The sequence below is a fragment of the Agromyces sp. NPDC056965 genome, assembly GCF_042673425.1.
Taxonomy (GTDB): Bacteria; Actinomycetota; Actinomycetes; order Actinomycetales; family Microbacteriaceae; genus Agromyces.
In genome coordinates this window covers 1-47,343 of the sequence record NZ_JBHURI010000006.1, presented here as the reverse complement: position 1 = coordinate 47,343, position 47,343 = coordinate 1, and the positions used below count along the sequence as shown (strand labels likewise).

Sequence of the window (47,343 nt, the reverse complement as noted above, 5' to 3'; positions counted from 1 at the left end):
CGGGTCTACACATTGTCCAACACGGTGTTCTCAACCCCCACTAACCCCGAGCCCCGGGGGGTCCGGGGGGCGTGGGCCCCCCCCCGCGCCGCGTCGGCCACGCTCGCCACGCTCGTCGTGGGCGCGTGGAGCGACCGGGTCGGCCGTCGCCGCATCTTCGTCGCCGGCGGGTACGTGCTGTGGGGCCTCTCGACCGCGGCGTTCGGACTCGTCACGGTCGAGGGGCTCGCCGGCGCGGCATCCGTCGCCGGTGCGATCTCCCTCGCCGTGCTCACCGTCATCGTGCTCGACTGCCTCATGAGCGTGCTCGGGTCGGGCGCCAACGATGCCGCGTTCAACGCCTGGGTGACCGATGTGACCGACACCACGAACCGCGGGCGCGTCGAGGCCGTGCTCGCCGCGCTGCCGCTGCTCTCGATGCTGCTCGTGTTCGGCGTGCTCGACGGACTGACCCGTGCCGGCGAATGGCGCACGTTCTTCTTCACGATCGGCATCGCGATCGTGATCGTGGGCGTCGTGGCCTGGTTCCTGATGCGCGACTCGACCGCGCCGCAACGGCAGGCCGACGGCGTCTGGCGCTCGATCGCGTTCGGCCTGCGGCCGTCGACGATCCGCGCGAATCCGGCGCTGTACCTCACGTTCGGGGCATGGGCGGTCTTCGGCATCTCGACGCAGGTGTTCCTGCCGTACCTGATCATCTACCTGCAGCGAACCCTGCGCATCGACGGCTACGCGCTCGTGCTCGGCGTCGTGCTCCTCGGTGCGTCGGTCGTGAGCATCGTCGGCGGGCGGTTCATCGACCGGGTGGGCAAGGTGCGGTCGATCCTCCCCGCCCTCGCGATCTACCTCGTCGGCCTCGTGCTCATGACGTTCGTGCGCGACATCACGTGGGTCATCATCGCGGGGCTCGCGATGATGAGCGGGTTCATGCTCGTCGTCGCCGGGGTCGGAGCCGCATCCCGCGATGCCACCCCGCGCGACCGCGCAGGTTCGGTGCAGGGACTCCGCATGATCTTCGCGATCCTGATCCCGATGGTCATCGGCCCGTTCATCGGCGCGGCGATCATCAGCGGCGCCGGCGAGACGTATGCCGAGCTCGGCGTCGTGAAGCAGGTGCCGACGGCCGGCATCTTCATCGGCGCAGCGGTGGTCGCGGTGCTCGTCGTCGTGCCGACGATCGCGCTCCTGCGCCGTGAGCGGCGCGAGCAGCGGGCGCAACCCGAAGAGCGCGCAGCGGCAGGGCAGGCATGAGCCGCGCCGACCGAGCGTCGCCGTCGACGCTCCTCACGGAGTGGGGCGAACAGCTCGATCGCGAGCATCCGCTTCCCGAATACCCTCGACCGCAGCTCGCTCGCGGGTCGTACCTGAACCTCAACGGCGTCTGGCGGTACGCGATCACGCCCGAGGGCGAGACACCCGACGGTTCCGCCGCTTCCGACGGTTACGACGGTTACGACGGCGAGATCGTCGTGCCCTTCTCCCCCGAATCGGTGCTCTCCGGCGTCGGCAGGCAGCTGCAGCCCGATGAGACGCTGCACTACCGCCGCACCTTCCACCTCGACGAAGGCTTCGCGCCGGCCGGCGGACGCATCCTGCTGCACTTCGGCGCCGTCGACCAGCGCTGCACCGTCGAGGTGAACGGCATCGTCGTCGGCGAACACGTCGGCGGCTACCTTCCGTTCACGATCGACATCACCGATGCCGTCGGCGAACGGGGGCAGGGCGCAGACCATGAGCTGCTCGTGCGGGTCACCGACCCGAGCGACACCACCGAGTACTCCCGGGGCAAGCAGAAGCTCGATCGCGGCGGCATCTGGTACACGGCGCAGTCGGGCATCTGGCAGACCGTCTGGATCGAGGCGGTGCCCGCCGCGTGGATCGCACGGCTCGAATACGAGGCCGACCCCGCACGCGGCGAGCTGACCGTCACCGTGCACGCCGCCGGAGCGGCGATCGAGCAGCTCGCGACCGTACGAGTCGCCGCCGATGGCGTGCCCGTGGCCGAGGGGCGAACGGCAGCGGGGCATCCGCTCGTGCTGACGATCGCCGAGCCGAAGTCGTGGACTCCCGAGCACCCGTTCCTCTACGACATCGAGGTCGAGTACGGCGACGACCGCGTCGTGAGCTACGCGGGGCTCCGCAGCTTCGGAGTCGGCCCCGATTCCGCCGGGCTGCCGCGCCTGCTGCTGAACGGCGAGCCGTACTTCCACGCCGGCGTGCTCGATCAGGGCTACTGGAGCGACGGACTGTACACACCGCCGTCGGATGCGGCGATGGTGCACGACATCCGGTCGATGAAGGAGCTCGGGTTCACGATGCTGCGCAAGCACATCAAGGTCGAGCCGCTGCGCTGGTACCACCACGCCGACCGGCTCGGCATGCTCGTCTGGCAGGACGCGGTGAACGGCGGCGGGCGCTACGACCCGGTCGTCATCACGGCGCCCGTGCTGACACCGCTGCGGCTCGACGACCATCGATACCGGGCGTTCGGCCGAACGGATGCCTCGGCGCGCGCGCACTGGCGCCAGGAGCTGCGCGACATGGTCGAGCACCTGCACGGCGTCGTCAGCATCGCGGTCTGGGTGCCGTTCAACGAGGGCTGGGGGCAGTTCGACGCCGCCGAGGTCACGGCGGAACTGCGCGCACTCGACCCGAGTCGGAGCATCGACCATGCGAGCGGATGGCACGACCAGGGTGTCGGCGACCTGACGAGCCTGCACGTGTACTTCCGACGGTTCCGGGTACCGCGACGTCGACCGGCGACCGCCCATCGAGCGCTCGTCGTGTCGGAGTACGGCGGATACAGTCAGCGCCTGCCCGAGCACAGCGTGACGCCGCGCGAGTTCGGCTACAAGCGGTTCGGCGACCGCGACAGCCTCGCTGCAGCCTTCGTGCGACTGCACGAAGAGGAGATCATCCCGACGCTCCCCCGGGGCCTCGCCGCCATCGTGTACACCCAGCTCAGTGATGTCGAGGACGAGAGCAACGGGCTGCTGAGCTACGACCGCCGCGTCGTGAAGCTGCCCGTCGACGTCGTCCGCTCGGTGACCGAACGGTTGCGGTACCCCACCAGCCCGTAGGAACGATCGGCCGTGCGGCCGACCGGCCGGGACACGGGACCCCGCATGTTTGTCTTCGGCTCGTGCCGCTGCCAAGGTGAGATGACGTTCGATCAAGGGGGAACATGTCAGAGCAGCAGCGTCCAGGACTCACCGCAGTCGAGATGGCAGAGGCCGTGGCTTCGTTGAGCACACCCGACACCGTCGCGTCGCCGTTCGGCGAACTCCGCTTCTTCGACGGGGTGCCATTGCCCGAGACGGTCGACACGGCGTATGCCGCGCTCGACCTGATCCGGGCCGTCGACGTGTTCCTGAACACCGTTCCCGGCGCGTCACTCGTGGCGTTCCGCGCGGGCCTGCGCGTCGCCGGCGTCACGACACCGCGGCAGATCGGCATCACCGAGCCCCGGGCGACCTCGAAGGCGCTGTTCCTCACGCCGAACACCGAGACGACCTATGGCACCACCATGCTCGATCTGAAGGCGTGGGGGCCGACCGTCATCGAGGCACCGCCGCAGTCGCTCTGCGTCGTGGACGACTTCTGGTTCCGCTACGTCGCCGACATGGGCATCGCCGGGCCGGATCGAGGCGCGGGCGGCAAGTACCTCTTCCTCCCGCCGGGCTACGACGGCGAGGTGCCCGACGGCTACTTCGTCTACCGCACACCGACCTTCACGAACTTCGTGGTGCTCCGCGCGCTCGGCGGCGTGCCGGCGATGAAGCAGACGCGCATCTACCCGCTCGCCGAGGCGGCGAACCCTGCCGAGAACGAGTTCATCAATCTCGCCGAGACGCCGTTCAACACCGTGCACGCGAACGACTCCTCGTTCTACGAAGAGGTGGCCACGCTCGTACAGGAGGAGCCGGTCGAATCGCTCGATCCCGAGCGTGCCGGGCAACTCGCCGCGATCGGCATCGTGAGCGGTCAGCCGTTCGCGCCGGACGCCAGGCTGCGCGGCATCCTCGAGCAGGCAGCGCCGATCGCCGCCGGACTCGCTCGAACGGTCGCCTACCAACCCCGCGACCCCGAGGCCGTGTTGTACGGCTCGTGGCGCAACGGCTTCGTCGGCGGCAACTACGAATTCATCAGGAACGGTGCGCGGTTGCTCGATGCGCGTACGCAGTTCCACTACCTCGCGACGGTCATCACCCCGGCGATGGCGCACGCGCAGGTCGGTGCCGGCTCGGCGTACGCCTACACCGTGCACGACGCTCAGGAACGACTCCTCGACGGTGCGCGCAGCTATCGCCTGCGCGTCGACGCCAATCCCCCGGCCAAGAACTTCTGGGCGGTCGACCTGTACGACACGCAGACGCGTTCGCTGCTCGTCATCCCCTCGACTCCGTATCCCGCGCTCGCGAGCAACGACGGCAAGCTCCAGGCCAACGACGACGGCTCGTTCGACCTCTTCTTCGGACCGACGGCGCCGGCCGGCAAGGAGTCGAACTGGGTCGAGACGGTGCCCGGAAAGTCGTGGTTCCCCCTCTTCCGCATCTACGGGCCGCTCGAGCCATGGTTCGATCAGACCTGGCGGCTCAACGAGTTCGAGCCGATCGACTAATCCCACTCAGTGGCGGTTCGCCGCGACATCCGAGCGGCTGAGTTCGTCGATCAGTTGCATGTGTAATAGACTTCTGACATGTGCAAGGTGCAGCCATGAATTCGGAGACGACGTCCGAAGCGCTGAGCGCGAGGCTGGCGGCGATCGCCAGCCCGCAGCGCATGCGCATCATCGCGGTGCTGCACGCGGAGTCGCTCCATGTGAGTGAGCTCGCGCGCCGACTCGGCATGAGCCGTGCACTGCTCTACATGCACCTCACCAAGCTCGAGGAGGCCGGCTTCGTCGCCGGCCACCTCGAGATGTCCGACGGCGGGAAAGCGCTCAAGTTCTTCGAACTCGTGCCGTTCGCCATCACGATCGACGCTGCCGCGCTCGCCGCAGCCGTCGCGAACGACCCTGAGATGGAGACCTGAGATGGACGGCTTGGCATACATTCCCTGGTTCGCGTGGATCGCGATCGTCGGCATCATCGTGTGGGGCATCACGATGATCGCCGGCATGTTCGGTCACAAGAACACGGAGCTGAAGAAGGCCATGGAGCAGAGCACCGCGGTGAACGAGAGGCTGCTCGCCAAGCTCGACTCCATCGACGGGCGCCTGGGTGCGGTCGAGAAGACGCTGAAGGACATCCCCGAGTAGGCCTGCGGAGCGGCAGCGCTCTCGGGACTCCAGCGCTCTCAGCGCGATCGTCGTCGGCGCCCTACCCGGCGACCGCGTCGAACTCCGCCCGCAAGTACTTCGGTGCCTGCACCCGCCACGCCTCGGTCACGAGCTCGGCGAGGTGCTGCTCGTCGATGCCCTGCATGCGGAACGCGACCTTCGGCTCTCCCCAACTCGTCGTCGTGCGCAGGAACACGTCTGGCGCCATCTCGACGAGCGCGAGCGCATCGATGGGGTCGGCGACCTTCACCCCGACGACGAGCTCGGCCGCGATGATCGCGCGCATGTCTACCGGGATGCTCGGCCACGGGTGGCACTCCCACGCGAAGAGCTTGCCGCGGACGAACCACGCGGCGCCGCCCGTCGTCGCTCGTTGCTCACTGCCGGGCAGCCGAGCGGCGATGCGTCGGAGGTCGTCGAGGGTGGACACAGGCCGAGTGTACGACGCACCGCCGACGCGGGATCGCTGGAATCGCGTGCCCCACGACCGCCGGCGGCGTATCGTGTGCCTCGGGAGGGCGACATGACCGACAGGAGTTCGAATACCGGATGCTTCGCCGGCGGTGGTGCGATCTACGGCCTCGGCATCATCGGCGCGTGGGTGTTCTTCTTCCAGCAGGCCGACGCGTTCTGGGAGTTCATCGGGGCGTTCTTCCAGGGCCTCTTCTGGCCGGCGTTCATGGTCTACGAACTGTTCACGGCACTCGTGGAATGAGCCGCGACGGCGCACCCCGATGCCGCCGGTCCGTGGTCAGTCGTGAGGCGGGCGACGCAGTCGCTTGACGTCGGTGCGCCGCTTCTTCGCCTCCAAACGCCGTTCCTTGGACCCCCGACTCGGTCTCGTCTGTCGTCGTGAGGGCGACGGCGGCCGCAAGGCGTCGGCCACGACGGCGGCGAGCCGAGCGAGTGCGGCATTCCTGTTGCGCAACTGCGCGCGATGCTCGGATGCCGTGATCGTCAGTACGCCGTCGACGAGGCGGTTGGCCAGACGGTCGAGGAGCCGTTCCCGCTGGAGCGGAGAGAGGACCGCCGAGCCCGCGACATCCCACACGAGTTCCGCTCGGGAGTCGGCGGTGTTCACGCCTTGACCGCCCGGGCCGGATGACCGCGAGAACCGCCAGGAGAGCTCGGAATCGGGAATCGTGAGCCCGGCATCGACCCGAAGACCGGGACGGTTGACAGCGGGCATGGATCCATCATCCTCTGTCGCTCGAGGTCTGTGTCGCCGGTTCGTGCGACGATCCGGAAGACGGACGAGTGCAGGAGGAACGAGATGCGGGGCGAGGCGACCGTGTTGCACGCGGATCTCGACGCGTTCTACGCCTCAGTCGAGCAGCGTGACGCGCCCGAGCTGCGCGGCCGACCTGTCGCCGTCGGCGGCGGTGTCGTGCTGGCGGCGAGTTACGAGGCGAAGGCGCGTGGGGTGCGCACGGCGATGGGCGGCCGGCAGGCGCGCGAGCTGTGTCCCGACATCGTGGTCGTCCCGCCGCGGATGGACGCGTACTCGGCGGCCAGTCGAGCCGTGTTCGCGATCTTCCGCGACACGACTCCGCTCGTGGAGGGGCTCTCCATCGACGAGGCGTTCCTCGAAGTCGGAGGCCTCCGACGCATCGCGGGCACGCCGGAGCAGATCGCGGTGCGATTGCGTGAGCGGGTTCACTCAGAGGTCGGGCTGGCCATCTCGGTCGGGATCGCGCGGACCAAGTTCCTCGCGAAGGTCGCCAGCGCGGTCAGCAAGCCCGACGGACTCCTCGTCGTCGAACCCGAACGGGAGGAGGCGTTCCTGCTGCCGCTGCCGGTGGAACGATTGTGGGGTGTCGGCGCCGTGACCGCCGAGAAGCTGCACCGACTCGGCATCCGCACGGTCGGGGAACTGGCCGAACTCGAAGCCGCAGCCGCGGAGCGGCTGCTCGGCAAGGCGACCGGCGCCCATCTGCACGCGCTGGCGCGACTCCGCGATCCGCGCCCGGTCGACACCACCCGCCGCCGAGGCTCCATCGGCTCTCAGCGCGCACTCGGCAGCCGCCCGCGCTCGCCCGAAGAACTCGACCTCATCCTCACCCAGATCATCGATCGACTCACCCGCCGCCTCCGCGATCGCGACCGCGTGTGCCGCACGGTCGTGCTGCGCCTTCGCTACGGCGATTTCGCGAAGGCCACCCGATCGCGCACCCTCGGTTCCGCCTCCGACCGCACGGCAGTGCTGCTCGCCGTTGCACGAGAGCTGCTCGCCAGTGCGCGACCCGAGATCGCCGAGCGCGGCATCACCTTGATCGGCGTCTCGCTGTCGCAGCTCGCGCACATCGACAGCCTGCAGCCGGAGCTGCCGATCGACTGGGACGACGGAGTGAAGCTCGACACGGTGCTCGACGCGGTACGCGATCGCTTCGGCGCGGCCTCCGTCGCTCGAGCCGCGCAGCTCGGTCGCGAACCGGGCTGGTCGGCGCCGCTGCTGCCCGAACACGAGTGAACCCGACGAACGGTGCTCCAGCTCACCACGGCGGTGGGGCTCAGGACCCTCGGCTCGCGCGGCGCTCCAGAGCTTCGATGACGGTCTCGGCGATGTCGATGTCGTAGAGCCGCTCGACGCTCTGGAACCCACCGGGACTCTCCGCGTTGATCTCCACCACCTGGCTGCCGATCACGTCGATGCCCACGAGGAACATGCCATCGGCGACGAGCTTGTCGCCGATCGCCTCGACGATGCCGAGCTCTGTCGCACCGACCTCGAGGGGCACCGACCGGCCACCGGTGCTGATGTTGGCGCGCGGATCGTTGCCGGTGGGTACGCGTCGGAAGGCGGCCGGCTTGCCGTCGCGCTCGAGGATGCGGCCGTCCAGCAGGAAGATTCGGGCATCGCCGTCCTTGGCTCCATCGATGAACTCCTGGATGATGGCATAGCCGTCCTGCAGGACCGCCTCCGTCATCTGCGCGAGGTTGGTCTCGCCCGGGCCTTCGATCATGAAGACGTTGCGGCCTTTGGCCCCGTACAGCGGTTTGACGACGCAGTGGCCGACTTCGTCGACGAACCGTTCGATCGCCTCCGGATTCCGTGTCACCAGGGACCGCGGTCGGACGCTCTCGGGGAACTCCTCCAGGTAGAGCTTGCTGGTCGCCCGATGCAGGGTGTTCGGGTCGTTGACCACCGTCACACCTCGGGCCGCGAGCATCTGTCCGAACACCACGCCCATCGGGCTGGCCCACGGGCGCTCCTGCAGGTCGTCGATCGACTCGTTGCGCAGGACGAGCGCATCCAGGTCGTCCATGACGATCCGCTCGGCGTCGCGCGCCTTGATCCGCTCCATGAAGCTCGCGAGGGTGTCGGTGCTCTTCCACCGCGCGGCACGAGCCGTGGCTGCGAAGAGTCCGTCGTTGCTTCCGAGCTCGATGTCGCCGACGCCGACATACCAGGTCTCGTGCCCGCCCCTGGCTGCGGCCCTTGCGAGTCGAGTGGTCGTGTACTCGTCCACCTCGGTGTCGACGTCGTTGACGAGAAATGCGAGCCTCATGCCGCCACGTCTCCCTCATAAAGGTCGGTGACCGTCGCGCCCGCGCGCAGTCTCTCCAGACGCTCTTGTGCACCGGGCACGTCCAGCCAGCGTGGCCGAACCCACGGCGCGTGGAGCACCTCGCGGTCGAGGAGGTCCTGCACCAGCGGGATGTGGTCCAACGCGAGCTTGCCGACGAGCAGGACGTCGAGGCGGCTGCCTTCGGCGAGGGCGTCGAGGATGCGCGCGATCCCGCGCAGGTAGATCGCGTCCTTTACCGAACCGCCCCCGACGACGACCCTGATGGCGATGGACCACGCAGTCCGTGCCGGTATGCGATGGTCGGCCCGCAGCGACTCGAAGATGTCGAGGAAGTCGGCGCCGTCGAGCATCTTGCCGACCGCGATCACTCGCGCCGCGAGCACGCGCAGCCGCCGCGGGTCCAACCCGCCGGTCAGGTACTCGGCGAGCACTGCGAGGCCCTCCTGGGTCTCGTCGTAGCCGGGCAGGCCGATGGTCAGGAGCGTCAGTGGCTGCCGGGCACCGTTCTGGAATGTGACGACATGGGTGCCGACCTCGTGATGCAGCAACGCATCGATGCGGTCGGCGCGGAAGGCGGCGGACTCCGGGATGAGCAGGCGGCCGAACGACACCATCAGCTCGGAGATGTCGTCCCGTACCTCGACGCGGACCGGGAAGTCCGGGTACACGGCGCGGTAGCGCTCGAACTCCGCACGGGCTGCGTCGGCGAACGCTCCGGCCGTGACGGTCTGGGTGCTGGGCGCCTGCGGAGGGATGATCTCGAGCAGCTCCGTCGCCGCCGCTGTCAGCGGAGGGGCGACCGTCCCATAGAGCTGGAGCGACCCGTACAGGAAACGTGACGTGTCGCGGTCCTCCAACGCCGTGATCTGCCGGGCGATCTCGTCCCGCTTCGCCCGGAAGAGCGTGTACAGCGCCGGGTCATCCACGTTCTCGACCTCGAGGTCGTACAGCTCACGCTGCGCCAGGTCCGGGTCGAAGTCCAACGGCCGCAGCCGCAGCGTGGGCGCCGTGCCGAAGTCACTGCGTTCGAAGTCGGCCCAGGCCTCCGCCGCGTTGAGTGGCGTGATGTTGACGAGCAGGTTCACGCGGTGCTCGATCTCGGTGAGCCGAGCGTCGATGTCGAGTGCGGGTGCCAACTGCTCGGGATCCGACATGATGGCTCCATTCGGTTGATAGTCCGACCGTAGGCGTGCCCCTGCGCGGCGTCGAGGCCTTGCCTGGTGGCACGAGGTGCACTATGCGCTGGGAGTGACGAAGCCGATGGCGCGACCGACGCCCGGATCGCCGCTCGAGCGGCAGCGCCGCGTCAGCTGTGCAATTCGTCGGGCGCCAGCACGAGATCGACGAGCGCCCCGTTGCGCAGCACGGTCATCTCCATGCTGCGGCCGATCGCATCCTCGACCATGAGCCGCTGCACCCCGGTCGGGTCGAACACCGGTGTGCGGTCGATCGTGACGACGATGTCGCCCCGGTGCGCCCCTGCCAGTGCGGCTGGGCTACCGGCGATCGTCGACATGACCTGCATGCCGGTCGGCGATCCGACCAGCGCGGCGGCCTCGGGGCTCAACGGCACCTTCGCCCCCACCACGCCGAGCCACGCCCGACGCACTCGACCGTGGGCCGTGAGCTTCTCGATGATGTCGAGGGTCGTGGCGTTGATCGGCACGGCGAGCCCGAGCCCGAAGCCGGCGACCGCGGTGTTCACGCCGACGAGCCGGCCGGTGCTGTCGGTGAGTGCTCCCCCGCTGCTGCCGGGATTGAGCGCGGCATCCGTCTGGATCACCTCATCGATCACCCGGCCCGCGCCGGTCGGAAGCGACCGGCCGAGTGCCGAGACGATACCGGCTGTGACGCTGCCGGCGAGCCCGCGCGGATTGCCGAGCGCAACGACGAGTTGTCCGACACGCAGGCGCGTCGCGTCGCCGAGCGGCACCGGAACGGGCGTCGGCCCAGTCGCCCGCAGCACAGCGAGATCGGAGAGCACGTCGGCGCCGACCACCTCTGCGTCGGTGGAGCTGCCGTCGGCGAACGCGAGTTCGACTGCCGACGCATCGACGACGACATGGGCGCTTGTCAAGAGGCGGCCGTCGGTACTGATCACCGAGGCACTTCCGGCACCCGCCCCAGCGGCGGTACGCACGCTCACCGCCGCGATCGACGGCAGCACCATCTCGGCGACGCGCACGACCGCTGCCGAATAGGCGTCGAGAGCCTCGTTGTCGTCCATGCAGCCAGTCTCGACCCGCAGCGGGGTCTCGTGGCCGAGGTTCGCGCAGAGCAGACGCGACTGGCGTCGACCGCGCTAGGCGCAGCGATCGCACTATCCAAGTCGATCATTAATCCGTACACTGCTGTTCAAGATAATGGATCGACTGAAGGAATCGCAGATGTCAACGCTCATGGTGGACTACATCATCTCCCTCGACGGCTACGGAGCCGCCGACGGATGGCCCGGCTTCTGGGGCATGGAAGGCCCCGAGTACCTCGCCTGGCTGGAAGAGGACAGCCTCGAAGGCGACCCCATCCAGCTCATGGGCGCGACGACGTACCGACTCTTCGCCGAGAGCATCGCCCAGTCGGACGACCCTGGATCACAGGCCCTCACCGCTGCGCGAAAGGTGGTGTTCTCCTCCACACTCAGCGAGCCGCTCTCGTGGGCGAACACTGAACTGGTCGGCTCCGACCCGATCTCAGCCGTTCGAGACCTGAAGGCGCGCGAGTCGCGGGAGCTCCGCACGATCGGCAGCCTCACCCTGGCCAGAACATTGCTCACCGCGGGCTTGGTGGATCGTTTCCGGGTGGTCGTCTTCCCGGTGATCACCGGCGCCACGGGGAGGGAGCGCATCTTCGACGGCTACCCCGACGTCGCTCTCGAACTCGTCGACAGCCGCACCTTCGACGGCAAGCTCCAGCTTCTGGAGTACATCCCGACGGTCCTCGACGGTGCGCCGGCGGCGGAAGGCTGAGTTCGGGACGACCTCCACAACGAATTGCGGGATCGGGGTTCCGGCCACCGCGGATCACATCCAGAGCGGCCTTCAATGCTCACGTTCCGGACTGCGGAACCGATGGCAGTCGACGTCGATCACGCCGCCGGACACCGGGGCTCCATGAACGAAAGGCCCGTCGTCGATCCATCCTTGCCGTTCGTAGAACCGTCGGGCGGGCGCGTTTCCGCTTGCCACCGCCAGCCAGGCGTGCGCGTGGCCAGAGGCGATCACCCGCCTCTCCGCTTCACCGAGCAGTGCGGCACCCACTCCGCCGCCGCGTGCGGATCGGTCGAGGTACAGCTGATCCACCTGATCTTCGACGATCATCACGAAGCCGGCGACCGCGTCTGCACGAGTCGCGACGATCGTGCTGGCGATCGCACCCGCTGCACGCGCAGCGAACGAGTCCGCCGTCCGCGCCTCGACCAGCTCGCGAGGAACGTGGCCGAGATGCGCATCGAGCCACCCTTCCCGCCAGATGCGGGCGATGTCGCCTGCATCGGAAGCCGTGGCGGGGCGGAGTTCGAGAACCGAGCTCTGCACCCGGCCAGGTCCTGCTGAATCGTCCCGACGCGATCGAGCCATCGAACGCACCTCTTCCGTGAACTTGAACTGGGATGTACAGTTTATCTAACTCGAACTTGCTTGTTCAAGAAAGGGTCAGGATGGACGCCATCACCGCTCCGAAGGACGATCGCCGCATCGAATGGACCCGAGTTCACGCAGGCTCGATATGGCGACGCACGTGGCCGGCCGCGCTCGGAGTACTCGTGGCCGCCGGCACCGCCTACGGGCTCACTGACGCCCGCGAGGCCGCTTCCGTCGTCGCGGCATCCGGCTTGGTGTATCTGGCGGCCTCGGCCACCGGTCGACGGTTCACCGCGTGGATCGCGTTCGCTGCCAGCTTCGTCTTGATCACCCTCGACAAGTTCACCGGCCTCGATGCCGTCCCGTGGCTGTTCATGCTCGGCGCCGCGCTCGTTGTCGTCGGACTCGTGAGTCGGCGCACTCGGCCGTGGTGGGCGTTCCCATTGCAGGCCGTCGCCATGCTGCTCTTCGGCACGATCGCGTATTTCGCCCTGCAACTGAGTCCGACCATCGGCGGGCTCCTCGTCGCAGTGGCGCTCCTCGGTCACGCCGGTTGGGACATCTCCCACCACCGCACCGACCGCGTCGTCGATCACTCGTTCGCGCAGTTCTGCGCCGTGCTCGACATCCTCGTCGCCGTCATCGTCGCCGTCGTCGCGCTCACCTCCTGACGTCGAGCTCCTGGCGCAACCGAGCGCACTGAACACGGATAGAAGTCGACGAGCGGCGTACTCTCATGCCGCCCAACCGTCGGCGATACTGTGGATGTGGAGTATGTGTCCAGGGTGCCCGGTCCACCGTTGGACGGTCTGATCGGCGACCTCTACTACCTGGAGGGCGCTCCGCCGTACTCCCGACTGCTGCTGCCGGCGGCGCCCGCGCCACTGCTCATCGTCAATCTCGGGGCGCCGTTTCTCATCCGCGCGGGCACCGACAGAGAAGCCATGGAATTCGCCGATGGCTGCGCGGTCGCCACGCCCACCCGTGCATGGGAGTTCGGCTACCCGACCCCCACGCGGTCCGTGGGCGTCCACTTCAGACCGTGGGGGCTGGCACCGTTCCTTCCGGGGCCCGCGGCCGAGTTGTGCGACCGACCGGCGACGGTGGAACAGATCTGGGGCCGGCCCGCCGTCGCTGAGTTGCGACACCGACTGACCTCGGCGGACGCACCGCACGAAATGCTGATGCTGCTCGAGGAGGAACTGCTGCGACGGGTACGCGAGATCGACGGGCTGGACATCGTCCGCCACATGAGCAGCGCCATCGCGGAGACGCGCGGAACGGTGCCGATCAGCGAACTCGGAGTCGCTGCCCGCGCCAGCAGCACATACGTGGCCAAACGGTTCAAGGAGATCATCGGCGTCACACCGAAGCGGCTGGCGCGCAGCTACCGATTCACCGCCACAGTATTGGCGATCGACGTAGTTGCACCCATTGAGTGGGGCGACGTCGCCGCTGGCGCAGGCTACTTCGACCAGGCCCACTTCGTCCACGAGTTCCGGGAGTTCACCGGGCTCACGCCGACGCGGTACGTCGAAGTCCGGCAACGCTTCCTCCGCGAACATCCCGACCACGAGCTGGACGGCTGGCCACTGCCAGCCGATTGATTTCCTACAAGAGCGACCGCTCACGACGCACGAGACTTGGGAATCCAGACAGAGGAGGAACTCATGGGGAACGTGGTCATGAACGCGTCGGTGTCGGTGGATGGCTTCATTGCGGCCGAGAACGACGATCCGGGTCCACTGTTCGAATGGTTGGTGAGCGGCGACGTGCCGCTGGACGACAGCGGCGTACTGAACGTGTCGCAAGCGTCCTACGACCACATCCGGCCGTACTGGGACCAGATCGGGGTGACGATCGCCGGCCGCCACGTCTTCGACATCACGGACGGCTGGGACGGGAAGCCTCCGAGCGGGATCGACCACGTGGTCGTCGTGACACACCGGCCGGCGCCCGAGGGCTGGGACGCCAACGCGGCATTTCACTTCGTCGACGGCATCGAGGCGGCCGTGGCCATGGCGAAGGAACTCGCGGGTGACCGCTCTGTCGAGGTGGCCGCCGGCGACGTCGGCGGCCAGGTGCTCGCCGCAGGTCTCGTCGACGAGGTGCGCATGGACGTCGCCCCCGTCGTGCTCGGGTCCGGCAAGCGCTACTTCGGCTCCGTCGACTCGCAGCACCTGCTGGAGGATCCCGACGTGGTGGTTCAGGGCGACCGGGTGCTTCACCTGCGCTATCAGGTGCGCCGTTGACCGATCTCGGTGCGGACGCCCAGTGACGCACGTGGTCGTCAGGCCACGAGCGAATGTACGGGAACAGCGGGATGCTGAGTCAACCCAGCGGGGCGAGTTCGACCGCCGTGTCGGCGGACCGACCTGGAAGCACTCGTCGCACCGTGGGACCTCGCGCCGCACCCACGAAGCGCGCAGTGTCCGACACGGCAGCACCGAGCAGGGCGACCAGATGGTCATCGGGATCCGCGACGCACGCCCGCGCGATTCCCTCGACGGCGCTGGTCACGAGAGCCTGGCACTGCCGCACCGTCATGCCAGAAGGGACCGGACCGACTTCCGCGATGAACCGGTCAGCCCAGGCAGCGGCGGCGGAAGCGACACGAAGGGCCGCACTCCCCAGTTCGCGCAACTCCGGGACGGGCTCGTCGTCTCGATCCGCGAGAACCCTGAGGGCGACTCGCATGCCCACGGCCAGCGAACGCTGACGTTCCTCGGCGGCGATGGGCAACGCAACGCTCGCTGCCCGTGTCGCGATCATGACGTCGACCAGCGGGTCATCGCTCGTCAGACCGATGACCGTCGGGATGAGGGGCGTGAGCCGAGCACGGCCTGCTTCGCTCGTCCGGTCGTTGACCATCCGCGCGAGAAGCGCAAGAGTGCGGTGCGTACATGCAGGATGATCGCTCCAACGCTCCCCCGCGAGGTACGAAGAGAACTCCATGAAGCAGGCCCCGCGACGCGGCGACCGGTGCCTGCCCGGGGACAGGATCGGCATGAGGTCCGGTTGAGCCGTCCAATCGCGCATCGGTCCCCCTCTCGCTCCTTCTACTGTGCGCCCGCTGCTGCCAGGATTCAAGTACCTGGGGCCGATGCGGGCTCGTGAATCGCTGGTCCCGGCGGACGAATGGGTCGGTCGTGAAAGACCCCGCGGCCATGTCGAATGTCGACAGGACTTCGGTAGGATCTGGCAGCGATGAGAGGCCGGAAGCTCAAGTCGATCGCCCTGCGGTGGTGGAACGCCGACGGCGGCGACGACGACTGACGTCGCCGCCCGTTCAGTACTGGCGGTCTTGCTTCCACGTGCACGGGCCGAGATGGACACCACTCTCGGCAAGCAGGGGGTCGAGTGGTAATCCACATTGTCGGCAGCGGAGCCTCTCCGCCGGGGCTGACGGCTGGGCACCCTCGGGTCTCGCAGCGGCTCGAGCTTTCGTGGCTGCCAATCGCTCACGAAGTGCTTGAACTCGCTGAAGACTGTGCTCACTCTCTTGTCGAGCGCGTGACGCCTCACTCGCCGCAGCAGCCGCCGCCAATTCCTGTCTTCTTTGCTCGGCCGCCAGCTTCTGCTCCGCACTAGCGACGTCCCATGCCCGAGAAGCGGCCACGAGCGGGTCGATAGCATCGGATCTCACACCGTCGTCCGACAGCCGAATCGACTGAAGCTCGAAGGGCAAGAGATCGACTTCACGCTTTCTCGCAAGCGAGACCAAACTGTCGGAACGGTGGATCGCGACGGCCAACTGCGCCAACTCAGGATTGATGAAGGTGACGCGCATGCCAGCCTTGCGCAACTCGTCCTGAACATCATCGAGACGGTAGGGCGCGAACGCGTGTTCTGAGCGGCTAGCACGAATGCGGGTATGCCCCCAAAGCCAGACGTCGATGACTCCCTGACGGACGTACGACTCGTGCCGTTCGCGCCACTCGGCAACGCTGAGCTGGGCGTACTGCACCTCGAAGGCGACTCGGCGCCGCGTCTTGGGATGAGTCAGGAGTACGTCAGCCACCCTCGAACGCTGCGTATCCGTAGCCGCCTCGATTGCGACTGCATCATCACCGTAGAGGTGGCGCAACCACCTCGCGACGACCACCTTCCCCTGCCGATGGTTCACGGACTCAGGAGCGTGCCTGCCGCCGCCACGAAAATGGGCAAAGCCGTCGCGTGCGTTCGCACGCCCGACCGTAGTGAGGTCAGGTGCCGGACAATCCGCGAACATACACCGCAACTCGCGCTTGGCCCACTCTCGACGCTCACGCGCCTGATTGTCGGGAAGTACGTACAACTCCCCCGGACGGGCCAGATCACGATACGCGGCTGCAATCAATCGCGTTTCGCCGTTGCCGATGAATGCCGCGATGTCGCCGGACCGATGCAGTGTGCCAGGCCTCATAGTTGCGAACGCACCTCATTGCGAAGCAGCGCGTCAATGCGGGCGATCTCCTCCGAAGTTCGATCCCAGCCCGGATCCTTGTCCCACGCCGCCATACGCTTCTGGCGTTTCGCGGTGGTGTGCCAGCCCAGACACCGGTCGCACGGGTACACCCGGACCGGCATGGCGCGCGACGAGCGCTTCGCTGCCAGCTTCTCCTGGATCCGTACCAGCGCGGCCCGTGCGGCCGCCTGATCGGCATAGCCCTGCTTCACACATGGGGTCGAAGAATGTCGAGACATGGAGCGATGTTAGTGAAGTTGTCCACTCCCGCGGGATGCCCATTTCGGGCGTCAACCCATTCACCGTATGCCGATGATTCGGCGCGACCCGCCGCTAGGCTCGCACGAAGCAGTCAGCGAGCCCAGCACACCCAAGAAGCACCGATGCGGGCCCTGAGTGCCCGAGCACCCCTGATTGGCGCCCGTATTCAAAGCGTAGGGCGGACGGGACTTGAACCCGTGACCGATGGATTATGAGTCCACTGCTCTGACCAGCTGAGCTACCGCCCCGCGCACCGGGTCACTCCGAAGTGGCCGCCGGTGCGGCGTCGGTGACCGGATCGGTCACCGGCTTCCCACGATACAGACTCTCGAAGGTCGAGATCGTGCGCTGGATGTCGTGTGCGGCGATGAGTCGGATCGACCCCTCCTTCAGCGCGCGGTACTCGGCCGGCGACGCCTCGAGCACGACGCGCAGCTTCGCGGCGAGGTCTTCGGCGTTGCTGGGCTCGAAGAGGTAGCCGTTCTCGCCGTCGTGCACGAGGTGCGGCAGCGCCATCGCGTTCGCGGCGACGACGGGCAGGGCCGATGCCATGGCCTCCATCGTGACGATGCTCTGCAGTTCGGCGATCGAGGGCATGGCGAGCACCGACGCGCGGTGGTAGGCCTCGCGGAGCTGGTCGTCGGTCACGTAGCCGGTGAACGTCACCCGGTCGGCGATGCCGAGTTCGACCGCCATGTGCTCGAGGTGCTTCTTCTGGTCGCCGCCGCCGACGATCTCGACCTTCGCGTCGAGCTCCTTCGGCAGCAGCGTGAGCGCGCGCAGCAGCACGTCGATCTGCTTCTCGCCGGTGACCCGGCCGACGAAGAGGATGCGGTTCTCGGTGCGCGGCTCCCAGTCGGGCGAGTACTTGTGCGCGTCGATGCCGCACGAGATCGCGTGCACGCCGACGAGGCCGGTGTGCTTCTCGAGGAACTGCGCGGCCTTGCGGGTCGGCGTCGTCACGGACTCGGCGCGCCCGAAGGTACGGCGTGCCGCCTTCCAGGCGAGACCCACGGCCCACTCCTGCCACGCCGCGGGCAGCAGCGTGAATTCGAGCATGTTCTCGGGCATGAAGTGGTTGGTGCCGACGATGCGGATGCCGCGCTTCTGGGCTTCGACCGAGAGGCCGCGGCCGGTGATGATGTGCGACTGGAAGTGCACGACGTCGGGCTTGACCTGGTCGATGACCCTGGCGCTGTTCTGCTTGATGCGCCACGGCAGCGCGAACCGCAGCCAGTCGTGCGGGTACCAGCGCCAGCTGAGCAGGCGGTGCGCGGTGATCTCCTGACCCTCGTGCACCTCCTTCCAGGTGCCGTGCTTGCGGTTCCCGGCGGGGGCCATGACGTGCACGTCGTGGCCGCGCTCGGCGAGGCCTGCTGCGAGTCGCTCGGCGAAGCGCGCTGCACCGTTGACGTCGGGGGCGAAGGTGTCGGCGCCGATCAGAACCGTGAGCGGTCGCTCGGTCTCGGCTCCGGCGGTGCCGGAAGTACTCGCACCGGGGGTGTCTGACACGTGGGGTTGTTCCTCACCATTTCAAGGGATCGAGGGCGATCGGCCCTCGTCGGGGCGTCGGGGCGCTGCGGCAGGCGGCTCGACGCACGGAATGAATCCGACGATAGTCTACGCAGCGCAAAGGATGCTCCCCAGCGCGCGCATGTCGTCGGAGCCGGTTCCGTTCAGCTCACAGGCGCGTCTGGGGGTGGTTTCGGGCGAGTTGGAAGACACCCCAGACGGCGATGACCCCCGCCACGATGAAGACGCCGATCGCCCAGAGGGGCGCCTGCGAAGCCTCGCCGAGCACGGCGATGCCGATCGCGACGGCGACCATCGGGTCGACGACCGTGAGTCCGGCGATGACCAGGTCGGGCGGGCCGGAGGCGTACGCGTTCTGCACGAAGTACGCGCCGAGGGCGGCGGCGCCGAGCAGGCCGATCACGCAGAGCGCGGTGAGCCACTCGAACTCCCCCTGCTCGACCCGACCGATCACGACCTTGGCGAGGGTGGCGACGAAGCCGTAGAGCACGCCGGCCATGATGACGTAGTAGATCGCGCGGATGTGCTGGCGGAACAGCGCGAACGTGAGACCCGCGAGTGCGAGCACGACGGCGAGGATGATGAGGATCGTGACCAGCTGCCGGTCGGTGACCGGCTTGTCGACCGCCGTGAACGCCGCGACGCCGACGAAGAGGAAGACGCCGCCGACGCACATCACGATCGCCGTGATCGACTTGCTGTTCAGCTTCACGTGGTTGATGCGCGAGTTGAGGATCGAGGTGATGACGAGCGCGATCGCCCCGAGCGGCTGCACCACGATGAGCGGTGCGAAGTAGAGGCTCGACAGCTGGAACACGATCGCGAGGCCGAGCATGACCGTGCCGATCACCCACGAGGGCCGCGCGAGGAGCAGCGCGAGCTGCTTGAAGTTCAGCCCCTTGCCGAAGCTGTCGACGGTGCGCGACTCGACCTTGACGACGCCCCGGTGCTGGAACTGCGCTCCGAGGGACAGGAACACGGCGCCGACGAGGGCGAGCGGGATTCCGATGAACTGGGTGGGGTCGAGTGCGATCTGCTCGGTGAGGTCGCTCAGGTCCGGTTCCACGCATCGACCCTACCCGTTCCGTGCCGGATATCCTTGCCGAATGGCCGTGCTCCCCATTCGAATCACCGGCGATCCGGTGCTGCATTCCCCCGCCCTCCCCGTCGCCGAGATCGACGACGAGATCCGCACCCTCGTGGCCGACATGTTCGACACGATGGATGCCGCGCCGGGCGTCGGCCTCGCCGGCCCGCAGGTCGGCGTGGGGCTGCGTCTCTTCACGTACGGATGGGTCGATGAAGACGGCACCCGCTGGCGGGGCGTCGCAATCAATCCCGAGCTCTGGATCACCCCGCCTCCTGCCGGCGAACCCGACATCGACGAGGAGGAGGGCTGCCTCTCGTTCCCCGGCGAACGATTCGGGCTGCGCCGCGCCGAGCGCGCGATCCTCCGTGCGACCGACATCGACGGAGAGCGATTCGCGATCGAGGCCGAGGGATGGCTCGCACGCATCTTCCAGCACGAGTTCGACCACCTCGATGGCACGCTCTACGTCGACCGCCTCGGTGAGCGCGACCAGCGCATCGTCGCGAAGATCACCCGCAAGCTCGGCTGGGGACGGCCCGGCCAGCAGTGGATGCCGGGCGTCGACGACCTCGACGCCTGAACGCCCCGAGCCCAGCGGTTGTCGCGTGGCGCCGGATCACGCCAGTGCGCGGATGCCCGCGGCGACGAGCGCGGCAACCGCGACGACCACGATGAACGGCACTCTGAGCGCGTAGAGCGCCGCGGCGACGATCAGGGCCGGAACCCGCGCGTCGACCACGATCTCCTGGCCGACGCCGAGGGTCTGCACCGCGATGAGCGCAGCGAGCAGCGCGACGGTCAGGAGGTCGGCGATGCGCGCCGGACGCTCGCGCTCGAGGAACCCGGCCGGCACGAGGTGCCCGACGAGCTTGAGCGCGAGCGTCGCCGCACTCGCGATGAGGATGATGTGCCAGGTGGTCACGACGCGCGCCGCCGATCGAAGAGGTTGAACCAGCCGACGACGATCGCGACCACGGCAGCGACGAGCACGGGAAGGCCGGGCATGAGCACGGGCGTCATGAGGGTCGCGACGACGGCCGCGGCCACCGCGACCGCCCCGGCCTGGAATCGCTTGAGGCGCGGCCACAGCAGCCCGAGGAAGGCGGCGGCCGCCGCGGCATCCAGCCCCCAGGCGCGCGTGTCGCCGATCGCGTCGCCGATGAGGGCGCCGGCGAGCGTCGTGAGGTTCCAGCCGACGAAGATCGTGATGCCGGTCACCCAGAAGCCGATGCGCGCGGCGCGATCGTTCGGCTGTGCGAGGGCGACCGCCGTCGACTCGTCGATCGTGACCCAGGCGGCTGCGACCCGGCGCCAGATGCTGCCGCGTCCGGTGACGGGGTCGACGTCGTCGACGATCGGCTTCATGCGCATGCCGTAGACGACGTTGCGGATTCCGAGCATCGCCGCAGTCGCGATCGCCGAGCCTCCCGCCGCGACTCCCCCGCTCGCGAGCACGCCCACGAGCGCGAACTGCGAGCCCCCCGTGAACATCACGAGGCTGAGGAAGCAGGTCTGCCAGATGTCGAGGCCCGCGGCTACCGAGAGCGCGCCGAACGAGACTCCGTAGATCGCCGTCGCGAGCCCCACCGCGAGGCTGTCGCGGACCGCCGTCGAGCGCTCGACAGCAGCGCCGTCGCCGTCGCCGGCGGCAGACGCGTCGGCAGCGGTGCGCTCGTCCACAGACCCTCCTGTTCCGTCCATCAGAATATCCGGCCGCGGTCACCCCGATTCCGGGTCGAGTGCTCTCGACTAGCGTTGGCGCGTGCTCATCTTCGTTCGCGCCGACCCGACGACCGAGTCCCCCCGCCGGATCCTCCGTCGCTACTACGACGACATCATCGGCCGATACCACGGCCGCCCTGCGACGGCCGCCGAGATCGAGGAGACGCTCGTCGACGAGCCGAGCGACGATCTGCAGGGCGAGACCGGAGCGTTCATCGTCGCGCGCGACGGCGAACGGGTACTCGGTTGCGCCGGGGTGCGGTACGTCGACCACGAGGTCGGCGAGCTCACGCGTGTCTTCATCACGGCGGAGGCGCGCGGCCGCGGCCTCGGAGCGGACCTGATCGGCGAGGTCGAGCGCGTGGCGGCGCAGCACGGAGTGCGGCGGATGCGACTCGACGTGCGCGGCGACCTCGTCGAGGCGCAGCGCCTGTACCGCCGCGCGGGCTACCGAGAAGTGCCGGCGTTCAGCGATGCTCGCTACGCCGACCTCTGGATGGCGAAGGAGCTCGACGCGCCGAGATGAGCGGGCCGGAACACGGCGAGTGAAGCCGAAAACGAGAACGGCCCGGCCTCCGAAGAGACCGGGCCGCGATTGCTCCCCCACTTGGACTCGAACCAAGAACCTACCGGTTAACAGCCGATTGCTCTGCCAATTGAGCTATGGAGGATCGCTTGTTCAGCGATGGATACTCTAGCAAAAGGTTGGCCCGACTCCCAATCCGAGGCCGCCTCGACAATGCCATGGGCGACGCCGGCAGGCTCAGTAGCCCGCCACGGGATCGATCCGGCCCACGAAGTCGCCGTCGCCGAGGAACGCGAGCACGTTCTGCGAGATGCGCTCGGCGAAGAGCGGCACCGTCATCTCCTCGGTGTCGGCGACGTGCGGCGTCACGATGCAGCCCGGCGCCTGCCAGAGCGGATGCCCCGTTGGCAGCGGTTCGGGGTCGGTGACGTCGAGTCCGGCACCGCCGAGGTGACCGGACTCCAGGGCGTCGACGAGCGCCTCGGTGTCGACGAGTCCGCCGCGCGCGACGTTGACGAGCACGGCACCGCGGGGCATCCGCCGCAGTTCCGCTTCGCCGAACAGTCCTCGGGAGTCGCCCGTGAGGGCCGCCGCGAGCACGACCACGTCGGCGTCGTCGAGCGCCTCGCCGAGCTGTGCCGTCGGCAGGGTGCGCTCCGCCCCGGCCACCGGCTCCGTGCTTCGCCGCACGACCGTCACGTGAGCCCCGAACGGAGCGAGCAGGCGGAGCAGCTCGACGGCGATGCCGCCGGCGCCGACGATCACGACGTTCGCACCGTAGAGCGTACGGCCGAGCTCGTCGACGTGCCAGGACGTCGCCCGGAGGCGCCGCGGCACCTCCCTGAGCACCGCGAGCACGAGCATGAGCGCGTGCTCGGCGACGGGCTGCGCGTACGCGCCCTTCGCGCTCGTCCAGACGCGACCGTCACCGGCGGCGTGCCTGATGAGCCCGGCGAACGCGTCCACACCCGCCCAGGGCAGCTGCAGCCATGCGATCGAGGGGTGCTCGTCGAGCACACGCGCGAGTTCGCCGCCTCCGGATGACGCGGTCCACACGAGCCCGCGCGTCGCCGCCGTCAGCGGTGCGACGACGCCGCCGACACGCTCGATCGCATCGACGAACGCCGCCTCCGCCGTCGGCAGGATCGCGATCGGCCCTGACTCGACCGGCGTCGGGGCGGCACGATGCTCCTCGCCCGCGCCCGGCACGACGCGATGGCGCACGCGCGGCACCGGCACCGCGGCATCCGTCATACCGAAGGACCCAGATCGAGGTCGTCGATCACCGCGTGGCCGGCGTCGAGTGCGCCGGCGAGAGCCTTCACGTACGGGTGCCGAGGATCGTCGAGCACCTCGTCGATCGTGCCGATCGCCACGAGACGACCCCGGTCGAGCACCGCGACGCGCTTCGCGGTGCTGCGCAGCACGGGCAGGTCGTGGCTGATGATGACCGCCGAGAAGGTGTGCTCGCGCTGGAGTTCGCCGATCAGCTGGGCGACGACATCTCGCACCGTGAGATCGATGCCGGCCGTGGGCTCGTCGGCGATGAGCACGGAGGGCCCCAGCACGAGCGCGCGCGCCAGCGCGACCCGCTGCCGCTGCCCGCCCGAGAGCTCGTACGGGTACAGGTCGAGCTTGCCGAGCGGGAGCCGCACGCCGTCGAGCATCGTCGCGACCCGCGTCGCGAGGGCACGCGCGTTGTAGCGGTGATCGCGCTCGAGGATCGGCTCCCCGATGATCTCGGCGACGGTGCGGTCGGCGGGCAGCGTCGACGCGGCGTCCTGCGGCAGGTAGCCGACGTGGAACTGGTACTCGGGGAGCTTCCGCTTCGGGATGCCGCGCAGCGACTGCCCGAGCACGGTGGCGTCGCCGCCCGTGATGAGCGGCCGACCCTCGGCCGAGCGCGTGTCGAACGCGACGCCCGAGAGCAACCGCGCGAGCGTGCTCTTGCCGCTGCCCGCGCTGCCCAGCAGGCCGAGCACCTCGCCCGGAGCCACCGAGAAGCTCAGCCCGTGCAGGGCGACGTGTGCGGGACTCGGACCCTTCGCCGGATACTCGACCGACAGGTCGTCGAGCACGATCGGGTAGCCGTGGGCGGCACCACGCATCAGACGGCCTCCCGGAGGCGGCGCAGCTCTTCGCGACGCTCGGCCTGAGCGACCGGATCGGGAACCGGGAGCGAGGCGAGCAGCCGCTGCGTGTACGGGTCGCTCGGTGCGCCGAGCACCTCGGCACCCGTGCCCTCCTCGACGAGGGAACCGCGGTAGAGCACCGCGATGCGGTCGGCGAGGATGTCGACGACGGCGAGGTCGTGGCTGATGAAGAGCGAGGCGAAGCCGAACTCGCGCTGCAGCTCTGCGAAGAGCTCGAGCACGCGGGCCTGCACCGAGACGTCGAGCGCCGACGTCGGCTCGTCGGCGATCAGCAGCTCGGGCTCGAGCGCGAGCGCACGCGCGAGGCTCGCGCGCTGGCGCTGCCCGCCCGAGAGCTCGTGCGGGTAGCGATCGCCGAAGGCCTTCGGCAGCTGCACCGCCTCGAGCAGCTCATCGACCCGCTTGCGCGCCGCCGCGGGGTTCGACGCCCGGCCGTGGATGACGAGCGGTTCGGCGACGCACTCGGCGATCGTCAGCAGCGGGTTGAAGCTCGATGCCGGGTCCTGGAAGACGAACCCGATGCGACTGCGCAGCGGCCGGAACTCGCGCTCGCGCACGCCGTTCATCTCATGGCCGAGCACGCGCAGCGAGCCGCCCGTGACCTTCGTCAGGCCCGCGATCGCACGGCCGATCGTGGTCTTGCCCGAGCCGGACTCCCCCACCAGCCCGAGCACCTCGCCCGGACGGATCACGAAGTCGACGCTGCGGACGGCCTGGAAGCCCGGGCGCCCGAAGCGGCCCGGGTAGACGATCTCGAGACCGGATGCCTCGACCACCGGCGCCTGCTCGACCCAGTCGGCGGGTCGTCGCGCCGCACGTTCGATCGCGCTCGCCGTGCCGGTGCCGACGTACGGCACCGCTGCGAGCAGGGCCTTCGTGTACTCGGCCTTCGGCGATGCGAAGAGCGTCTTGGCGTCGGCCTCTTCGACCACCTTGCCCTGGTACATCACCGCCACGCGGTCGGCGAGGTCGGCGACGACGCCCATGTTGTGGGTGATGAGCACGATGCCCATGCCGAACTCGTCGCGGCAACGGCGGAGCAGGTCGAGGATCTCGGCCTGCACGGTCACGTCGAGGGCCGTGGTCGGCTCGTCGGCGACGATCAGTCCGGGGTCGAGCACGAGCGCCATGGCGATGACGATGCGCTGCTTCTGCCCGCCCGAGAACTGGTGCGGGTAGTGGTCGATGCGGTGCTCGGGGTCGGGGATGCCGACGCGACCGAGGATCTCGATCGCCTTCGCCCGGGCATCCTTCGCCGAGATCGAGGAGTGGGCGCGGAGGCCCTCGATGATCTGCCAGCCGACGGTGTACACGGGGTTCAGGGCGCTCGAGGGCTCCTGGAACACCATCGCGACATCCGTGCCCCTGACGGCCCGCAACTGCTTCTTCGACAGCGATACGACATCGCTCTCGGCGGTGCCGGCCTTGTTCGAGAGGATGACCGCTCCGCTCGCGGTGGCCGTCTCGGGCAGCAGGCCGAGGATCGTCTTCGCGGTGACGGTCTTGCCGGAGCCCGACTCGCCGACGATCGCGAGGACCTCGCCGCGCTCGACCTTCAGCGAGACGTCGTCGACGGCCTTGACCGCGCCGGCGTCGGTGGCGAACGAGACGCCGAGTCGCTCGATGTTGACGACCGTGCTCATGAGCGGACCCCGATTCCGTGTTCGTCGAATGATTCGCCGTCTTCGAGACCCGCGAGACCTCCGGGGCCGGCGACGAGCGTGCCGCCGGGGACCACGGATGTCTCGGCGACCTCGCCCGAGGCCTGGGCGACGCGTCGACGGCCGCGCAGGCGCGGGTCTGCGAGGTCGTTCAGGCTCTCGCCGACGAGCGTGATGCCGAGCACCACGAGCACGATCGCGAGGCCCGGGTAGAGGGCCGTCCACCAGATGCCGCTCGAGACGTCGGAGAGCGCCTTCTGCAGGTCGTAGCCCCATTCGGCGGCGGCTGTGGGCTCGATGCCGAAGCCGATGAAGCCGAGGCCCGCGAGCGTCAGGATCGCCTCGGACGAGTTCAGCGTGAAGATGAGCGGCAGCGTTCGGGTCGCGTTGCGCAGCACGTGCCGGAACATGACTCGGCTGTTGGAAGCACCGAGCACCTTCGCCGACTCGACGTACGCCTCGGCCTTGATGCGCACCGTCTCGGCGCGGATCACGCGGAAGTACTGCGGGATGAACACGACCGTGATCGAGATGGCGGCCGCGAACACTCCGCCCCAGAGGTTCGATTGACCTCCGGAGATCACGATCGCCATGACGATCGCGAGGAGGAGCGACGGGAAGGCGTAGATGGCGTCGCAGACGACGACGAGCACCTTGTCGAGCCAGCCGCCGAAGTATCCGGAGACGAGGCCGAGCAGCACGCCGGCGAAGAGCGAGAGGGTCACCGCGATGATGATGACGAGAATGGCGGTCTGCGCCCCCCACAGCACACGCGAGAGCACGTCGTAGCCGCCGACGGTCGTGCCGAAGAGGTGCTCGGCCGAGGGCGGCTGCTGGCTGCCGAACGGCCCCGCCGCGTCACGCAGCTGCGCGAACCCGTATGGGGCGATGAGCGGAGCGAAAATCGCAACGAACACGAAGAGGCCGGTGAGCACGAGGCCCGCGATGAGCATTCCGCGCTGGAGGCCGACGCTCTGGCGCAACTGGTGCACGACGGGAATGCGGTCGCGGAGGCGCCGCTTCGGTGCGCGGATGACGGTGTCGGTCGACATGTCAGTACCTCACCCTCGGGTCGATGAGCGCCGCGATGATGTCGACGATGAAGTTGGTGAGCGCGACGATCACGGCGAGCAGCGCTACGATGCCCTGCACGGCGACGAAGTCGCGAGCCTTGATGTACTCGACGAGCTGGAACCCGAGCCCGTTCCATTCGAACGTCGTCTCGGTCAGCACCGCGCCGCCCAGGAGGAGTGCGATCTGGAGTCCGATCACCGTGATGATCGGAATGAGTGCCGGGCGGTAGGCGTGCTTGCGCACGAGCCGGTACTCGCTCACGCCGCGTGAACGCGCGGCGTCGACGTAGTCGGTCGAGAGCGTGCCGATGACGTTGGTGCGCACGAGCCGGAGGAACACGCCCGCCGTGAGGAGGCCGAGCGCGATGGCGGGCAGAACGGCGTGTGCGAGCACGTCGCCGAGCACCGCCGGATCTCCCGTCATGATCGCATCGATCGTGTAGAGCCCCGTCTTGTTCGGCAGCAACTCCATCTGGAGCTGCGCACCGACCGAGGCCCGCCCTGCCACCGGCAGCCAACCGAGCCACACCGAGAAGATGAGCTTCAGCAGCAGGCCCGAGAAGAAGACCGGCGTGGCGTAGCAGAGGATGGCGAACACGCGCAGCGCGGCATCCTGCCCCTTGTCGCGGAAGTACGCGGCGATGAGCCCGAACGGGATGCCGACGACGAAGGCGACGAGGAGGGCGTAGAACGCGAGCTCGAGGGTCGCGGCGCCGTAGGTGACGAGGATCTCGGTGATCGGGCGGTTGTCGGTCAGCGAGGTGCCGAAGTTGCCCGTGGCGATCTGCCCGAGGTACTCGAGGTACTGCACGATCAGGGGCCGGTCGTAGCCCGCGGCGTGGATGCGCTCGGCGAGTTGGTCGGCCGGGAGCTGCCCGCCGAGCTTCGCGGTGATCGGGTCGCCGGTCGAGCGCATGAGCACGAATACCAGGGTGACCAGGATGAACACCGTCGGGATGATGAGGAGGGCCCGCACGATGATGTAGCGGCCGAGGCCGCCACCGGAGGATCTGGGTGGTCTCCGTTTTGCGGGGGACGCGCTACTGGCGGGCGCCGTCGTCGTTGAGGTCAATGTTCGCCAATCGGGTGAGGCTCGAATGCGGATGGCCCGCTCCGGAGAGCGGGCCATCCGTTCCTTGCGTAGAAGTGACTCTAGCCGTTCAGCCGGCTCAGCCCTTCGACAGTGCCGCGTAGCGGAACTTGAACGAAGCGTCGAGCGTCTGGTCAGCGCCCTCCACGTCGGTGCCCGTCACGGCGACCTGAGCGCCCTGCAGGTACGGCACGGTCGACAGGTCGGCCGCCACCTTCTGCTGGATCGACTCGATGTCGGCGGTGCGCGTTGCGGGGTCGGGCTCGGAGGCCTGCTTGATGATCAGGTCGTTGACTTCCTGGTTCACGTAGTGGTTCCCGAGGAAGTTCTCGATCAGGAAGAACGGCGTGACGTAGTTGTCGGCGTCCGAGTAGTCGGGGAACCAGCCCAGCTGGTAGGCCGGGTACACGTCGGAGGTGCGGTCCTCGGAATACTGCACCCACTCGGTGGTCTGCAGGTTCACCGTGAACAGGCCGGTCGACTCGAGCTGGTCCTTGATGAGCGCGTACTCGTCGGCCGACGAGGGGCCGTAGTGGTCGTTCGAGTACTGCAGGTTCAGCTCGATCGGAGTGGTCACGCCGGCAGCCGTGAGGCGCTCGGCGGCCTTGTCGGCGTCGGGCGCACCCTGGCCGTCGCCGTACATCTCGACGAGCGGCTCGACCGCACCTGCGATGCCGGCGGGCACGTAGGAGTACAGCGGCGTGTAGGTGCCCTTGTAGACCTGGTCGGCGAGCTCATCGCGGTCGATGAGGTCGGCGACGGCCTGACGCACGGCGAGTGCCTTGGCCGGGTCGGCCTCGGGCGTCTTCGCGCCGTACGGCTGCGTGTCGAAGTTGAAGACGATGTAGCGGATCTCGCCACCGGGGCCCTCGACCACGTTGACCTTGTCGTTGCCCTTGAGGTCGTCGATGTCGGTCGCGGAGAGGCTGCGGTAGGCGACGTCGATGCCGCCCTCCTGCACGTCGAGCTTCAGGTTCGACGACTCGGCGTAGTACTTCAGGTTGACCGTGTCGGTCTTCGCCTCGGCGAGAAGGCCCTTGTACTCGGGGTTCTTCTTGAACGAGATGAGCGTGTTGAAGTCGTAGCTCGCGATCGTGTACGGGCCTGCGAAGGCGTTCGCCGCGACGATGTCGTCGTCGGGCGTCAGCTCGTCGGCCGCGAAGACCTCGTCATCGACGATGGCGCCCGGGAAGCTCGTGAGGATGAGCGGGAAGACCTGGTCGTTCTCGGCCTTGAGGTGGAAGACGACGGTCGTGTCGTCGACGACCTCGGTGCTGTCGAGGTTGTAGAGCAGGCTCGATGCGCCGTTGGGGTCGGCGATCGCGATCTGGCGGTCGAACGAGAACTTGACGTCGTCGGCCGTGAGGTCGTTGCCGTTGGCCCACTTGAGGCCTGCGGGAAGCTTGACCGTGTACTCGGTCGGCGAGGTGAACTCGGCCGACTCCGCGAGGTCGGGGACGACGTCGGTGCTCTGGTAGTCGGTGTTCAGCAGGTACGGGAAGACCTGCGTCTGCACGGCGAGCGAGCCGTTGTCGTACGAGCCGGCCGGGTCGAGCGTGGTCACCTTGTCGGTCGTGCCGACGGTGATCGAGCTGCCCGAAGCCTCGTCTGCCCCGCCACCGGCGGAGCAGCCGGCGAATGCGAGGGCTGCGGCCGAGAGACCGGCCACTGCGACGAGGCCGCGCCGCCCGTTCTTGGATGCGGATGTCATATCCGTCTACCTCTTCCTGTCAGGACTGAATCGCGCTGCGCAGTGCGCAGTCGCGTTTTCGTATCCCCAAGACGTAGCACACAGCCTCGAAATGGTGCTCGGAGCGACGGCTCTCCGGCGGAATGTTTACCGTTCTGCAACCTTGGACGCAACCGATGCGCGTGATCGGCCGTCTTCGGCGCGGATCACCTCAGTCGGCCCTGAGGGCTCGCCGCTCGCTCTCGATCTCGACGAGGGCGCGCTGCAGGGCCGCATACGCGGCGGCATCGGTGCGGTCGGTGCGTTGCAGTCGCCCGAGCAGCTCGGACTTCTGCCGCAGCAGCTCACGATCGACGAGCGCACTCACCACGCCCTGCACGTACACCGTGAGCTCGGCCTCGCTGCGGTGCGGCATCGGCGCGACCGCGAGCTGCTGCACGAGGCTCGCGAACGGCGCGGGCACCTCGGCGACGACCCGGTCGACGCGCACCTGCGGATCGGACGAGGCGAGCACCGAGGCGATGCCGTCGCGGATCACCGCGAGCGACGGATTGCCGAAGCGGCAGTCGATCGCGTGGCGGAGCAGGTCGGCGCCGACGGTGCCGGGATGCTGCACCATCGCCTGGAGGGCGTCGCGTTCGAGGCGGGTCGCGGGGTCGTTCGGCAGCTGGGTGATGGAGAACGGGCGCTCGGGGACCTCCGCCGCCTCGCCGTTGCCGCCGCCGGCGGTGACGGATGCCGCGGGCTGGCCGGAGCCCGCCTCCCCCGACTTCGACCGGCTCGATGCCGAGCGCACCGCGCGCGTGACCTCGCCGAGCTCGACGCCGAGCATGCGGGCGAGCTCGCGGGTGTACCCGGGCCGCAGCGCGGGGTCGCGGATGTCGGCGACGACGGGAGCCGCCGCTCGCAGCGCGGCCACCCGACCCTCGACCGTCTCGAGGTCGTAGCGGGAGAGCGTGTGCTTGATGACGAACTCGAACATCGGCGTGCGCGACTCGATGAGGGTCCGCACGGCGGCGTCGCCGCGCGCGAGGCGCAGGTCGCACGGGTCGAGCCCGTCGGGGGCGACGGCGACGAACGTCTGGGCGGCGAAGCGCTGCTCTTCGCCGAAGGCGCGGATCGCCGCCTGCTGGCCGGCGGCGTCGCCGTCGAACGTGAAGACGACCTCGCCGACGCCCGAGGCATCGCCGAGCACGCGGCGCAGCACCTTGATGTGGTCGACGCCGAACGAGGTGCCGCACGTCGCGATCGCCGTCGTGACACCGGCGAGATGGCACGCCATGACGTCGGTGTACCCCTCGACGACGACGACCCGGTGGGTCTTCGAGATGTCGCGCTTGGCGAGGTCGAGCCCGTAGAGCACCTGCGACTTGTGGTAGATCGCGGTCTCGGGGGTGTTCAGGTACTTGGGGCCCTTGTCGTCGTCGAGCAGGCGCCGCGCGCCGAAGCCGACGGTCTGGCCGGTGACGTCGCGGATCGGCCACACGAGCCGGCCGCGGAATCGGTCGTAGACGCCCCGATCGCCCTGGGACACGAGACCCGAGGCCGAGAGCTCCTCGGTCGTGAAGCCGCGACCCTTGAGGTGATCGGTCAGGGCGTCCCAGCTCTTGGGCGCGAAGCCCACGCCGAAGCGCCGGGCGGCCTCGGCGTCGAAGCCGCGCTCGCCGAGGAACCGGCGACCGACCTCGGCGTCGGGCGCGCCGAGCCGTTCGACGAAGAACTCGGCCGCCGCCTGGTTGGCGGCGAGGAGCCGCGCCCGGTTGCCGTGGTCGGATGCCTGACCGCCGTCTTCGTAGTGCAGCTCGAATCCGATGCGGCCCGCGAGTCGCTCGACCGCCTCGGTGAACGAGACGTGGTCCATGCGCTGCAGGAACGAGTAGACGTCGCCCGACTCGCCGCAGCCGAAGCAGTGGTAGTAGCCGAGCCCCGGGCGCACGTGGAAGCTCGGGCTGCGCTCGTCGTGGAAGGGGCAGAGGCCCTTCATCGAACCGACGCCGGCGGACTTCAGGCTGACGTGCTCGCCCACGATGTCGGCGATGTTCGTGCGGGCCTTCACCTCATCGACATCGCTCTGTCGAATTCGGCCCGCCATGGCTCTCATCCTAGTTCGCTGCCGGGCATCGAACGCCGAACACCCGACGCGTCACTGCTGCACGAGGCGCTCGTACCAGGCGAGGGCCGACTGGTCGGTGAGGCTCGCGACCTGATCGACGACGACGCGCTTGCGTGCGGTGTCGTCACCCGCGGCCTGCCAGTCTTCGGCGAATCCCGCATCGAGGTGCTGCTCCCCCGTCGCGAGCAGCACATCGGCCAACGCCGTGAGCACCTCGCGCTGCTGGTGGTAGATCGGCTGGCGCGTGTTCTTCGACATGACGTACGCCGCGACGATGCCCTTCAGCACCGCGATCTCGGCCTGGATCTCGCGCGGCACGATGACGTCGGCGTCGAAGCGGATGAGGCTCGCGAGCGGGAACGCCGATCGGGTCGCCGAGGTCGCGGCGTGCGCGAAGCGGCCGATGAGCTGGCTCGTCAGGTTCTTCAGGCGACCCTGGTCGAATCGGCTGCCGTTCCACGTGTCGAGCCAGCCGTCGAGCGAGTCGAGGCGATCGAACGCGGCGATGAGCTCGTCGTGGGTGATCGAACCGCCGACCCACTCGTGCATCGACGTGACGAGGTTCTCGTGGTCGACGCGCGCGCCGAGGGCGGCGACGTCGATGTAGCCGTTGACGATGGCGTCTTCGAAGTCGTGCACCGAATAGGCGATGTCGTCGCTGAGGTCCATGACCTGCGCCTCGATGCAGAGTCGGCGCTCGGGGGCGCCGGCGCGGAGCCAGCGGAACACCTCGGTGTCGCTCTGGTAGAAGCCGAACTTGGCGCGGCCGGAAGGGTCGGCGACGCTCGTCGCCTCGGGCCACGGGTACTTGCAGCTCGCGTCGAGGCTCGCACGGGTGAGGTTCAGGCCGTAGCTGCGCCCATCGGGCCCGAAGACCTTGGGCTCGAGCCGCGTGAGCAGTCGCAGGGTCTGCGCGTTACCCTCGAAGCCGCCGATGTCGGCCGCCCAGGTGTTGAGCGCCTTCTCGCCGTTGTGACCGAAGGGCGGGTGCCCGAGGTCGTGGGCGAGGCACGCGGTGTCGACGACGTCGGGGTCGAGTCCGAGGCTCGAGGCGAGCTCGCGGCCGACCTGCGCGACCTCGAGCGAGTGCGTGAGGCGGTTGCGGGCGAAGTCGAGCCCGGCCGTGGGGCTCAGCACCTGGGTCTTCGCCGCGAGCCGGCGGAGCGCGCTCGAGTGCAGCAGGCGGGCACGGTCGCGCGCGAAGTCGCTGCGCCGCGAGGAGTGCTCTTCGGGGAGCCAGCGCTCGGTGTCGGCGGCCTCGTAGCCGCCGAAGAGTGGTTCGCGCATGCTCAGCCGCCGCTCGTATCGAGTTCGGCGTCGACGAGCGTCACGCGGTCGTGGCCGGCGAGCTCCTGCGAGTCGAGCCAGCCTTCGGGCAGTGCCGGCTTCTTGGGCGTGCCGGCGCGGCCGCGCGGCCCCTCGGCGCCTTCGCCCGGGTAGGGCATCGACCAGTCGAGCGTGCCGAGCAGTTCGTCGAGCTGCACGAGCGACTCGACGGTCGCGAGACGGGCACGCAGGTCGCCCCCGACGGGATAGCCCTTGAAGTACCAGGCGACGTGCTTGCGGATGTCGCGGCACCCGCGCTCTTCGCTGTCGAAGAACTCCGTGAGCAGCTCGGCGTGACGACGGAAGGTCTGCGCGACCTGCCCGAGCGACGGGTGGAAGCTCTGCGACTCGCCTCGGAACGCCGCGGCGAGGTCGCCGAAGAGCCACGGACGGCCGAGGCATCCGCGCCCGACGACGACGCCGTCGCAGCCGGTCTCGGCGACCATGCGGAGCGCGTCGTCGGCCGACCAGATGTCGCCGTTGCCGAGCACGGGCACGCTCGTGACCGTCTCTTTGAGCCTCGCGATGGCCGACCAGTCGGCCTGGCCCGAGTAGAACTCGGAGGCGGTGCGCGCGTGCAGCGCGACGGCGGCGACGCCCGCGCCCTCGGCGATGCGGCCGGCCTCGAGGTAGGTGAGGTGGTCGGCGTCGATGCCCTTGCGCATCTTGATGGTGAGCGGGGTGTCGCCGGCAGCCCGCACCGCGCCCTCGACGATGTCGCGGAAGAGCCCGCTCTTCCACGGCAGCGCGGCGCCGCCGCCCTTGCGGGTGACCTTCGGCACGGGGCATCCGAAGTTCAGGTCGATGTGATCGGCCCGGTCTTCGGCGACGAGCATGGTGACCGCCTCGGAGACGGTCTTCGGGTCGACGCCGTAGAGCTGGATGGAGCGCGGCGTCTCGGACTCGTGGTGCGTGATGAGGCGCATCGACTCGGGCGTTCGCTCGACGAGCGCGCGCGAGGTGATCATCTCGCTGACGTAGAGGCCGGCGCCGAACTCGCGGCAGAGGCGACGGAAGGCCGTGTTCGTGATGCCGGCCATGGGGGCGAGCACGACGGGCACATCGAGTTCGAGCCCGCCGATCGTGAGCGGGCCCGCTGGAAGCGTGGTGGTTGAGGACATCACCGTCGATTCTCCCAGAGATCGGGGCGCACTCGCCCGCTTCGGCCGTGCGCGCCTAGGATTCTCGGCAGGACGAGGCTGGGGAGGACCACATGGCGGAGCTCACGGGCGCGGATCGGGTGCGAGCGGATGCCGCAGCGCGCGGGCTCGAGGTCGAGATCATCGAGCGTCCGGCGGCGCGCAGTCTCGAGGAGGCGGCCGAGCTCATGGGCATCACGCCCGGCGACATCGTGAAGTCGCTCGTCGTCAAGCGCAGCGACGACACGTACGTGTTCGCCCTCGTGCCGGGCGGCCGCAAGATCTCGTGGCCGAAGCTTCGCGCGGTCGTCGGCGTGAACAAGCTCCAGCTGCCCGACGCCTCGCTCGCGCTCGCCGCGACGGGCTACGAGCGGGGAACGATCACGCCGCTCGGTTCGACCACGGCGTGGCCCGTCGTCGCCGACGCCTCGATCTCGGGGCGGCGGGTCTCGATGGGGGCCGGCGAGCACGGTCGCAGTCTCTTCGTCGACGCCGATCGGCTCATCGACGCATTCGGCGCGACCGTGGCCGACATCTCCGACCCCGAGTAGCGCGAGCCTGCCCCGCGTGGGCGGCCCCCAGATGACGTGAATCGACCCTCCGTGCGCGTCTCGGGGTCGATTCACGTCACTTCGCGGTCGGAGGAATGAAGCAGACGTCGCCCTCGCAGACCATGGCCGACGGGTCGCCCGTGATCATCGCGAAGGGCGCGGGCGCAGCGGCATCCGTGGTCGCGGTGTCGGCCTCGCTCACGCGACGGCGCCGTCGCGCTCGCCGGCGATCTGGCTGAGCGCCTGGGCGAACACCTCCGCGGGCTGCGCGCCCGAGATGCCGTACTTGCCCTCGATGACGAAGAACGGCACGCCGTTGATGCCGTAGGCCTGCGCCTGGGCGATGTCGGCCTGCACGGCCGCGGCGTATCGGCCCGACTCGAGCGCCTCGCGCGCAGCGTCGGCGTCGAGGCCGATCTCGGCGCCGAGCTGGACGAGTTCGTCGATGCGACCGACGTGGCGGCCCTCGGTGAAGTACGCGCGCAGGAGTCGCTCGGTGAGCTCGAGCTGCAGGCCGTGCTCCTTGGCGAAGTGCAGCAGCTCGTGCGCCTTCAGCGTCTTGGTGTGCTGCAGTGCGTCGAAGTCGTAGTCGAGTCCGGCGGTCGCGGCGACGCCCGTGACGTGCTCGAGCATCTGCTGCACGCGCTCGGCGGGCATGCCCTTGTGCTTGGCGAGGAAGTCGATCTCGGACCCCTCGAAGTCGACCGGGGTATCGGGTGCCAGCTCGAAGGAGTGGTAGGTGATGTCGACCTCGGGTGCATCGTCTCCGAGCGAGGCGATGCCGCTCTCGAGGTGGCGCTTGCCGATGTAGCACCACGGGCACGCGATGTCGGACCAGATGTCGATCTTGATGGGTTCACTCACAACGTATGCGAACGGATGCTTCGGCCCCCGTATTCCCGCGTCGATCACCGCGTCTGCACGCCTCGTCGATCAGCCGGGCGAAGCTCCACGATCCGGCCCGGTCTAGGGTGAACGGATGCCTCACCCCGCCGATCCCGCACGCGACCTCGCGCCGCGCCGCATCCTCGTCGCCGGAGCGAGCGGGGCCGGCAAGTCAACGCTCGCGCGGCGGATCGCCGCAGCATCCGGGCTGCCGTTCCAGGAGATCGACGCGCTCTTCCACGGAGCCGACTGGACGCCGCGTCCGAACTTCGTCGCCGACGTCGACGCGTTCACCTCGCAACCCGGCTGGGTGACCGAGTGGCAGTACGAGTCGGTGCGCGAACTGCTCGCCGACCGGGCGACCACGATGCTCTTCCTCGACTACTCGCGAGCGCGCGTGATGCGACAGGTCGTCGTCCGCACGATGCGCCGCCGAGTGCGCCGCGAGGAGCTCTGGAACGGCAACCTCGAGCCTGCGCTGACCACGATCTTCAGCGACCCCGAGCACATCATCCGCTGGGCGTGGAACACGCACGCCAGCCGGAGCGCGCTCGTCGACGACGCTGCCGGCCGGCGCCCGCACCTCGAGGTCGTGCGGCTGCGGCATCCGCGCGAGACCGAGGCGTGGCTGGCCGCGACGTACCCCTTCCATCCGGCGCGTTAGCGATATATCGTTGAGTATCGCTCAATCGTGAACCGGGAGGAATCATGAACGGACAACGTCCGACAGGTGGATTCGGTGCAGCAGGTTTCGGCGGCGAACGCGGCTTCGGTGCCGGCAGCCCCGGCGCGGCGATCTGGGAGGCGATGGAGCAGCTGCGCTCCACGTTCGATCCGCGACCGGGAGTGAAGCGGATGGCGCGCGGCGACGTGCGCGCGGCGGTGCTGGCCCTGCTCGCCGAACAGCCGATGCACGGCTACCAGATCATCCAGGAGATCGAGGAGCGCAGCGGCGGCACGTGGAAGCCGAGCGCCGGCTCGGTCTACCCGACGCTGCAGCTGCTCGCCGACGAGGAACTGATCGTCGCCGAAGAGCTCCGCGGCCGGAAGACCTACTCGCTCACCGACCTCGGCCGAGCAGAGGCGGAGGCCGCGGCCGACCGCGCAGCCCCATGGGAGTCGTCGTCGCCCAACGGCAGCGAACAGCACCGCGCGCTCTCGAAGGCGGCCGTCGAACTCGCCGCCGCGGCAGCGCAGCTCGGCCGCAGCGGAACTCCCGAGCAGGTGAAGCAGGCCGTGACCGTGCTCGACGACACTCGTCGCGCGCTGTACTCGATCCTCGCCCAGAGCTGACCCGTGCCGCCCCTGCTTCCCCATCGAGGAGCCGGCGAGCGGATGGCGCGATGAGCGACGGCGCCCGCCGGGCGCGCTCACGCCGCATCCTGACGTTCGCGGCGCGGCGACTGGTCCAGCTCTGGTGGTTCGAGCTCGCGCTGCCGAGGCTGGGCCTCGCCGGCATCGCCGAGCGCTCGCGCGAGCGTCGGATCCGGCGACTCGCCGAGGACTTCCGCACGCTCGCCGTCGAGCTCGGCGGGCTCATGATCAAGGTCGGGCAGTTCCTCTCATCGCGCCTCGACGTGCTGCCGCCCGAGATCACCTCGGAGCTCGAGGGATTGCAGGACGAGGTACCGCCGGTGCCCTTCCCCGCGATCCGCGTCCTCGCGGAAGCCGAGCTCGGTGCACCCCTCGACCAGGTCTTCGAGCGGTTCGACGAATCGCCCGTGGCAGCGGCCTCGCTCGGCCAGGTGCACCGCGCCCGGTTGTCCGACGGTGATGCCGAGGAGACCGGACTGCGCGATGTCGTCGTCAAGGTGCAGCGCCCCGGCATCGACGAGATCGTCGCCGTCGATCTCGCCGCCCTCCGCCGCGTCGCCGGATGGCTGCGACGGGTGCGCATCGTGTCCGACCGAGTGGATGCCCCGGCGCTCGTCGAGGAGTTCGCGCAGACGAGCCTCGAGGAGATCGACTACCTGCACGAGGCCGCGAATGCCGAGCGCTTCGCGGAGTCGTTCGCCGCAGACGACCGCGTGTACGCCCCGGCCGTGGTGTGGGAGCGGATCACCCGTCGGGTGCTCACCCTCGAAGACGTCACGGCGATCAAGATCAACGACACCGATGCGCTGCAAGCGGCCGGCATCCCGCCGGCCGACGTCGCCCGGGTCTTCGCCGAGATCATGTTCGACCAGGTCTTCACGCACGGCTTCGTGCATGCCGATCCCCACCCGGGCAACATCTTCGTCACGCCCCTGCCCCGCGCGAGCGATCGAGGCGACGGGTCGAGCGGCGCAGCTCCGTCGTGGCGGCTCACCTTCGTCGACTTCGGCATGATGGCCGAGGTGCCGACCGAGTTGCGCTCCGGACTCCGCGCACTCGTCATCGCCGTGGCCGCCCGCGACGGTCAGGCCATGATCGAGGCCGCCCGCGAGATCGGGGTGCTCATGCCCTCGGCCGAGACCGGCGAACTCGAGCGCGCGCTCGCCCAGCTGTTCGCCCGCTTCGGCGGCATGGGCTTCGCCGAGCTGAAGCACGTCGATCCGCGGGAGTTCCGCGAGTTCGGCGAGGAGTTCGGCGACGTCATGCGTTCGCTCCCGTTCCAACTGCCCGAGCACCTGCTCCTGCTGATCCGGTCGATGGCGCTCACCTCGGGCATGTGCAGTGGTCTCGACCCCGAGTTCAACGTGTGGGACGCCGTCGAACCGTATGCGGCGCGGCTCCTCGACGAGGAACGGGGCGACGTCGTGCGCGATCTCGCCGCCGAGGCGATGAAGAGTGCAGCACTCCTCTGGAGCATGCCGCAGCGTGCCGACGCGCTCATCACGAAGGCCGATCAGGGGCGGCTCTCGTTCGACACCTCGCGTCTCGAACGCCGTCTCGACCGGCTCGAGGGCGTCGCCCGCCGCGTCGTGTCCGCCGTGCTGTTCGCCGCGCTGCTGATCGGCGGCGCAGTGCTCGTCGCGCCGAATCCCGTGCTCGGAACGACGCTGATGATCGCCTCGGCCCTGCCACTGCTGCATGCGTTGTTCGCCGGGGTGATCGGCCGCCGCGGACGCCGCTAGACGCGTCGTCTCGGGCCGCACGGAACGAGTGCAGACACTCGTGTCGGGTGACCCCGCACTCCTCCGCTAGCCTCATCCGCATGAGTGTTCGCGGGTTCACGACGGCGTCTACGGTGACTCGGGATCGGCTCGCACTCGCGCTCGCCCCGGCGCTCACGCCCGATGGCCCCGTCGCCAGCCCGAGCTTCTTCCACGGCTTCGCGACCGAGCCGCAGGTGCTGGCGCGCGGACTGCTGTCGCTCGCCGACATCACCGCCACCCGGTACTTCAAGTACACCCCGACCACGCAGCGCGATCCCGTGCTCACCGCCCACGGAGATCGGCTCCGGGCGGAGGTGTTCTCGGCCTGCAACAGCGTGTACGCACGACTCGACCTGCTCGGCTCCGGCCTCGACGGCGGTGACGTCTCGCACGGGACCACGAACGTCGACATCGGGATGGCCACGCGACGTGCACTCGCCTCGGTCGGCAGAGGCGAGTTGTTCCACCTCGATGTCGGCCGCCATGGGCTGAACGTGGCCACGCCCTCCGCTACGGCGACCGAGCGGCCGGTCGAGATGCCGGATCGTTGGGTCCACGCGCTCGGCAACGTCGCGGAGATGCACCGTCGTCTCGCTCGGGCCTTCACGCTCGATCGGGCGGCGGCGCGCACCCTGCTCACGTCGGTCCCGGCGGCGACGGCTGCCGCATCGGCCGGCTGGCTCACGCCCACCGCTGCCGGATTCCGCATCGCTCCCCGGCGCACCACCGGCGCGGTCCACGTGCACGGGCTGCATCGTCTGAGCGCCGTGAAGCGCCTGCTCCCCCATGTGACCGGCATCAGCGTGTACGGCCCCGCCGACGGGGAGCCCGGGACCACGGCGTTCGAGATCGACCTTCCGCACGCCCGCCTGCTGCTCGGCATCACGAAGGAGGCGTGGCGAGGGTTCTCGGGCGAGGGATCGCTGCTGTCCGCGCTGGCGCGTCCCGAGGTCTCGGAGCACGCGGCGCTCGTCTCGGCGCTGCTGGCGTTCGAGCCGGTGATCGACGTCGAGCGGTTGCGTCTCGAGTCCGGTCTCACGACGGCCGAAGTGGAGTCCGGCCTCGCCGTGCTCGCCGCCTCAGGACGTGTCGGCTGGGATGTGCATGCGAACGCCCATTTCCACCGCGAGCTGCCCGACGATCCCGACCGGGTCACGCGCGACAACCCGCGCGTGGGGGCCGCGCGGCGACTCGTCGAGCAGCACCTGGTGGAGCGCGGCAGCGAACCCGGCGAGTGGCGCGTTCACGCGGGCACTCGAGCCGAGCCCGTCACCTACACCGTGCGCCGCGCCGATGGCGGCTCCCTCTGCAACTGCACGTGGCGGCTTTCCGGCGCCCGGGATCGAGGCCCGTGCAAGCACGAACTCGCCGTGCAGATCCTGATGGTGGAGACCCAGTGACCGATGCCCTCACCCGATCCCTCGAGCTGTTCCGCGACCTCGGCTGGGCCGACGCCGAACAGTCCGCCGCGCTCGAGCTCCCGGTCGGAACCGAGGCGCAACGGCGCGAGGCCCGCGCCGGACTGCAACGAGGCGACTGGAACGAGTGGGTCTCGGAGGGCGACTCGCTCTTCCGCGAATCCGTGGTGGGCGAGATCGACCACGGGATGCTCGCACTGTTCGCGATCCGCGTGGGTGCCGACGCGCGACGTGCGGAGGCCGTTCTCGGCGGGCCGCATTCCGTGCCGGATCAACTCGCCACCGAGGTCCTCGCGACCCGCGGTCCCGACTTCGCCCTCGCCTTCACGGCGCGCGCCTGCCGCTCGAATCGGCGCCCCTGGGAGCACGCGACGTCCGTTCACGCCGGTCGCGCGGTGCGCCTGGTGCACCACCACGAGTTGCCCGTGCCCGAGAGCGTGGAGTACCTGAAGGACTGGGCCGTGTACGCGGCCGTCGCGCTCGGCCGGCAGCCGGAGCTGCACCCCGCCGGTCGCGGCGCGATCGACGCTGCGGTGATCCGCTCTCGATTCGTCGATCATCTCCGGACCGGGGTCGCGGTCGGCGCTCCGGCGACCGGACCGTTCGGCGACGTGGTCGCCGCCGGCGTCGAACAGGGCTGGATCGAGCGCGACGAGGCGGTGTCGCTGGTGCTCACCGCGCTCGACGCCGCACAGCGCCCTGGCGATCGCAAGGTGTGGGCGGGCGTCCTCACCGGTTCGCTCGCACTCACCGACGCGGAGCTCGTCGCGCACGCGGACGCACTCCTCGGAGTCCTCAGCCATGCCGAGGCTCCCGTGATCTCGGCCCTCGCACCCGCCATCATCGAGCACGGCGATGAGCACCAGGCCGCCGACGTGCTGTCGCTCTCGCTCGCCGCGAACTCGAAGGCCGCCCGTAGGGCCGTGCTCGATGCCGCCCTGCGCCGCTCGCAGCGGCTCACCGGTGAAGCGGCCGAAACCGCCTCGCACGCCCTGACGCCGATCGCGTCGGGCCGGGACGCCTCCCTGGCGAAGGCGGCGCTGGCGCTCCAGGAGCGTTGGGGCGTCGAGACCCGCGCCGTCCCGGAGCCCGAGACCACGACGATCGCGTGGCAGCCCACCCCCGCCGTGTGGACGGTTCCGCGGTTCCAGCTGCCGGCCGTCTCCACCGCCGCGCTCGCCGAGGCCGCGGGCGTCCTGTTCTCGCGCCCTGACGGTGCCGAAGACGTCGACGTCGACCGGTTCCTCGAACTCGCCAACGCCGTCGCGCGGAGCGATGCCGACGCGACTCGCGCGGCACTGCGCGGCGTGAAGCAGAACTGGCGCGCGGGCGTGAGCGCGGTCGGCGACCTGATCGCCGGCACTCGCATCCGCATGCTCGACCGGTTGGTGCAGCCGGGTGACGACGACTGGCGACGCGATGTGGTGTTCTCCCCGGTCTCGGCGCGCGAAGCCGCCGTCGTCCAGCGGCTCGGCGAGGTGCCCGCGCTGCTGTCCACCCCGACATGGGACGACCTCCGGATCGCGCCCGACGATCTCGTCGAACGCCTGCGCGACTACCGCTCGGCCTCCGCCACGGCCAGCGAGGCCGATCTGCTCCTCGCGCTGCTCCGCCTCGACCTGACGCTCATCGAGCAGCGGCACCTCGACGCGCTCGCCCTGTTGGACGTGCCCGTCGTGCTGCAGTCGGGTGAACCGATGACGATCACCGCCGGCCCGGCGACGATCGCGTACGCGCTCGATCCGTTGGTCGAGCCTGCGCAGATGCAGGACGAAGACGGTGATTGGCGCCGTGCGGAAGCCGCCCTCCCGGCGTCGCTGACCCCGTTTCCCCGACGGATCGACACGACGAACTACGGCTGGGGCACGCCCGTCGAGCTGCCGATGTGGGGCGACGGTGCCTTCTCGGGCGACGGGCTCGAAGCCGGAAGCGGGTTCGAATGGCGACAGCTCGCGCGTCGTCAGGCCCCCCTCACCCCGCGCCTCGCCGCCCGGATGCTCGGCGGCCTCGGCTCGCCGCATCCGCGCGCCGCCACCGACATGTTCGACGGGGTGATGCTGGCGTGGGCTCGCGGGCTGCTGCAGCCGGGAGTGGCCGATCTCGACCTGCTCGGCCGGGGCGCCCCCGGCGGCGCGCAGCTCGCGCGCGTCGCGCTCGAGCTGAGCGAAGCCGGTCTCGGTTCGCTCGTCTGGCCGCTCCTCGACGATTTCGTGGGCGCATCGCTCGGATCGGTTCGGATGACGCCGGGCACCGCGGAGATCGTCGAGGCGATCGGCACCCTGCTTCCCGGCGCGAAGGACGCCGTCACGGCGGGCATCGCCGCTGCGACGGTCCTCGACCTTCCGCACACGCGGGCCCTCGCCGCACGCACCGGTTCCTCGCGCGCTGTCGCCGCCGCGAAGGCGGTCGTCGGCGAACTCCCGGCAGCGAGTGCCGCCGCCGACACGGATGCCGCGTCGCCGAAACCCGCTCCCGATCTCGATCTCGATCTCGACGCGATCTGGCCCGTCGGAGACGGCGGTGGCGCTGCCGTCGATGACGGCATCCCGCTCTCCTCATCGGCGCATCTGCGCGGGTCGAAGCGCTTCGTGCCGATCGAGTTCGCCCTGGGCGAGGCACCCGAGGTGCGCTACCGGTCGCTCATGTCCTGGTCGTACGCCCTCGACCACGAGGGCCAGCTCGACGCCGACACGGTCGTGGGCGACGAACGCCGCTGGCTGCAGTGGGATGAAGCAGCCGGCCGGATCGTCCCCTCCGAGTTCCGCGACCGCAGCGCGGGCAAGCACGGCCCGTCGAGCAGGGTCGCCGTTCCGCCGTTGACCGTGCTCATGGTCGCGGTCGTCCTGGCCTCGCTGTGCTCCGACGTCGAGTCGCGCTATAGCGTCGACTCGATGGTCGCGAACCGCAGGTTCTCGGCCGAGTCGGTGCGCCTGGCCGCAGCACGACTGCTGCCGCTGCCCGACATCACTCCCGCGCGCATGATGGGCTCGATCGAACGCGAGCTGCGCGCACTTCCGGTGCTGTGGCCGCTGCTCACCGAGTCCGTCCGCTACGCCTCGGCGCAGCCGAAGCCGCCGTCGTGGCTGAACCGCGTGCTCGACGTCGCGCTGCTCCGGGCCCCGGTGCTGCGTGCCGCCGCGACGGCCGGCCGGATCCCCGCCGTGCACGCCGTGTGGCCGGGTCTGGCGGAGCTCGCGGCGCGGCCGGGCTCGGGCGCCGCGTTCACCAAGGCGCGCAAGCTCGTCATCGAGCTCGGCCTCGGCTGACGCCGACCGACGACCGACGACGGAGCCGGCTCAGCCGCCGTTCGTTCCGGCGCTCTTCGACCGTGGCCAGTTGCGGGAGACCCAGACGACGAAGACCGCCACGACGGCGAACGCGAGCGAGATGACGAGCACCCAGAACGAGACCCCGAGATACCCGTCGTCCTGCCGTTCGGGGTTCAGGAACGGATAGGGGTACCACGTCTGCACGAGCTTCACCTGGTCGTAGACCAGCGGACCGCGGAGCAGCGTGTACGCGACCCACGCGATGGGGAACGCGAGGATGATCCAGACCCGCTTCCACTCGAGCCTCCGCCGCCCGGGTGCGAAGAGCCAGTCGGCGAGGAGGAACACGGGGGCGATCACGTGCATGACCTCATTGGTCCACGGATGCGGGTCTTCCGCGGCTCCCGTCACCGCGATGCCGCGCAGCAGCAGGTTGTAGACGAGGCCCGTGATGACCATGTACGTCGTCGCGCACGCGCGCACGACCGCGAACCAGGTCGGATCGGGCAGCCGCCCGGCGACCGCGAGGCCCGCACCGACGAGCAGCACGATCGCCGCGAGCACGTTCGACTCGATCGTGAAGTAGCTGATGAAGTTGACGTTGAGGGTGACGAGGTCGGCATAGCCCTCGTCGATCCACGACCCGTACGCCCCCTGGTACGTGACGATCGTCGCCGCGATGACGGCCACGGCCATCACGCATCGGAGCACCGCCCAGACGATGGGGAAGGCGCGATGCCGGGAGACTGCCGTGGGCACGGGTGCAGTGGAGACGGTCACGCCGCCAGCGTAGCGCCGGCCGGGCGGAGTCGCCCCGTCACGCGCGGCTCGCGCGGACCTCGGACGCCTCGGCCGCCTCAGCTCGCGGTCGGCGCGTCGATCGCCCCGCCGAAGCGACGGTTGCGCCCGGCGTAGAGCTCGATGGCCTGCCAGAGGTCGACCCGCGAGAAATCGGGCCACAGCGTGTCGAGGAACACCATCTCGGCGTACGCCGACTGCCAGAGCATGAAGTTCGAGGTGCGCTGCTCCCCCGAGCTGCGCACGAAGAGGTCGACGTCGGGCAGGTCGGGCACGTAGAGCCGCTTCGCGATGAGCTTCTCCGACACGGCCGACGGACGAAGGCGACCGGATGCCACGTCGTCGGCGATCGATCGAACGGCGTCGGCGATCTCGGTGCGCCCGCCGTAGTTCACGCACATCGTGAGGGTCAGGGTGTCGTTGCCCGCCGTCAGCTGCTCGGCGACCTGCAGCTCCTTGATGACCGAGGCCCAGAGGCGCGGGCGCCGGCCCGCCCAGCGGATCCGCACGCCCCACTCGTTGAGCTGATCGCGCCGGCGGTGCAGCACGTCGCGGTTGTAGCCCATGAGGAAGCGCACCTCTTCGGGCGAGCGCTTCCAGTTCTCGGTCGAGAACGCGTATACCGAGAGGTGCTTGACGCCCGCCTGGATGGCACCGGCGACGACGTCGAGCAGCGCCATCTCGCCGGCCTTGTGCCCCTCGATGCGCGTGAGCCCGCGGCGGTTCGCCCACCGCCCGTTGCCGTCCATCACGATCGCGACGTGCGCGGGCACGGCACCCTTCGGCAGGGCGGGCGGGTAGAGCCCGGTCCAGTCGAGCGGCCGGTAGGGCACGGCGTCGCGATGTGTGTAGGGCTTCGGGCTCACTGGGCGGTCGTCTCTCTGGATACGTGCGGCAGCGAGCGGAGGCCCCGCTCGAGGTGCCACTGGGTGTAGGCGGCGATGATGCCGCTGGCCTGGCCGCGGTCGCGGTCGCTCGACGCCTTCGCGAACGCCCAGTCGCCGGCGAGCAGCGCGCCGAGGAGCGCCACCGTGGAGCCGGCGATGCGCGGTGTTCCGGGCGGGGCGCACTCGTCGCAGACGACGCCGCCGAGTTGCACCACGACGGCCGTGTGCTCGCCGACCTTGCCGCAGCGCGCGCAGTCCTGGAAGCTCGGCGCCCATCCCGCGAGGGCGAGGGCGCGCAGCAGGTAGGAGTCGAGGGTGAGGCTCGCACCGTGCTCGTGCCGGGAGAGCGAGCGCAGGGCGCCGACGAGCAGCAGGTACTGCTGCAGGGAGCCCTCGGCCTCGGTGAGCTTGTCGGCGGCCTCGACCATGGCGTTCGCGGCCGTGTAGGCCGAGTAGTCCTGCGTGATGAGGGCGCCATAGGAGCCGAGCGACTCGGCCTGCGTCACGACGTCGAGGCTCCGGCCCTCGTAGAGCTGCAGGTCGGCGACCATGAACGGCTCGAGCCGCGAACCGAACTTCGAGCCCGTGCGTCGCACGCCCTTGGCGACGGCGCGGATCTTGCCGTGCTGCCGCGTCAGCAGGGTGACGATGCGGTCGGCCTCGCCCAGCTTGTGGGTGCGGAGCACGACGGCTTCATCTCGGTACACGGGCACCCTTCATTCTCCCACCCCGCACGGTCGAACCGCCCGAAGCGGATGCCGCGGCGACCCGATTCCGCGTGCTTGACTGGGCCCATGGGAGAGATCCTCGTCACGGGAGCGACCGGAACGGTCGGGCGCCGGCTCGTCGAGCGTCTCCGCGACCGCGGAGACACGGTGCGGGCGCTCAGTCGCCGCAGCGAGCCCGGGCTCGTGACAGGCGACCTCGCCACCGGCGAGGGCATCGAGCAGGCCGTCGACGGAGTCGACACCATCGTGCACCTGGCGACCACGAATCGAGACGACTCCGGCATCGCCCATACCCTCGTGACGGCGATCGGCTCGGAATCCCGACCTCATCTCGTGCTGCTCTCGATCGTGGGCATCGACCGCAACCCGCTCGCGTACTACCGCGGCAAGCTCGCGACCGAGTCGGTGGTGACCGCTTCGGGTGTGCCGCACACGATCCTGCGGGCGACCCAGTTCCACACCTTCGTGGCATCCATGCTCGACGCGCAGCGGTACTCCCCGGTCATCGCGGCGCCATCGATCAGCCTGCAGCCGATCGACGTGGGCGATCTCGTCGACCGGTTGGTCGAGCTCGTCGACTCGGCTCCGGCCGGGCGCGTGCCCGACATCGGCGGCCCCGAGGTGCGCACGTTCCGTTCGCTCGCCGAGGCGTATCGCACGGCACGAGGCGCTCGTCGCCCGATCATGCCGCTGCGCCTCCCCGGTGCGACGTTCCGCGCCTATCGCTCCGGCGCCGCCCTCGTTCCCGACGGGCAGACCACGACCGTCACCTTCGAGCAGTTCCTCGCGGCGCGTGATTCACTGGTGCCGTGAGCTCCGCACTCTTCGTCATCCCCCTCTGGCTCGACCTCACCGCCGTGGCGATCGGAGCCATCCAGGGCGCGATGTTCGCGGCCCGTCTCACCGAGCGCCGCATCGACCTGCTCGGCGTCGCGCTCATCGGCGTGCTCGTCGGACTCGGCGGCGGTCTCCTCCGCGACGTCCTGCTGAATCAGCCGCCGGCGGCGATCTTCGACAACTGGTACATCCCCGTCGCGACGGCGGCGGCCCTGCTCGGCATGCTGCTGCTCCGGGTGTTCACGCGGCTCAACGGGCTCATCATCGCCCTCGACGCGGTCACGATCGGCCTCTTCGGCGCGATCGGCACGACGAAGGCGCTCGCCTACGGCGCACCGGTCGTACCGGCGGTCTTCGTCGGCGTGCTCTCGGCCGTCGGCGGCTCGATCCTGCGTGATGTCGCACTGAACCTGCCGATCGCGCTCATGCACGTCGGCTCGCTCTACGCGATCGCGGCGACGGTGGGTGCGGCGCTCCTCGTCGTGCTCGTCGCGCTCGGCGTCAACGTGCTCGTGGCGGGCAGCGCCTGCGTGGTCGTGACCACCTTGATCAGGCTCGGCTCCGTGCGGTTCGGCTGGAGCCTTCCCGAGCAGCGGGCGCTCGGCTCCTGGAAGGTCTGGCGCCGGGCCTGACGCCCGCGCCCTGAACGAGCGGATGCCGCGTGCACACCTCGTGCACGC

General features: G+C 69.4%; 48 protein-coding genes and 2 tRNA genes. 21 read left to right on the top strand and 29 right to left on the bottom strand.

Annotated elements, in window-relative coordinates:
- Window positions 1-24 precede the first annotated feature (24 nt).
- The 5 genes from ACFTQE_RS02930 to ACFTQE_RS02910 all read left to right on the top strand — a co-directional run bounded on the left by ACFTQE_RS02930 (window position 25) and on the right by ACFTQE_RS02910 (window position 5,260).
- Window positions 25-1,251, top strand: coding sequence for an MFS transporter (locus ACFTQE_RS02930; protein ID WP_376923674.1), 1,227 nt, complete (start codon window positions 25-27; stop codon window positions 1,249-1,251).
- Window positions 1,248-3,080, top strand: coding sequence for a glycoside hydrolase family 2 protein (locus ACFTQE_RS02925; RefSeq protein WP_376923646.1), 1,833 nt, complete (start codon window positions 1,248-1,250; stop codon window positions 3,078-3,080). Before ACFTQE_RS02930 ends, ACFTQE_RS02925 begins: the two co-directional genes overlap by 4 nt.
- A gap of 104 nt (window positions 3,081-3,184) precedes the next feature.
- Complete coding sequence (locus ACFTQE_RS02920; RefSeq protein ID WP_376923645.1) at window positions 3,185-4,621, top strand: DUF1254 domain-containing protein; 1,437 nt, start codon at window positions 3,185-3,187, stop codon at window positions 4,619-4,621.
- A gap of 95 nt (window positions 4,622-4,716) precedes the next feature.
- Window positions 4,717-5,034: an ArsR/SmtB family transcription factor gene (locus tag ACFTQE_RS02915; protein ID WP_376923644.1), complete on the top strand. Its 318-nt coding sequence runs from the start codon at window positions 4,717-4,719 to the stop codon at window positions 5,032-5,034.
- Window position 5,035: 1 nt separating this feature from the next.
- The gene (locus ACFTQE_RS02910; RefSeq protein WP_376923643.1) at window positions 5,036-5,260 is read left to right on the top strand and encodes a hypothetical protein; all 225 of its coding nucleotides are present in this window, start codon (window positions 5,036-5,038) and stop codon (window positions 5,258-5,260) included.
- Window positions 5,261-5,321: 61 nt separating this feature from the next.
- Here ACFTQE_RS02910 and ACFTQE_RS02905 read toward each other — a convergent pair whose 3' ends face one another.
- A complete protein-coding gene (locus ACFTQE_RS02905) occupies window positions 5,322-5,711 on the bottom strand; it encodes an MmcQ/YjbR family DNA-binding protein (protein WP_376923642.1) in 390 nt (129 codons plus the stop codon).
- A 93-nt stretch (window positions 5,712-5,804) separates the two neighbouring features.
- Here ACFTQE_RS02905 and ACFTQE_RS02900 point away from each other — a divergent pair, with 93 nt between their 5' ends.
- Complete coding sequence (locus tag ACFTQE_RS02900; protein ID WP_375832750.1) at window positions 5,805-5,996, top strand: hypothetical protein; 192 nt, start codon at window positions 5,805-5,807, stop codon at window positions 5,994-5,996.
- Between the two features lie 36 nt (window positions 5,997-6,032).
- Here the strand turns inward: ACFTQE_RS02900 and arfB are convergent, their stop codons facing one another.
- Window positions 6,033-6,470, bottom strand: coding sequence for an alternative ribosome rescue aminoacyl-tRNA hydrolase ArfB (gene arfB, locus ACFTQE_RS02895; protein ID WP_376923641.1), 438 nt, complete (start codon window positions 6,468-6,470; stop codon window positions 6,033-6,035).
- 84 nt (window positions 6,471-6,554) lie between these two features.
- On the opposite strand from arfB, the gene dinB reads away from it, so the two are divergent.
- Entirely contained in the window at window positions 6,555-7,751 is a 1,197-nt protein-coding gene (dinB, locus tag ACFTQE_RS02890) for a DNA polymerase IV (protein ID WP_376923640.1), read from the top strand.
- Between the two features lie 40 nt (window positions 7,752-7,791).
- Here dinB and ACFTQE_RS02885 read toward each other — a convergent pair whose 3' ends face one another.
- The 3 genes from ACFTQE_RS02885 to ACFTQE_RS02875 all read right to left on the bottom strand — a co-directional run bounded on the left by ACFTQE_RS02885 (window position 7,792) and on the right by ACFTQE_RS02875 (window position 11,038).
- Window positions 7,792-8,751 (bottom strand): glutathione synthase, encoded by a 960-nt coding sequence (locus ACFTQE_RS02885; RefSeq protein WP_376923639.1) that lies wholly within the window; start codon window positions 8,749-8,751, stop codon window positions 7,792-7,794.
- Window positions 8,752-8,786: 35 nt separating this feature from the next.
- On the bottom strand, window positions 8,787-9,965 hold the full coding sequence (locus ACFTQE_RS02880) for a flavohemoglobin expression-modulating QEGLA motif protein (RefSeq protein ID WP_376923638.1): 1,179 nt from the start codon (window positions 9,963-9,965) through the stop codon (window positions 8,787-8,789).
- 152 nt (window positions 9,966-10,117) lie between these two features.
- Window positions 10,118-11,038 (bottom strand): S1C family serine protease, encoded by a 921-nt coding sequence (locus tag ACFTQE_RS02875; protein WP_376923637.1) that lies wholly within the window; start codon window positions 11,036-11,038, stop codon window positions 10,118-10,120.
- Between the two features lie 160 nt (window positions 11,039-11,198).
- On the opposite strand from ACFTQE_RS02875, the gene ACFTQE_RS02870 reads away from it, so the two are divergent.
- Window positions 11,199-11,777: a dihydrofolate reductase family protein gene (locus ACFTQE_RS02870; protein ID WP_376923636.1), complete on the top strand. Its 579-nt coding sequence runs from the start codon at window positions 11,199-11,201 to the stop codon at window positions 11,775-11,777.
- Window positions 11,778-11,849: 72 nt separating this feature from the next.
- Here the strand turns inward: ACFTQE_RS02870 and ACFTQE_RS02865 are convergent, their stop codons facing one another.
- Window positions 11,850-12,344, bottom strand: coding sequence for a GNAT family N-acetyltransferase (locus ACFTQE_RS02865; protein ID WP_376923635.1), 495 nt, complete (start codon window positions 12,342-12,344; stop codon window positions 11,850-11,852).
- 122 nt (window positions 12,345-12,466) lie between these two features.
- Here ACFTQE_RS02865 and ACFTQE_RS02860 point away from each other — a divergent pair, with 122 nt between their 5' ends.
- The 3 genes from ACFTQE_RS02860 to ACFTQE_RS02850 all read left to right on the top strand — a co-directional run bounded on the left by ACFTQE_RS02860 (window position 12,467) and on the right by ACFTQE_RS02850 (window position 14,641).
- Entirely contained in the window at window positions 12,467-13,060 is a 594-nt protein-coding gene (locus tag ACFTQE_RS02860; RefSeq protein ID WP_376923634.1) for a hypothetical protein, read from the top strand.
- A 129-nt stretch (window positions 13,061-13,189) separates the two neighbouring features.
- Entirely contained in the window at window positions 13,190-13,996 is an 807-nt protein-coding gene (locus tag ACFTQE_RS02855) for a helix-turn-helix domain-containing protein (protein ID WP_376923633.1), read from the top strand.
- Between the two features lie 63 nt (window positions 13,997-14,059).
- Window positions 14,060-14,641 (top strand): dihydrofolate reductase family protein, encoded by a 582-nt coding sequence (locus ACFTQE_RS02850; protein WP_376923632.1) that lies wholly within the window; start codon window positions 14,060-14,062, stop codon window positions 14,639-14,641.
- Window positions 14,642-14,720: 79 nt separating this feature from the next.
- Here the strand turns inward: ACFTQE_RS02850 and ACFTQE_RS02845 are convergent, their stop codons facing one another.
- From ACFTQE_RS02845 to ACFTQE_RS02820, 6 genes are all read right to left on the bottom strand, one after another.
- Window positions 14,721-15,428 carry a hypothetical protein gene (locus ACFTQE_RS02845; protein WP_376923631.1) on the bottom strand — a complete coding sequence of 236 codons (708 nt, stop codon included), beginning with the start codon at window positions 15,426-15,428 and terminating at the stop codon, window positions 14,721-14,723.
- 250 nt (window positions 15,429-15,678) lie between these two features.
- Window positions 15,679-16,620, bottom strand: a complete 942-nt coding sequence (locus tag ACFTQE_RS02840) for a competence protein CoiA family protein (protein WP_376923673.1) — start codon at window positions 16,618-16,620, stop codon at window positions 15,679-15,681.
- 170 nt (window positions 16,621-16,790) lie between these two features.
- On the bottom strand, window positions 16,791-17,048 hold the full coding sequence (locus ACFTQE_RS02835; protein WP_376923630.1) for a hypothetical protein: 258 nt from the start codon (window positions 17,046-17,048) through the stop codon (window positions 16,791-16,793).
- A gap of 223 nt (window positions 17,049-17,271) precedes the next feature.
- Window positions 17,272-17,345 (bottom strand) — tRNA-Ile (locus tag ACFTQE_RS02830).
- Window positions 17,346-17,355: 10 nt separating this feature from the next.
- Window positions 17,356-18,609 (bottom strand): glycosyltransferase, encoded by a 1,254-nt coding sequence (locus tag ACFTQE_RS02825; RefSeq protein WP_376923629.1) that lies wholly within the window; start codon window positions 18,607-18,609, stop codon window positions 17,356-17,358.
- A 169-nt stretch (window positions 18,610-18,778) separates the two neighbouring features.
- The gene (locus ACFTQE_RS02820; RefSeq protein ID WP_376923628.1) at window positions 18,779-19,696 is read right to left on the bottom strand and encodes a DMT family transporter; all 918 of its coding nucleotides are present in this window, start codon (window positions 19,694-19,696) and stop codon (window positions 18,779-18,781) included.
- 40 nt (window positions 19,697-19,736) lie between these two features.
- Between ACFTQE_RS02820 and def the strand changes: the two genes are divergently transcribed.
- On the top strand, window positions 19,737-20,300 hold the full coding sequence (gene def, locus ACFTQE_RS02815) for a peptide deformylase (RefSeq protein WP_376923627.1): 564 nt from the start codon (window positions 19,737-19,739) through the stop codon (window positions 20,298-20,300).
- Between the two features lie 36 nt (window positions 20,301-20,336).
- Here def and ACFTQE_RS02810 read toward each other — a convergent pair whose 3' ends face one another.
- Both ACFTQE_RS02810 and ACFTQE_RS02805 read right to left on the bottom strand, forming a co-directional pair.
- Window positions 20,337-20,642 (bottom strand): AzlD domain-containing protein, encoded by a 306-nt coding sequence (locus tag ACFTQE_RS02810; RefSeq protein ID WP_376923626.1) that lies wholly within the window; start codon window positions 20,640-20,642, stop codon window positions 20,337-20,339.
- A complete protein-coding gene (locus tag ACFTQE_RS02805) occupies window positions 20,639-21,400 on the bottom strand; it encodes an AzlC family ABC transporter permease (protein WP_376923625.1) in 762 nt (253 codons plus the stop codon). Before ACFTQE_RS02805 ends, ACFTQE_RS02810 begins: the two co-directional genes overlap by 4 nt.
- An 82-nt stretch (window positions 21,401-21,482) precedes the next feature.
- On the opposite strand from ACFTQE_RS02805, the gene ACFTQE_RS02800 reads away from it, so the two are divergent.
- Window positions 21,483-21,968, top strand: coding sequence for a GNAT family N-acetyltransferase (locus ACFTQE_RS02800; protein ID WP_376923624.1), 486 nt, complete (start codon window positions 21,483-21,485; stop codon window positions 21,966-21,968).
- 72 nt (window positions 21,969-22,040) lie between these two features.
- Here the strand turns inward: ACFTQE_RS02800 and ACFTQE_RS02795 are convergent.
- The 10 genes from ACFTQE_RS02795 to dusB all read right to left on the bottom strand — a co-directional run bounded on the left by ACFTQE_RS02795 (window position 22,041) and on the right by dusB (window position 34,195).
- Window positions 22,041-22,113: transfer RNA gene (locus ACFTQE_RS02795), tRNA-Asn, on the bottom strand.
- A 92-nt stretch (window positions 22,114-22,205) separates the two neighbouring features.
- Complete coding sequence (locus tag ACFTQE_RS02790) at window positions 22,206-23,222, bottom strand: D-isomer specific 2-hydroxyacid dehydrogenase family protein (protein WP_376923623.1); 1,017 nt, start codon at window positions 23,220-23,222, stop codon at window positions 22,206-22,208.
- Window positions 23,219-24,076 carry an ATP-binding cassette domain-containing protein gene (locus ACFTQE_RS02785; RefSeq protein ID WP_375832690.1) on the bottom strand — a complete coding sequence of 286 codons (858 nt, stop codon included), beginning with the start codon at window positions 24,074-24,076 and terminating at the stop codon, window positions 23,219-23,221. The genes ACFTQE_RS02790 and ACFTQE_RS02785 overlap by 4 nt, the downstream gene beginning before the upstream one ends.
- The gene (locus ACFTQE_RS02780; protein WP_376923622.1) at window positions 24,076-25,764 is read right to left on the bottom strand and encodes an ABC transporter ATP-binding protein; all 1,689 of its coding nucleotides are present in this window, start codon (window positions 25,762-25,764) and stop codon (window positions 24,076-24,078) included. The genes ACFTQE_RS02785 and ACFTQE_RS02780 overlap by 1 nt, the downstream gene beginning before the upstream one ends.
- On the bottom strand, window positions 25,761-26,834 hold the full coding sequence (locus tag ACFTQE_RS02775) for an ABC transporter permease (protein WP_376923621.1): 1,074 nt from the start codon (window positions 26,832-26,834) through the stop codon (window positions 25,761-25,763). The genes ACFTQE_RS02780 and ACFTQE_RS02775 overlap by 4 nt, the downstream gene beginning before the upstream one ends.
- Window position 26,835: 1 nt before the next feature.
- Complete coding sequence (locus ACFTQE_RS02770; protein ID WP_376923620.1) at window positions 26,836-27,927, bottom strand: ABC transporter permease; 1,092 nt, start codon at window positions 27,925-27,927, stop codon at window positions 26,836-26,838.
- A gap of 97 nt (window positions 27,928-28,024) precedes the next feature.
- Window positions 28,025-29,656, bottom strand: coding sequence for an ABC transporter substrate-binding protein (locus ACFTQE_RS02765; protein ID WP_376923619.1), 1,632 nt, complete (start codon window positions 29,654-29,656; stop codon window positions 28,025-28,027).
- 190 nt (window positions 29,657-29,846) lie between these two features.
- Complete coding sequence (dnaG, locus tag ACFTQE_RS02760) at window positions 29,847-31,727, bottom strand: DNA primase (RefSeq protein ID WP_376923618.1); 1,881 nt, start codon at window positions 31,725-31,727, stop codon at window positions 29,847-29,849.
- A gap of 51 nt (window positions 31,728-31,778) precedes the next feature.
- A complete protein-coding gene (locus ACFTQE_RS02755) occupies window positions 31,779-33,035 on the bottom strand; it encodes a deoxyguanosinetriphosphate triphosphohydrolase (protein WP_376923617.1) in 1,257 nt (418 codons plus the stop codon).
- Window positions 33,036-33,037: 2 nt separating this feature from the next.
- Window positions 33,038-34,195 carry a tRNA dihydrouridine synthase DusB gene (gene dusB / locus ACFTQE_RS02750; protein WP_376923616.1) on the bottom strand — a complete coding sequence of 386 codons (1,158 nt, stop codon included), beginning with the start codon at window positions 34,193-34,195 and terminating at the stop codon, window positions 33,038-33,040.
- A 92-nt stretch (window positions 34,196-34,287) separates the two neighbouring features.
- Between dusB and ACFTQE_RS02745 the strand changes: the two genes are divergently transcribed.
- The gene (locus ACFTQE_RS02745) at window positions 34,288-34,764 is read left to right on the top strand and encodes an aminoacyl-tRNA deacylase (RefSeq protein ID WP_376923615.1); all 477 of its coding nucleotides are present in this window, start codon (window positions 34,288-34,290) and stop codon (window positions 34,762-34,764) included.
- A gap of 76 nt (window positions 34,765-34,840) precedes the next feature.
- Here ACFTQE_RS02745 and ACFTQE_RS02740 read toward each other — a convergent pair whose 3' ends face one another.
- Window positions 34,841-34,966, bottom strand: coding sequence for a hypothetical protein (locus ACFTQE_RS02740; RefSeq protein ID WP_376923614.1), 126 nt, complete (start codon window positions 34,964-34,966; stop codon window positions 34,841-34,843).
- The gene (locus ACFTQE_RS02735; protein WP_376923613.1) at window positions 34,963-35,628 is read right to left on the bottom strand and encodes a DsbA family protein; all 666 of its coding nucleotides are present in this window, start codon (window positions 35,626-35,628) and stop codon (window positions 34,963-34,965) included. Before ACFTQE_RS02735 ends, ACFTQE_RS02740 begins: the two co-directional genes overlap by 4 nt.
- Before the next feature lie 115 nt (window positions 35,629-35,743).
- Here ACFTQE_RS02735 and ACFTQE_RS02730 point away from each other — a divergent pair, with 115 nt between their 5' ends.
- The 5 genes from ACFTQE_RS02730 to ACFTQE_RS02710 all read left to right on the top strand — a co-directional run bounded on the left by ACFTQE_RS02730 (window position 35,744) and on the right by ACFTQE_RS02710 (window position 43,410).
- A complete protein-coding gene (locus tag ACFTQE_RS02730; RefSeq protein ID WP_376923612.1) occupies window positions 35,744-36,313 on the top strand; it encodes an AAA family ATPase in 570 nt (189 codons plus the stop codon).
- A gap of 44 nt (window positions 36,314-36,357) precedes the next feature.
- Window positions 36,358-36,942 carry a PadR family transcriptional regulator gene (locus ACFTQE_RS02725; protein WP_376923611.1) on the top strand — a complete coding sequence of 195 codons (585 nt, stop codon included), beginning with the start codon at window positions 36,358-36,360 and terminating at the stop codon, window positions 36,940-36,942.
- A gap of 50 nt (window positions 36,943-36,992) precedes the next feature.
- Window positions 36,993-38,705, top strand: coding sequence for an ABC1 kinase family protein (locus tag ACFTQE_RS02720; protein WP_376923610.1), 1,713 nt, complete (start codon window positions 36,993-36,995; stop codon window positions 38,703-38,705).
- 80 nt (window positions 38,706-38,785) lie between these two features.
- Entirely contained in the window at window positions 38,786-40,126 is a 1,341-nt protein-coding gene (locus tag ACFTQE_RS02715) for an SWIM zinc finger family protein (RefSeq protein ID WP_376923609.1), read from the top strand.
- Window positions 40,123-43,410: a DUF6493 family protein gene (locus ACFTQE_RS02710; RefSeq protein WP_376923608.1), complete on the top strand. Its 3,288-nt coding sequence runs from the start codon at window positions 40,123-40,125 to the stop codon at window positions 43,408-43,410. The genes ACFTQE_RS02715 and ACFTQE_RS02710 overlap by 4 nt, the downstream gene beginning before the upstream one ends.
- 30 nt (window positions 43,411-43,440) lie before the next feature.
- On the opposite strand, the gene ACFTQE_RS02705 is transcribed toward ACFTQE_RS02710, so the two are convergent.
- The 3 genes from ACFTQE_RS02705 to recO all read right to left on the bottom strand — a co-directional run bounded on the left by ACFTQE_RS02705 (window position 43,441) and on the right by recO (window position 45,811).
- Window positions 43,441-44,193 (bottom strand): Pr6Pr family membrane protein, encoded by a 753-nt coding sequence (locus ACFTQE_RS02705; protein ID WP_376923607.1) that lies wholly within the window; start codon window positions 44,191-44,193, stop codon window positions 43,441-43,443.
- A 77-nt stretch (window positions 44,194-44,270) separates the two neighbouring features.
- Window positions 44,271-45,077, bottom strand: coding sequence for an isoprenyl transferase (locus ACFTQE_RS02700; RefSeq protein ID WP_375832656.1), 807 nt, complete (start codon window positions 45,075-45,077; stop codon window positions 44,271-44,273).
- Window positions 45,074-45,811 (bottom strand): DNA repair protein RecO, encoded by a 738-nt coding sequence (recO, locus tag ACFTQE_RS02695; protein ID WP_074259199.1) that lies wholly within the window; start codon window positions 45,809-45,811, stop codon window positions 45,074-45,076. The genes ACFTQE_RS02700 and recO overlap by 4 nt, the downstream gene beginning before the upstream one ends.
- A gap of 81 nt (window positions 45,812-45,892) precedes the next feature.
- Here recO and ACFTQE_RS02690 point away from each other — a divergent pair, with 81 nt between their 5' ends.
- Window positions 45,893-46,639, top strand: a complete 747-nt coding sequence (locus ACFTQE_RS02690; RefSeq protein ID WP_376923606.1) for an SDR family oxidoreductase — start codon at window positions 45,893-45,895, stop codon at window positions 46,637-46,639.
- On the top strand, window positions 46,636-47,295 hold the full coding sequence (locus tag ACFTQE_RS02685) for a trimeric intracellular cation channel family protein (protein ID WP_375832652.1): 660 nt from the start codon (window positions 46,636-46,638) through the stop codon (window positions 47,293-47,295). Before ACFTQE_RS02690 ends, ACFTQE_RS02685 begins: the two co-directional genes overlap by 4 nt.
- Window positions 47,296-47,343 lie beyond the last annotated feature (48 nt).

What these genes read in the sequence shown, in the direction of transcription:
- ACFTQE_RS02925 (WP_376923646.1), top strand. Translation starts at nt 1,248, where the DNA reads ATGAGCCGCGCCGACCGAGCGTCGCCGTCGACGCTCCTCACGGAGTGG.
- ACFTQE_RS02920 (WP_376923645.1), top strand. Translation starts at nt 3,185, where the DNA reads ATGTCAGAGCAGCAGCGTCCAGGACTCACCGCAGTCGAGATGGCAGAG.
- ACFTQE_RS02915 (WP_376923644.1), top strand. Translation starts at nt 4,717, where the DNA reads ATGAATTCGGAGACGACGTCCGAAGCGCTGAGCGCGAGGCTGGCGGCG.
- ACFTQE_RS02910 (WP_376923643.1), top strand. Translation starts at nt 5,036, where the DNA reads ATGGACGGCTTGGCATACATTCCCTGGTTCGCGTGGATCGCGATCGTC.
- ACFTQE_RS02900 (WP_375832750.1), top strand. Translation starts at nt 5,805, where the DNA reads ATGACCGACAGGAGTTCGAATACCGGATGCTTCGCCGGCGGTGGTGCG.
- arfB (WP_376923641.1), bottom strand. Translation starts at nt 6,470, where the DNA reads ATGCCCGCTGTCAACCGTCCCGGTCTTCGGGTCGATGCCGGGCTCACG.
- dinB (WP_376923640.1), top strand. Translation starts at nt 6,555, where the DNA reads ATGCGGGGCGAGGCGACCGTGTTGCACGCGGATCTCGACGCGTTCTAC.
- ACFTQE_RS02880 (WP_376923638.1), bottom strand. Translation starts at nt 9,965, where the DNA reads ATGTCGGATCCCGAGCAGTTGGCACCCGCACTCGACATCGACGCTCGG.
- ACFTQE_RS02875 (WP_376923637.1), bottom strand. Translation starts at nt 11,038, where the DNA reads ATGGACGACAACGAGGCTCTCGACGCCTATTCGGCAGCGGTCGTGCGC.
- ACFTQE_RS02870 (WP_376923636.1), top strand. Translation starts at nt 11,199, where the DNA reads ATGTCAACGCTCATGGTGGACTACATCATCTCCCTCGACGGCTACGGA.
- ACFTQE_RS02860 (WP_376923634.1), top strand. Translation starts at nt 12,467, where the DNA reads ATGGACGCCATCACCGCTCCGAAGGACGATCGCCGCATCGAATGGACC.
- ACFTQE_RS02850 (WP_376923632.1), top strand. Translation starts at nt 14,060, where the DNA reads ATGGGGAACGTGGTCATGAACGCGTCGGTGTCGGTGGATGGCTTCATT.
- ACFTQE_RS02845 (WP_376923631.1), bottom strand. Translation starts at nt 15,428, where the DNA reads ATGCGCGATTGGACGGCTCAACCGGACCTCATGCCGATCCTGTCCCCG.
- ACFTQE_RS02840 (WP_376923673.1), bottom strand. Translation starts at nt 16,620, where the DNA reads ATGTTCGCGGATTGTCCGGCACCTGACCTCACTACGGTCGGGCGTGCG.
- def (WP_376923627.1), top strand. Translation starts at nt 19,737, where the DNA reads ATGGCCGTGCTCCCCATTCGAATCACCGGCGATCCGGTGCTGCATTCC.
- ACFTQE_RS02790 (WP_376923623.1), bottom strand. Translation starts at nt 23,222, where the DNA reads ATGACGGATGCCGCGGTGCCGGTGCCGCGCGTGCGCCATCGCGTCGTG.
- ACFTQE_RS02785 (WP_375832690.1), bottom strand. Translation starts at nt 24,076, where the DNA reads ATGCGTGGTGCCGCCCACGGCTACCCGATCGTGCTCGACGACCTGTCG.
- ACFTQE_RS02780 (WP_376923622.1), bottom strand. Translation starts at nt 25,764, where the DNA reads ATGAGCACGGTCGTCAACATCGAGCGACTCGGCGTCTCGTTCGCCACC.
- ACFTQE_RS02775 (WP_376923621.1), bottom strand. Translation starts at nt 26,834, where the DNA reads ATGTCGACCGACACCGTCATCCGCGCACCGAAGCGGCGCCTCCGCGAC.
- ACFTQE_RS02765 (WP_376923619.1), bottom strand. Translation starts at nt 29,656, where the DNA reads ATGACATCCGCATCCAAGAACGGGCGGCGCGGCCTCGTCGCAGTGGCC.
- dnaG (WP_376923618.1), bottom strand. Translation starts at nt 31,727, where the DNA reads ATGGCGGGCCGAATTCGACAGAGCGATGTCGATGAGGTGAAGGCCCGC.
- ACFTQE_RS02755 (WP_376923617.1), bottom strand. Translation starts at nt 33,035, where the DNA reads ATGCGCGAACCACTCTTCGGCGGCTACGAGGCCGCCGACACCGAGCGC.
- dusB (WP_376923616.1), bottom strand. Translation starts at nt 34,195, where the DNA reads ATGTCCTCAACCACCACGCTTCCAGCGGGCCCGCTCACGATCGGCGGG.
- ACFTQE_RS02745 (WP_376923615.1), top strand. Translation starts at nt 34,288, where the DNA reads ATGGCGGAGCTCACGGGCGCGGATCGGGTGCGAGCGGATGCCGCAGCG.
- ACFTQE_RS02730 (WP_376923612.1), top strand. Translation starts at nt 35,744, where the DNA reads ATGCCTCACCCCGCCGATCCCGCACGCGACCTCGCGCCGCGCCGCATC.
- ACFTQE_RS02725 (WP_376923611.1), top strand. Translation starts at nt 36,358, where the DNA reads ATGAACGGACAACGTCCGACAGGTGGATTCGGTGCAGCAGGTTTCGGC.
- ACFTQE_RS02720 (WP_376923610.1), top strand. Translation starts at nt 36,993, where the DNA reads ATGAGCGACGGCGCCCGCCGGGCGCGCTCACGCCGCATCCTGACGTTC.
- ACFTQE_RS02715 (WP_376923609.1), top strand. Translation starts at nt 38,786, where the DNA reads ATGAGTGTTCGCGGGTTCACGACGGCGTCTACGGTGACTCGGGATCGG.
- ACFTQE_RS02690 (WP_376923606.1), top strand. Translation starts at nt 45,893, where the DNA reads ATGGGAGAGATCCTCGTCACGGGAGCGACCGGAACGGTCGGGCGCCGG.